Below are 56,087 nucleotides of genomic sequence, written 5' to 3'. Positions count from 1 at the left end.
CTCCGGACAGGATGTCCGAACAGGCAGGCGCGTTGCGTGACTATAAAGAAGCCGATGCTCGCAATCCTGTGCCCTCTGTGGATTTCCGTTCCGCAGAAGAGGACTTGTCATTGGTGCAGCAACAATTCCGACATGTGTACGACATGATGGCGTTGGGGAATACCACGTTGTTTCTGGATGTTTATCCGCTGCATGAGTTTTATGCGAAGCGGGGATTGAAGGAGTTGAAGCAGTGCCTGGACGCTCGGGTCGAAATCTATGGGCATCCAAAGTTTCCGGTGCTATGGCCGGTTGGGCAGGAAAAGCTCCAGTTCGGACGGGATTATCCCGAAGTTTTGCTGGCTTTTGAGGCGATAGAAGCAGGGGACATTGCCAGGAGCGTGGAGTATTTGGCGTTGCATGAACAAAAAAATATTCTGCAGCCGACAATTTATAAAGACCGCCAACTGACAGCTTTGCTGCGAGGCAACCACGCTTCCTACGTCACAGGTTTTCCTTCAGGTGTTGCCCAGGCAATTGAGTTGACACTCACCAGTCAATGCCAGCGCGTCACGGATGGTCGCACCATCGGCTTTGGCAGCAACCCACTGGCGGACTTGTCAGAGATCAATCAGCGAATGGAGTTCGTACTTCAGGCAGCAGCACGCTTTGATCAGATGCTCAACGACCACAACCGTAATGCATTAGAACAGTCGATTAACGAGATCGTATCGAGCGGTAGCAAGCTATGAATCTGCGACCACGGCTGTTCGATTGGCGCTACGCGGCGAACCTTTTACTGCTGGCTGTCTTGACATGGGCCGCCATACATCAGCTGACGCAAACTCTCTGGGATGAACCCGAAATCGTCTTGGAAATGGGGGGGACGTATGAAGATCTGCGCAGAAACTCTTCAGCCCCCTTTAGTCCGGAGATACGCGGGCACATCTGGTTCGGTATTCCCATGACCGATGCAAGATTGCGATTCGTCGATCCGCAGTTTGGGTTCACCACGCCTGCGGCGCGCTTTTTTACTGTCGACTTTGATGACAATGTCATTTACGGCATCCGCATGTCCCCGCAGGTCGAGCCGCTACTAATCGATGATGCCCTCAAGGTGGTTCTCGACCTGCAAGACCAATGGCGTGAAAAAGGCTGGGTGGCGAAGGGGCTGCGAAGAAATCCCACGATCGCCGATACCCCTGAATGGCGAGCCTGGCTTCGGAAAGGGATTCTGCACGGGCAATCCAATTGGCAAGCCGGCGACAAGTATCAGGTCATGCTGGTCCTGGGTCGCTTCGAGGATTACCGAAATCCGACCGAAGAACGCTACCTCATCACCCTCGCACTCGCCAAACCCTGGACGCCCTTCGACGAAATCGAAGACATGTACGACGAACCCAGTCACTTCCCCGCCCCGCAACCCAACTAAAAAGGAGCCGCACCATGCCAACCCCCGCTTTCATGACCCTCAAAGGTGAACGACAAGGCTTGATCAGCGCCGGGGCCTTCACCGAGGCATCGGTGGGCAACGTCTACCAATTGGGTCGTGAAGACCAGATCATGATTCAGGCCCTCAGCCACGGCATCTTCGTACCGAAAGGGTCGGGAGCCGGGCGTCGGATGCACAAACCCCTGGTCGTCACCAAAGCCATCGACAAGGCATCACCGCTGATCAACATCGCTCTGTGCTCCGGGGAGTTGCTCAGCAAGTGCCGCGTCGAGTGGTATCGCACCTCGGCTCACGGAACGCAGGAGCATTTCTACACGATGGAGCTTGAAGACGCGGTGATCATCGGCGCCGAAGTGCTGATGCCGCATTGCCAGGATCCCGCTACTGCTTACCTCACTCAGCTGGAAAAGGTCCACTTCAGTTACCGACGGATCTATTGGCGGCATGAGATCAGCCGAACCATGGGCTCTGACGAATGGAGCGCCGAGACTCAAGTATGAGGCTGGTCAATGAAATGCATCTGTCCGCGTGGGAGCGCCAGCATGCATATTCCAGTGAGCAAGCGCTGGATCACGTGCGCCAGGCGTTGCTTGATCGGCAACCCGTCGAAGGCCTCGACGAGTTGCGTGCGGACCTGCTGATTGATATCGACAGCGAGGTGCTGGAGCAGGTCGAGCGTGGCGAATGGTGGCTGATCCGGGCGGAGGCTGACTTTGGCGACTGGCCGATACCGGTCCGGATCTTCGATCAGAAGATCATCGAATTGATGAAGAATCCGCCAGTCCAGGCCTCACGATCGCCAAGAATCTTCCGCCTCGTCGACAGCGTAACGGCCGAGCCGCTGGCGCAGCAGCATTACATCGCGACCGTGGACGGGCAGGCTGCCCAGAGAAAAACCGACGGCGAAGGCATCGCCCATCTTTTTGCGCCGGCCGAGGTGCGGCAGATTTCAATGGAGGTCATCGGCGTTTAGCGCGGGCATGGATGCTTGAGTTCATTGGCAACGGTTTCCACAGGTTCGGGCGGTAATTTTCGGGATAAGCCCAACGGCAGGTGCCGGTCAAAGGCACGTTGTTGTATGGTTGTGGTCGAACCGATGAACTCAAGTGATTGAAAGGATACCGCCATGCTGGACTGGAAGAACCGCACAGGCAGCGCGCCTGAGCGTGCCGCTGAACCGAAATCGGCCACCCGCAGTTATTTTGGCGGCCTGTTGTTCAGCCGGGCGCTGGCCACTCTGATTGTTCTTTACCTGTTGGTGGCGATCGCGCTGGGCTGGTACTGGAGCCAGGAGCCGGCGCTGTTCCCGGTTCAGCAGAATGCCCAGGTGGCGGCCGAGAAAGAAGGCAAGCAGATGGTTGTCGGGTACACCACGGTGGAAACCCTCAAGACCGTCGCCGGTACTTTGCTGACCAAACCGGGGGGCTATATTTCCAACGACCGTTTCCCGCCGGGCCTGTGGATGGACAACATGCCGAGCTGGGAATATGGCGTGCTGGTCCAGGTCCGCGACCTGAGTCGTGCGTTGCGTAAAGACTTCGCCCGCTCGCAGTCGCAGTCCGCCGAAGACGCCGACCTGGCCAAGGCCGAGCCGCGTTTCAACTTCGACAACAAAAGCTGGGTGCTGCCATCCAGTGAGTCCGAGTATCAGGAAGGCATCAACTCCCTGAGCCGTTATCAGGCACGTCTGTCGGGGCCTGACCAGAAAAGTGCGCTGTTCTATGCCCGCGCCGACAACCTGAACAACTGGTTGGGTGATGTGGGAACCCGTTTGGGTTCGCTGTCACAACGGCTGTCGGCCAGTGTTGGCCGGGTCAAGCTCAACACCGCACTGAAAACCGAAGTCCCGGCGCTCGGTCAGGTGCCGCAGGTTGACGAAGAAGTCGTCGAAACCCCGTGGCTGCAGATCGATAACGTGTTCTACGAAGCCCGCGGTCAGGCCTGGGCGTTGTCCCACCTGTTGCGTGCCATCGAAGTCGACTTCGCCGATGTACTGGCGAAGAAGAACGCCACGGTCAGCGTGCGCCAGATCATTCGTGAACTGGAAGCCTCGCAAGAACCGGTCTGGAGCCCGATGATCCTCAACGGCAGCGGCTTCGGTGTGCTGGCCAACCACTCGCTGGTCATGGCCAATTACATCTCCCGGGCCAACGCTGCGGTGATCGATTTGCGTCAGTTGCTCAATCAGGGCTGAGTCATGGTTGATAACTCCGTCGATGACATGCGTGAGGCCGCCCATCGCGCGGCCTCCGATGCCGAACAGATCGCCTGGGTCGACGAGCAGGACAACCTGCTTGGCGCGCTGGTTCGCTCCGAGCTGCGCGAACGCGAACTGATCGGGCGCGGCACCTACATCATGCTGTTCAATTCCGCCGGTGAACTGTGCGTACACAGGCGCACCCTGAGCAAAGCGATATACCCCGGTTACTGGGACGTAGCGGCCGGCGGCATGGTGCTGGCCACTGAGACTTACGCCGAATCGGCGGCCCGTGAGCTGGAAGAAGAGTTGGGCGTGAGCGGTGTGGAACTGACCGCCCATGATCACTTTTTCTTCGAGGACACCGGCAACCGACTCTGGTGTTCGGCGTTTTCGGCGGTGTGGGACGGTCCGTTGATCCTGCAGCCGGAAGAAGTGCTGGAAGCGCGCTTCATCCCGATCGATCAGGTCCTGCTGGAAATCACGCAGAAGCCTTATTGCCCGGACTCTCTGGCGGCCTTGCAGCGCTATCTTCGCGCCCAAGGGAATAACGTCGCAAAAGAGCTATAAATTGGCGCCGATTGGCTCTTAGCAATCGGCGTTTTTGCCGTTACACTGCGCGACCTTTTCAAACTGAACCGGTAATGCTTGTTGTAGGAGCTGACGAGTGCAACGAGGCTGCGATCTTTTGATCTTGATTTAACGGCAAAATCAAAAGATCGCAGCCTCGTTGCACTCGTCAGCTCCTACGCTCATACACAGAGCTGTACCGTTTCAGTAGCGCTGCCCCTGCCTGAGTGGGGCTTCGCGGTCGATGGCCTTGCCACGACCAGTCTTTGTCCTCCCAAGAGGATTGCCGGTGGCCAAAAAAGCCGCATCCTTCGCCGCCCTTGGTGGCTTGGTATTTTCCACCGACGCAGGTCGTCATTGCCCGGATTGCAGTCAACCGGTGGATGCCTGCATCTGCAAACAAACCGTTATCCCGGCCGGCGACGGCATCGCTCGCGTGCGTCGCGAAAGCAAGGGCCGTGGCGGCAAGACGGTGACCACCATCACCGGTGTGCCGTTGGCCGAAGACGCGCTCAAGGATCTGGCCACTACGTTGAAGAAACGTTGCGGGACCGGTGGGGCGTTGAAAGACGGGATCATCGAAATCCAGGGCGATCATGTCGAGCTACTCTTGGCCGAGCTGATCAAACACGGTTTCAAGGCGAAGAAGTCCGGCGGCTAGCAGCCTCTGTGAAAACCACCCGCGGCTTGATCCAGTCCCGATTTCATTCTGGTCTGGCGTCGTCTTCATGGTTTTCACAGAGCCTGTTCATGACCGGTTTCTAAACTCACCGCGGTCAGCGAGGTCTACCCCCTCGTTGACGAACCGTCATTTTCATTCTTTAGACTGCGCCGGCCTGAACCCAGGCGACGCTCTATGACTTCTTTATAGGGGACTTCGATGTCCGTACGACGCACACGCAAAGACGATGGCAGCCAATGGACAGTTGCGGACAGCCGCAGTGTTTACGGGATTCGCCATTGGGGGGCCGGGTATTTCGCGATCAATGACGCCGGTCGCGTCGAAGTTCGTCCGAACGGTCCGACCAGTTCGCCTATCGACCTCTTCGAGCAAGTCGACCAACTGCGCAAAAGCGGTTTGTCCTTGCCGTTGCTGGTGCGTTTCCCTGACATCCTGCAAGACCGCGTACGTCAGTTGACCGGCGCGTTCGACGCCAACATCGAGCGCCTGGAATACCAGAGCAAGTACACCGCGCTGTACCCGATCAAGGTCAACCAGCAGGAAGCGGTGATCGAAAACATCATCGCCACCCAGGACGTTTCCATCGGTCTGGAAGCCGGCTCCAAGCCGGAACTGCTGGCGGTACTGGCGCTGGCACCGAAGGGCGGCACCATCGTCTGCAACGGTTACAAGGACCGCGAGTTCATCCGTCTGGCGCTGATGGGCCAGAAGCTCGGCCACAACGTGTTCATCGTGATCGAGAAAGAATCTGAAGTCGGTCTGGTGATCGAAGAAGCGGCGTCGCTCAAGGTCAAGCCGCAGGTCGGCTTGCGCGTGCGTCTGTCGTCCCTGGCGTCAAGCAAGTGGGCAGACACCGGTGGTGAAAAATCCAAGTTCGGCCTGTCGGCGGCGCAACTGCTGTCGGTGGTCGAGCGTTTCCGCGCTGCAGGCCTGGACCAAGGCATTCGCCTGCTGCACTTCCACATGGGTTCGCAGATCGCCAACCTGGCGGACTACCAGCACGGCTTCAAGGAAGCGATCCGTTATTACGGCGAGCTGCGCAACCTTGGCCTGCCGGTGGATCACATCGACGTCGGCGGCGGTTTGGGTGTGGACTACGACGGTACTCACTCGCGTAACGCCAGTTCGATCAACTACGACATGGACGATTACGCCGGTGTCGTGGTCGGGATGCTCAAGGAGTTCTGCGACGCGCAGAGCCTGCCGCACCCGAACATCTTCTCTGAAAGCGGCCGCTCCCTGACCGCTCACCACGCCATGCTGGTGGTTCAGGTAACCGACGTCGAGAAACACAACGACGACGTGCCGAAGATCGATAACAAGGAAGAGCTGCCGGAAACCGTGCAGTGGCTGGTTGACCTGCTCGGCCCGACCGATATTGAAATGGTCACCGAAACCTACTGGCGCGCCACGCACTACATGAGCGACGTGGCCACTCAGTACGCCGATGGCAAGCTGACCCTGGCGCAAAAAGCCCTGGCCGAGCAATGCTACTTCGCCGTTTGCCGCCGCCTGCACAACTCGTTGAAGGCCCGTCAGCGTTCCCACCGTCAGGTGCTCGACGAACTCAACGACAAGCTGGCCGACAAGTACATCTGCAACTTCTCGGTATTCCAGAGCCTGCCGGACACCTGGGCCATTGGACAGGTCCTGCCGATCCTGCCGCTGCACCGTCTCGACGAAGAGCCGCTGCGCCGTGCGGTGCTGCAAGACCTGACCTGCGACTCCGACGGCAAGATCAAGCAGTACGTCGACGAGCAGAGCATCGAGACCAGTTTGCCGGTGCACGGTTTGAACGAAGGCGAAGACTATCTGCTGGGGATCTTCCTGGTGGGTGCCTACCAGGAAATTCTCGGCGACATGCACAACCTGTTCGGTGACACCGACTCGGTGAACATCTACCAGAACGCCGACGGCAGCGTGTACCACGCCGGTATCGAAACCCACGACACCATCGAAGACATGCTGCGTTACGTGCACTTGTCGCCGGAGGAGCTGATGACCCACTACCGCGACAAGTGCGCCAGTGCCCGCATCAGCGCCGCCGAGCGCACCCAGTTCCTCGATGCCTTGCGTTTGGGCCTGACCCGTTCGTCTTACCTGTCTTCTTGAGGTAAGGCTCCGTTCTCATCGGGTTGTCTGAAAATTCTCCATACGTTGGGGAAATTTCAGATGACCCGGTGCGACACTTCTCTCTTTTTAAGCGAAATGACCCACGGACCGGGCTATCCAAGCGATGTGGTCTTCTTTTCACGTAGGCCATTTCCTAAGTTGTACTTCGGCACTCTACTCGGCCATGTCTCTCAGCGAGAATCCCCGGCCGCCCCTCCTGTAGAGAATCGCCGATGTTCGATCCAGTCAACGAGCCGTCATTTCGTCTGGATATAGCGGGTCTTCCTGACCCCTTTGAGGTCTTGGCCTTTACCGGTAGTGAAGCCATCAGCGAGCCTTTTGTGTTCGACGTGGATCTGCTGAACATTGAACCAACGTTGGACCTCGCAAGCCTGCTGTATCGCTCGGCCTTTTTGCACTTCGGGCCCTTGGGGCAGGGTATTCACGGGCAGTTGCTGGGCCTCGTTCAGCTCGGCAATGGAGGTGAACCCAGGTTATGTCGTGTGCGTCTTGGGCCCAGGCTGGCGTGTCTGGCCCAGCGCTTCAATCAGCGGATATTCAGCCAGCGCTCGGTGCCGGAGATTCTCGCTCAGGTGCTCAAGGAACACGGTATTGCCGACAAGAGTCGGCGCTTCGACCTGAGCGGCGATTACCCGTCCCGTGATTTCTGCACGCAGTACCGGGAATCAGACCTGCAATTTCTCCAGCGTCTGTGCGCCCAGGAACGGCTTCATTACTACTTCGAACACGGCTCACGTGGACACTGTCTGGTTTTCGGTGATGGCCTGGGGCAGTTTATCCGTGGCGAAGAGAGCGTCTTCAAGGGTGAGATCGAACGGCCAGGTGTGCATCAGTTCAAGCTTCACGGTTGCGGGCAGATCGCCGAAGGCCAGACGAATCTGGCGACGTTGCGCAGCGGCCAACTGATGCCGCTGTCCGGCCATCCGTGTGTGGACTGGAATCGACTCTGGCTACTGACCCATGTCGAGCATCAAGGGGGCCAGGAACCGGGGCTTCCCTATAGCAATCAACTGCGCGCCGTTGGGCAGGAAATGCCTTTGGTGGCACCTCATTCGGGCGTGAAACCCAGGATGCATAGCCTGCAGCGGGCGTGGGTGGTCGAGGTCGATGAGTCTCAACCGGATCTGTCCAGATCGGTTGCCGTGCAGTTTGACTGGCTTTACCAGGGGGAGGGCGCAGCGCCCAGCCACTGCTGGTTGCCGTTGGCTCCCGAGCTGGAAGGCGCGGGCACCCTGCCGTTGAGTGAAGGGGCGCAGGTGCTGGTGAGCTTTATCGAAGGCGATCCGGATCAACCCTTGATCAGCGGATTTCTACCCGGCGCAGATCCAGTCATACCCGACCTGCAACCCTCCTTGACGACCGATGCCGGCCCGGCGTTCGACGGCTTGTTGGGCATGCTGCAATCCAGCGAACCCTTGGTCCTCCTGTGCCTGCTGCCCGGCGGCGGCAGTTTCAGTCATTGCGCGCAGTCCTTTTGCACCTGCCGGGCGGCGATGCAGCTCGGCCAGAGCGGTGCGGCATGATCGCCGCTCAAGCGGTCGATCCGACCCCGCAATGGCTGTTGCTCGATGTTCCGGGCGTGCCTCAGGCCGGCGCGAGTTTGCGGCAACAGTTTGTTCATGCCCGATGGTTCAGCCTGTTCGAAGGCACCGAATTTCACCCCTTGCGTGAGCGCGGGCCGGTGTTGGTCGACCTTCGCGAATGCCCGGCATTGGCCGAGCTGTGCCAAAGTGCGCCACATACCTGGAGCGGGTTGCTGCTGGTCAGTGAAGCATCGTCATCGCAGCTGCTGGAGCATTTGCGACGCATGCTCGCGGTCACCTTGGGTCTGCATCACCGGGCCTTGTTGAGTTACTACAACCCACACACGGCGAGTTATTTTTTCGATGCTTGCGATGCGCAGGAGCTGAGTCGCTGGCTCGGTCCGATCGATCAGTTGCGCTGGTTCGGCGGCACCTGGGCCGACCGGGCCATAGGCTGTCAGGGCTGGCAGCAGTTGTTCAATCCGCGGCTTGCCGTCCGGCCGCTGGCCATCGAAGAAAACCTCAGCCTGCGTCAGCGAGAGACCTTGCAAACCTGCCTGCTGGAACAACACACCTGGCGCTGGAGCCGATCCACCAACACCGACTACAACAGCTTGTGGGCTTACTTGCAGGAAGGACTGGCGCTGGGTTTCAGCGAACGTGCGGTGCTCGATGGCTGGTTATGGTTGCGCTTGCAGCATCCCTACGCAGTGGCCGGGCAGCCGTTGTCGGGAGCCACCCAGCAGGAGCGTCTCGATAGATTGCGCAACCTGTGGCAGAACGATCAACCCTGAAGCAGACCCTCGTCATCCATTGAGCCAGCTGTCGTGCTTGCGCAAGTACCAGGCAAACGCGCCAAGGGTCAGGCTGCGCAGCAACATGAACAACAGGAAGGTTATCCACAATCCATGGTTGCCCAAGCCTTGCAGCGCCCAGGCGAAGGGCAGCAGCAGGATCAACGTCAGCAGCATGCCGTTGCGCATTTCCCGAGCGCGGGTGGCGCCGATGAACAGGCCGTCGAGCAGGTAACTCCAGACAGCAATCAGCGGCAGCACCGCGAGGTAAGGCAGGTAAAGGAAGGCGGTGTCGCGCACGCTCTGGATGTCGGTCTGCATCTCGATGAACAGGTGCCCGGCGAGCAGAAACAGCAAGGCAAACCCCACACTCGCCAGCAACGACCAACCGCACGCCACCACCAATGAGCGGCGCAGGGCCTCTCGGTCGCGAGCACCGATGGCGTGTCCGCACAGTGCTTCGACTGCGTGGGCCAAACCGTCCAGCGCGTGGGCGGTCAGCAGCAGACCGTTAAGCAGCAACGCATTGGCGGCAACTGTGGCATCGCCGAGCCGTGCGCCCTGCACAGTGATCAGGAAAAACACCGACTGCAACGCCAGGCTGCGGATGAAGATGTCGCGATTGACCGCCAGTAATGGGCGCCAACTCTGCCACAACGCCAGCGCGGCCCAGGCGATATGGCCGGGGTAGGCGCGCAGGGCTTTGCGGGTCATGAACAGGCCGATCAGTGCGCCGGTCCACTCGGCGATCACCGAGGCCCGGGCCGCGCCGACCACACCCCACTCCAGGCCGAGCACGAACCACAGGTTCAGCGCGATATTGACCAGGTTGGTGCTCAGCAGAATCGCCAGCGGAGCTCGAGCGTTCTGGGTGCCGAGGAACCAGCCCACCAGCGCGTAACTGGCCAGCGCCGCCGGCAAGCCGAACAGCCGTGTGTGGAAGAATTCGCGGGTGAGCTGATCCAGCTCCGCCGACGGTTGCATGAAGTGCAACGCGACCCCGCTCAACGGCACGCCCAGCGTCCCTAAAAGAATGGCCAGGCCCATGGCCAACAGCAGACCCTGGAGCAAAATCTGCCGCAACGCTGCGCCATCCCCACGCCCGGCAGCCTGGGCGGCGAACCCGGTGGAGCCCATGCGCAGAAAGCCCATGGCCCAGGCAAGAAAGGTATACAGACTGGCACCCACTGCGACAGCACCGAGCTGATGAGCATGGGGCAGGTGGCCGACGACGGTACTGTCGACCAGCGCCACCAGCGGTACGGAAATGTTCGAGAGAATCATCGGGGCGGCGAGCGCCCAGACTCGACGATGGGTCGGACGGTCGCGCCAGTCGGCAATCAGGTTGGGCATGCAGGCTCCTTGGGGGCGCCTGCATTGTAGCGGCAGATTGTGTTCAGTTAAGCGAACGCAATCTACAAAACATCAGAGATCTAATGTGGGAGCGGGCTTGCTCGCGAAGGCTTTCTTACATTCAACATGTCAGTCGACTGACACACCGCTTTCGCGAGCAAGCCCGCTCCCACATTAATTGGGCGCAGCTTTAGTGAACAATCCAGCTCAGCAACCACAATCCCAGCAACAACCAGATAATCCCCATGATGATCGATGCGTTCATGAAGGCGCGGATCGCGGCCCATAGCAGCATCAGCCCGATGATCAGCGTGATGATGCTGACGATCGAAGTGTCCATGCCCAGCGCCTGGGCCAACCCTTCGACAAAATTGCTGCCGGCGTTGCTCAACAGGTTGAACAGACCACTGAGGGCGTCGATGATGAACCGGATGGCCGAACCGATTATCTGGCCGAGCCATTCGAAAAAGCTTTCTACCTGCATGTGTACGTCCCGATGGAGTGGTGGCGTGGTTGCCGGATCCGAGCGTTGGGCTATGGATCGTGCTGCGTAGGAGCTGCCGAAGGCTGCGATCTTTTTTAGTATGGCGCAAAGTGCGAGGCAATAATGTTGTCACTTGCCTTCACCCGCCATCCCCCTGAAGCTATACGTCTTCAGGAGAGCCCGATGAACCTTGTTGAACTGACCGAACGCCTGCACGCCATTCGCGACCGCAATGACTGGCGGCAATTTCACAGCCCGAAAAACCTGGCCATGGCCGCAAGCGTGGAAATGTCCGAGCTGGTGGAGATTTTCCAGTGGCTGACCGAAGACCAGTCGCGTCAATTGCCGGCAGACAAGCTCGCCCATGCCGGGCAGGAAATCGGCGACATCGTGCTGTATCTACTGCTGCTGTGCAGCGAGTTGGGGTTGGACATGAATGAAGTGGTGCGCAGCAAACTCGCGGACAGCGAACGGCGGTTCAGCTGATGAGCGACCGTCATTTCGATCAGCTGGCGACTCGCTTCGCCGAAAAAATCTACGGTGGCGCCAAAGGTGCGATCCGGCTCGCCGTGCTGCAAGCCGACCTGGCCGAAACCCTGCCGGACCGCCCGTTGCGCGTCCTGGACATCGGCGCAGGCCTGGGCCACATGTCGTTGTGGCTGGCCGAGCGGGGTCATCAGGTGACCCTCGCCGAACCCGCCGAACCGATGCTTGAAGGTGCCCGCCAGCGCTTCGCCGAAGCGGGGCAGACGGCGACGTTCATCCAGGCACCGTGGCAGGACCTGCTCGGTCAGCTCACCGAACCTTACGATCTGGTGCTGTGCCACGCCGTGCTGGAATGGCTGGCCGAACCCCATGCAATTCTGCCGGTGCTGCATCAGTTGACGAAGCCGGACGGCTGGTTGTCCCTGGCGTTCTACAACCGCGATGCGTTGATCTACCGCAACCTGCTCAAGGGCCATTTCCGCAAGATGCGCAAGAATGACATGGCCGGCGAGAAGCAGAGCCTGACTCCGCAGCAGCCACTGGATCCACGGGAACTGGCGGCGCAACTTGAGAGCATGTGGCAGGTCGAAACCCAGAGTGGGGTGCGGGTTTTTTACGACTATATGCCGGTGGAATTCCAGGCCCGCGTCGAGCTACCGGACTTGCTGGAAATGGAACTGGCCCACCGCCGTCACCCAAGCTTCGCCGGGCTTGGGCGCTATTTGCACTGGATCTGTCGGCCGATCTGACCGGAGCGCGAAATGAAAAGTCGTTCAGGGTTGCTGGTGATCTGTCTCGGGTTGGCGGCCTGTCAGGGCAGCAACCCTTATGTCGCGACGTCCAATCCCCTGCCACCGGCACCGCCCCAGGCCGCCACCACCTTCGACCGCAGCGCCTACCCGGCGCCGCCACGGGATTACGGCCGCTACCGCAGTTGGGCCTGGCTCAACGGACGCCTGCCACCGGGCACGGCCTGGGCCGACTCGGCGCAGGTGGCCGAAGCGGTCAGCAATGCCCTCGATCAACGCGGCTTGCGCCCGCTGCACGACAACCGCCCGGCGGACCTGTTGGTCAGCGCTGATTTGCATCTGGAAACCCGCTTGCGTCAGGTGCAGGACGACTATGGTTACGGCGGGGGTTACTACGGCGGTGGTTATGGCGGTTACAACCGCTACGGCAGCGGTTACGGCATGTACAACACGGTGCCGGTCATCCGCACTTATCAGGTACAAGTGGTGGTGGTGGTGCGAGTCGATCTGTTCGACGCGAGCACCGGTCAGCCGGTATGGAGCGCCAGTGCCGAAACCAGCAGTCAGGGAAGCCAGAGCGAGCGTGCCGATGCCATTCGCGAAGCTGTCGAAAAGGCCATGTCGGCGTATCCTCCTAGTTAGCTTCCTTTACCAGAAGCCTCCCGCAGGTGCATGTCTTCTATCGGAGAAAAATCATGTTCCGCCGTCTCGCTTTACTGGCCATGGCCGCGCTGCTCACTGCCTGCGCCGCCAACCAGGTCAATCATGACTTCGATGCCAGCCGCGACTTTGCCGCCTACCGTAGCTGGAGCTGGAAAGAGCCCGCCGTGCAATACCGTCCCGATGACCCACGGATCAAAAGTGACCTGACCGAACAACGCATCCGCCAATCCGTTGCCGATCAGCTGGATCAGCGTGGCTTGCGACCAGCCGCCGGTGGTGCTGGCTCGGATCTGAAGGTACAGGCCTATCTGATTGTCGAAGATCGCCAGCAACAGGTGAGTACTAACTATGGCGGCGGTTATGGTGGCCCATGGTACGGCTACTGGGGCGGGCCGATGTACACCGAAACCCGCAACGTCAGCTACAAGGTAGCGACCATCCAGGTCGACCTGCTTGATGGCAAGGACGGCAAACTGGTGTGGCGCGGCAGCGACGAGCAGACGCTCAGCCGCACACCGAACCCGCAGGACCGTAGCAATAAAATCCGCGAGACGGTCGGGCGGATATTGGCTAACTATCCACCGAGATAAGTAGCAGGAAGATCAAAAGATCGCAGCCTGCGGCAGCTCCTACAGGGGATTGATGTACACCTGTAGGAGCTGCCGCAGGCTGCGATCTTTTGAGTTTGATCTGCGGCAACCTGTGAAAGCGCCTACTACACTGCTCCACACCAATGGAAGTAGCCCTCGGCGGTGCGCCGGCAAAGGAGTGCGCCATGTCTCTCCGCTTGCAGTTTCGTAGCCCGGCCCGGCAACGGGGAGCGATCGGTTTGATGGCGGTGCTGGCCTTGGGCATGGCCTTGGTGTTTCTGCTGGTCATGATCGACAGCGGCCGCCTGTACCTGGAAAAGCGCAGTTTGCAGCGGGTGGCGGATATGGCCGCGCTGGAGGCTGCCACGCGCAACGGTGATTGCGCCGTGGGGGCAACCGCTACCGCCTATGCCACCTCTAGCGCAAACCGCAACAACTTCACCCTTCCTGATCCCACGCGCAGTCTGGCGGTAGCCTGTGGCACCTTGACCCTGGACGCCAACAATCTTCGGGTTTTTACGGTTAATGCGAGCAGCAGCGAAGCCATTCGGGTGATCGCCAGCCATTCGGTCCCGCAGAGTTTTGCCGGCGGCATCGGCGCCCTGTTCGGCGGCGCTCCAGCCGGGGCGACCCTCAACCTGACCGCGACCGCCGTCGCGGCGTTGCCACCTCCGCTGGCATCGCTGACCATTCGCAGTACGGTGCTGACTATCGATACCAGCAAGTCGACCACCCTCAATGGACTGTTCGGTGGTTTGCTGGGCAGCAATCTGAACCTCTCCGTGGCGGGCTGGCAGGGTCTGGTGAACACCAACATCAGCCTGCTCGGTTACCTCGATCGATTGAAGGTCGACCTCGGCCTCAGCGCCGCCGGGTATGACCAAGTGTTGGGTACTTCGGTGGCCGTCAGTCAGCTGATCCAGACTGCCGTCAATGTGCTGGACCCCGGCGGCACACTCGGCGCGACGGCGACCATCGTCGGTCTGCAAGCACTCAAGGTTGCCGCTGGCTCAACGACCGTGGTGCTGGGCAATATGCTGCACGTCGAGAACGGCAGCAATATCTCGGCGTTGGCGACGAACGTGAGTGTGTTCAACCTGATTGAAGGCATCGTGCAACTGGCCAACAAGAAAAATGGCCTGGTGGCGACGCTGCCGATCAATCTGGCGGGGCTGGCGCAAATCACGGCCCGGGTGCAGGTGCTGGAGCCGCCGCAACTCTCGGCAATCGGCAACCCGAAAAACGCGGCGCTGGATCCACTGGGGCCCAATCGGATCTACGTGAGAACCGCGCAGGTGCGCACATTGCTGTCGATCGACCTGCCGGCACTCGACGCCATTGTGGCGCTGGTCAATGCAGTGGCGGACCTTGCAGGGCCGCTGACCAACACCCTCAATGCCTTGCTCAATCTCAACCTGGTGGCGGTGCTCAATTCACTGACCTGTGCCTTGGGCGTGCCCTGCCAGACACCCGACATCAAGCTGTTGCCGGGGCCGATACGGCTCGACGTGGCGCTGGAGGTCGCCAGCGCCAGCAGTTACGTCACGGCCTACAGCTGCGTCAGTAATACCAACAAAACCCTGACCACCAGCACCAGTACATCGCTGGTGAACCTGAAAATCGGCCGGATCGATGCGGCCAGCATGTTCGGCAGCAACACCACGCCGCCTGCGGTCACGGTGCAGCCGTTGAAGGTGATCGATATCGGGATCAAAACCTGTCGCAGGATTCTGTTCTTGCCTATCACCTGCGATCCGCGTGTGCCCGGCGTCGGTGGCGGTATCGATATCGTTGCCGACACCAGCGTGGCGGCGAACGCCAACATATCCCACGTCTATTCCGCACCACCCGCTACCAGCCTGCCGGAAATCAACCAGCCACCGTTCTACTACTCGTTTACCACCAGCAGCATCGTTAGCAGTCTGCTCAACACGCCGCTTAACATTCACGTGGACATGTATGGCCCGTCGGGCAGTCTTGTCAGTGGTCTGGGGACGATCCTGAGCAGCGTCACCACCTTGCTGGTCAGCGCGATCAACAGCGTGCTCAGCCCGTTGCTCGACAGTTTGATCAACACCTTGCTGTTGAGCCTTGGGATCGATTTGAACAAGGTCGACGTCGGTGCCAACCTCAGCTGTCATTCGGGACGCGCGACGCTGGTGATCTGATCGTCTGCGACAATCGGCAACTCGATACAAAACCGCGCGCCCTCGGTCGAATTTCTTACACTCAACTTACCGCCCATGTTTTCGACGATGCCGTAACTCACCGACAACCCGAGCCCGGTGCCGACACCCACCGGTTTGGTGGTGAAGAACGGTTCAAAAATCCGCTCCAGCAGCCGTGGATCGATGCCGCCGCCGTTGTCCTCGACCCACAGTCGCACCGAGTATTCATCACGTTCGGCGTACACCGAAATCCACGGTTTGAACTCCCGGTCGGCCTCGCGTTTGCTCAGCAGCGCATCCCGCGCGTTGACCATCAGATTGATCAGCACCTGTTCCAGCTGATCGACGTAACCGCGCACCTGCACTTCAAATCCAGTCTCGCTGACCCGCAGCTCGACGCCTTTGCCGCGCATGCCTTCGGACAGCAGTGACAGCGTGCCCTCGATGGCTTGAGCCGGATTGAACGGGTGCTGCTCGATCTCCGAACGCCGACCGAATACCCGCATGTGATCCACCACCCGCGCCGCGCGCTGGACTTGCGCGTCGATGCGGTTGAGTTTGTCTGTCAGGTAATCGATTTGCGCATCGCCATTGCTCAGACGCTTGAGCACATTGACGATGGCCATGCGCATCACGTTCAGCGGTTGGTTGATTTCATGGGCCAGCCCGGTGGCCATTTCGCCGAGGGTGGCCATTTTCGCGCTTTGGGTGAGCTGCTGTTGGGCACGCCGGACTTCGGTGTTGTCGCGGCCCACGGCCTGAATCTCAAGCAAACGACCTTGCTCGTCGAACACCCCGCGATCCGACCAGACCCACCACGCGTGTTCCCGTCCCGGCAGTTGCAGGTTGATTTCCGCAGTGCTGACCGGGAACTCCGGGCTCAGGTGACTGAGGCGCTGGAGGAACGCTTCACGCTGTTCCGGCGACATCCAGCTGCCCAGGTTGACCCCCGGCAGTTGCTCGGGCTGACATTCCAGATAGGTCGCCAGCGGGCGGTTGCCGAAGGTCAGCGTCAGGTCTGGAAGGTAGCGGCAGATCATCGCCGGGGAATCTTCCACCAGGATCCGATAGCGCTCTTCACTCTGTTTTACTTTCTCGGCAGCCAAGGTCGCTTCGGTGACATCCAGCCACAGCCCCACGGCTTCCACTGGCAGCCCGAGATCGTCGCGCAGCAGTTTGGCTTCGTCGAGCAGCCAGTGGTAATCGCCGCGACTGTCGCGCAGCCGATAACGGGCACGCACTGAACCTTCGCGCAGCAGTTGCCGGGTGCGCTCGAAATAGCCGTCGCGGTCCTCGGGGTGAACCCGTTCCACCAGCGCGCCGGCGGCACAATCGGCGAGCGACCAACCGAGCAGCGGCAACAAGCTGTCGCTGAAAAATGTCGGTTGCAGCGCACCTTCGACATAGCGCTGCACGTAGATCACCGCCGGTGAACTGGCGATCAGGTTGTCCAGCCGGGCATGGGCGGCAGCGGCGTTCTGCTCTTGATTTTTGATGTCGCTGATGTCGAGCATGAAACCCACCAGCCGCCGGTTTCTGCCGATGCCCAAGGCCTGACCTTGTAGTCGATACCAGATTGGCGTTTGCGCTGCGTCGGGGCGATGCAGGCGCACGCACAGCAGCAACGGCGCGCCTTCGTCCTGCAAGGTTTGCAGGCGAATCGTCAGCTCTTCACGGTCGGCGGGATGGATCTGTTCGAGCCAGTCGTGCAGCGGCAAACGAGTACTCGCAAGGTTCAACGTATCGGCGAGCGACGGCGCCAATTGCACCTCGGCGGTGTCGCTGAAGACCTCCCACCAGCCAGTGCCGAGCAAGGCTTGCAGAGACTCCAGCCGCTCCAGTTGCAGATGGTGCTGATGCTCGCGCAAGCGCTCAAGCAGCGGGCCGGCCAAGGCTGCGGTGAGTTGCAACCAGTCGCGCTCGCTAAGGTCGGGAGCACGCTGTTGCGCCGGGTAGAAACCACAGAGCAACCAGGCCACCACGCCCAGGGCATTGTGGTACGGCACCGCGAACCCTTCGGCATTGCCGAAGATGCCTTGCAGGCGCGGGTGTTCGCTGGGAATCAGTTGCTGAGGTGCAGAGCCATTCAAACTGTCGAGACCGGTGCCCAGGCGTTGGTCGATTTCCCACAAACCGGGGGCATCGAAGGCCGTGTAATGCTGGTGGATCAGCCAACCCTCGGCCTGTTCGTCGAGCAAGGCCATGGCGATGCAAGGGATCTGAAAGCGCTGGGCCAGACCTTGCAGTTGCTCCGCCAGCACCTCGGGCAAGCGCGTCAGGCTGCACAGGCGCAACTGTTCGCTGATCTGCGCCGCAAGTAATTGGCATTGTTCGCGGCTGCGCGCTTGTCGACGTTCGAGCAGCAGGTCGCCGATGTCGATCAACTGCAACAGCCAGCTTTCGCCCAACGGCTGCACCCAGCCACGCAGATGCAAGGGTTGTTCGCCGAGGCTGAAAAAATCCAGGTCCAGGCTCTGTCCCTGCCACTCGGCAGGCGCGCCTTCGACCGACAGGCCGCTATGGGGCATCAGATAATCGAGCAGGTGCGGTGCCTGTGCGCCGGGGATTTGTTGCGCCAGCAGATGCCGCAGCGGGCCGCTCAGCTGAATCACTCGGCCCTCGTCATTCAGATGCAACTGCAAACCGACACGTTGCACGCTCGCAGTGTCCGCACTGTTCGAAGGCTGCGGCGGTTGGCGATTGAGCAGGCGCCCGAAGAGCTTGTCCCCGGAACTCAAAATTGCAGGCTCGATCGGGCAGTAAGGGTTGCCGGCAGATTGGGCACCGAGCCGATCCCCGGCAGCACCAAAAACGGCAGGACCTGATTCAGTTTACTGGTGGGGTAGTTGATGGTGACCGTCAGCACGCCACCGATATAAGTGGCACTGGCGTCAGTGGCCACATTGAAGTTCAGCGCGGCGGGAATCCAGGCCAGCTGCCGGGTCAATTCGGTGGTCGCTATGTTTCTGACGGCGGTGTCGTAATTGGCGGTGCTCGGGTCCAGCGCCACACTGCGGCGCACCGCTTCGGCCGTCGATTGATTGAACGATTGCATCAGTAACAGCGGCAGGCTGTAACTGACCAGCCCATAAAACACGGCGAAAAAGATGATGAACACCAAAGCGAACTCAATCGCCACGGCACCTTTTTGTTTGCGGGGGAGGCCTGTTTTCATGAGTGCGTCTACCCTGACCATCACGACGTAGTATCAGCATAGAATCATTCAGCCAAAACGGACGTTTTTTACCGGATGCAGAACTTTGTCCTACTTATCTGGCTGACGCTTTGCGCAGCACAGGATGTCCGAGAGCGGCACATCGCCAATGCCCTGACCCTCGGCGTGGGTGTATTGGCGCTGACGTATCTGTTGTGGACAGGCACCACATGGTTGGGGGCCGAGGCGGTGCAGGGCGGCTGGGCTTTGTTGTTGGCTCTGGCCTTCACCTTGCCTGGTTATGCGTTGAGACGCCTGGGGGCGGGCGACGTGAAACTGATGGCGACGCTGGGCCTTGCGACGGACGGTATGCACCTGCTCGGCGGTTTCATCGGTGCCGGATTGGCCAGTGCGTTCTGGCTGCTGCTGGCGCCAAGACTCTGGCTGTATATGGGGCAGGGGCTTAGGGATCGTCTTCGTTATCTGGGCCCAGGAACGTCAAAAAAACAGCCCTTTGCGCCGTTCGTATTGGTGGGCATGTTGCTCACGCTGGTCTGGATGCATTAGTCGCCGGGCGCCCCCGTTCTATGTACATAGTTGGAAAGTGCGTCTACTTTCAAAACAGTTGTTGTACACCTGTGGGCAGTGGGTACAGGAACGGTCAAGCCAGACTTGGCATGGAGTGACACGTGAACAAGCTAATCTCCGCAATAAAAGTCCTTGTGGTCGATGACGAACCATTGATTGTCGAAGAACTGTGCGAGTTCATCGAGCGCAATGGTTATCGCTGTGTTCCTTGTCAGTCCGGCAAGCAGGCGATCGAGCGTTTCAATGAATATGAGGATATCGGTCTGGTGCTCTGTGATTTGCAGATGCCTGACATGGATGGCATTCAACTCGTCCAGGCCTTGCAACGGTTGTCCGGCAAGCACCGGGCGTTCGAGGCGATCATGCTCACCGGTCGCGCAGACAAGCAGGATGTGATCAAGGCCTTGCGCGCCGGGTTCGCTGACTACTATCAGAAGCCGATTGATCTGGATGAGTTGCTCGAAGGCTTGCAGCGCCAGGAAGTGGTGTTGCAGGAGCGGCAGAAAAACCTGCAGTTGGGGCATTTGAGTCAGAAGCTGCAGTACCTTTGTGAGTCGATCGACGAGTTGTATCAGGATCTGGACAAGGTTCGTCGGGGGCCGTCCTCTGCACCTTTGTCGGATTCGGCTGATGGTGCATTCAGTGAGGTTGAGCGGGTGGAGATGCCGGCGGTTTTCAATCAGCTGTCGCCGCGGCAGTTGGAGGTGGCGCGGTTGGTGGGCAAGGGGCAGACCAATTATCAGATTGCCTGTGAGTTGGGGATTACCGAGAACACGGTGAAGCTTTATGTGTCGCAGGTGTTGCGGTTGACGCATATGCATAATCGCACGCAGGTGGCGTTGGCGTTGTCGCCTGGTAATGCTGGTGTGCGGCGGCTTACTGCACACTGAGTTTTTTGAAGGCTTCTGATCTTGGCGGCCTTATAGCCGACCTGTATTTTGTTGACTGAGTACATATCCATTTCTGCGGTAACGGCGGCTTACGGTTTCGCCCTTACGGCGAGTCCCTTTTGGCAAACGCCCCAAAAGGAACCAAAAGGTCTCGCCCCAAGCGTACGGCCCCTCGCTAAGGCTCGGCGTTCCTTCGTTCCGGTATCCATCTGGGGGCATCGCCCTACGGTCTGCTTCGCTACGACCTACATGCGATGGGTTCGACTGCGTCGAACGGCGCTGCGCGCCAATCCCCAGATGAACACCTCCACTCAGCCTCCCGAAGGGGCGGGTGGATCAAGATCAAAAGCTAGATCAAAAGCTGCAGGCGAGCTAACGCTCGGCCTGTTGAGTGGTGAAGGGCGGGTGCACGCCGCTCCACTGTGGGAGCGGGCTTGCTCGCGAAGGCGGCCTGACAGCCGACCAATCTCTCGCAGATGCACACGACTCAATTGTAGGAGCGAGGCTTGCCCGCGAAGACGGCCTCACAACCAACCAATCTCCCTCAGACATACGCCAACCCACTGTGGGAGCGAGCCTGCTCGCGATGGCGGCCTTACAGACAATGATGTTTATCGATCGGTAAAAACATCAGAACCTTCCCACATGTTTTTCAGGTTGCCCGTCGGAAGCTGCATCTCTAGCCTTGGTCCGTCGCTGACAATTCAGCGTCCGGGCGTCGCAGTCTGTTCAGTTCATTTGGTGCATAATCGCCAGCCCCAACCGAAGCACTTCAGTGCTTGTCGTTTGGTTTGATGGTGGCTGTGCGTGGGATACCTTCGGGTATGCCGGGTTTCCAAATGGCTCGGTCTGCGACCCCGCGTACAGCTGCCTCCCTCCATCGCGTCGCAGCGATCAGTGGTAGCTCAATTTCACATTTGGAGTATCACCATGTTCAAAGCCACACCGAATCCCCCTGAAACCGACGATGTTTCGCCCTACGAATCTCTCGATTCCAAAAAATTCCACGAAGCCGCGGACCGCGCGCTCGACCACTACCTCAATCCCATCCCGAAAAAAACCGAAGGCCGCAAGCCAAGCAAGATGTTTATGGTTGCGCCGGATATGGATAACGAAAGCCTGCTGGCCCATGTCTGCGAGTCGCTGGCTTCTGCGAGCGTCATGACCAGCGACATTGCCGCGTATGTCGAAGCCCCGCAGCGGCATACGATCCTGGCGATTCAGCAGGTCATCATGCTGGCCGAGCTGGCGGTGAATCGGATGCTGGATAACGTCGACGTACCAAAACCCGCGCCACACAGCTGATCCCTGTAGGAGCGAGGCTTGCCCGCGAAGACGGTCTGAACATTCAATATTGATGTCGACTGACACACCGCTTTCGCGAGCAAGCCCGCTCCCACAGTTTAACCGTGTATATCCGCAAGAGATTGGTTGGCTGTCAGGCCGCCTTCGCGGGCAAGCCTCGCTCCTTGGTCAATGATGAAAGGCCCGGGCCAATGCGGTGAAGCTGGGTCCGGCCAGTACGATCAGCAATGCCGGGAAGAGAAACAACATCATCACGACAGACATTTTTGCGGACATCTTGGAGATGTATTCCTGCAAGCGTGTCAGGCGTCGGTCATCGAGCAGCAGTTTGAGCCCCAGCAGTGATTTCATGGCGCCGCCGCCCTGGTGGATCAATTGCTGAAGAATCACGCAGGTGTCGGTGAACTCGTCCACCGCCAGCAACTGGGTGGCCTTGTTCAGTTCTTCGCCAAGCTCCAGGCCGGAGTCGACCCGGGTCAGTATCAGGCGCAGTTCATGGGTCAGGGCTGGCAGTAATTGTTTGCCTTCGATGCTCAGCACTCGCAGCGACTGCTCCACCGCCATGCCGGATTCGAACAGGATGCGCAGCAGTGGAATGAAGGTCGAAATCTCGATCGCCAGTTGTCTTTGCCGACGGTGTGCGGCAGCGGCCAGCAAGCGTTTGGGCAACAAATAACCGAGGGCGGTGGCGAAGGCTGGGGTGATCCAGGAATTGTTCACCTGCGGGAAGAACACGCTCTGGATCAATAGACTCAGGACCAACGCAAGCACCGGTATGCCGATCTGACAGGCAGCGAACAGCGAGCGTTGCCGGGCGCTGCGCCAGCCGAGGCGGTTGAGCAGCATTTGAGTTTCGTTGTCCAGTTTGACCGAGCGCTGACCGATGCGGCTGTCGCCCAGCACTTGCAACCAGTGACGGACGCGATGGTCGCTCAGTGGTTTGCCGTCCAGTCGTTGAGCCACCTGGCGAGCACGTCGATGTTGGTCCAACAGCCCACTGAGCAGCAACAGCGTGGCCGCCAGAAACAACAGTGCGCTGATCAGCAGGGCTATTTTCATACGCTACGCAACATGCGCCAGAGCGCCAGGCAACCCACGACCTGCAGGCCGAACGCGGTCGCGAGCATCATTTGCCCCGAGCTGCTGTTCCACATGGCGAGCAGGTATTTCGGATTGGACAGCAAGAAGTAGGCGGCAAGCCCCACGGGCATCAGGGCCAGCACCACCGCCGTGATGCGGGTTTCGCCCGTCATGGCGCGCAGTTGGCGCGCAGCCTGGTCTCGTTCGCGGATCATTTTGATCAGGTTCTCAAACAGCTCACTGGCATTACCGCCGTAGCGGTGATTGACCTTCAGGCCCAGCGCGAACAAGCGAAACTCGTCTTTCTCGTACAGCTCGGCGAAGTCCGTGACGGCGTCAGGCAGGCTGACGCCCAGGTGCACGTTGCGCTGAACCCGGCCCATGGCGTTTTTCAGTGGGTCTTCGGCGGCGTCGATGGCGACCAGCACCGCATCGGCCAGGGTGCGCCCGGACTTCAGACTGCGCACCGTGTGATCGAGCAACGACGGCAGTTGTTCGATCATGCGCTTGAGCCGGCGCTGGTAGCACCAACTGATGTACAGCCGCAGAGCCAGGGGCGGCATCAGCAACAACGCCAGCAAACCGATCCAGCTCGCGAGGGCAAATCCCAGCAAGATGCCCAAGGCCCAGAGCAACAGCCACAACCCCAAGCGCTCGGTAGGACGACCGAGACCGGCGCGTAGAAAGGCCCGTTCCAGGCCAGCCCAGGAAGATTTCGCCACCGCCAATTGCGGTTGCCCCTGCATCAAGCGACCGAGGGTTCGATCGATGCCGGTCTGGCGCAGACCGTTGTAAAACAAACGGATCGACAGGCCCAGCAACGTCAGGCAAATCAGGATGAGCAGCGCCGGTTTGAGCATGCCGTGCCCCTTCAGTGCGATAAGGGAGAGAGCGCCGACTCGCGGCGTAGTTTATCGCCGGCGGGGTTGACCGCCTCGCGCAGAAAACCGAAACCGGTGCGTCGGTCGAAGCGGAACAGCGTATTGGTCACATAGATGTCATCACGAATACCCACGACCTCCACCACTTCGCTGACGCAGCGGCGGCCATCGGGCAGGCGCGTCAGTTGAATCACCACGTCCAGCGCCGCACAGATCATTTGCCGCAGGGTGCGTTCAGCGATGGAGCGTCCGGTCAGGCCCACCAGGGTCTCCAGGCGCAACAGCGCATCCTGGGCATTGTTGGCGTGCACGGTGCTCATGGAACCGTCGTGCCCGGTGTTCATTGCGGTGAGCACGTCGACCACTTCGACGCCGCGAATCTCGCCGAGGATGATCCGGTCCGGGCGCATCCGCAGCGCGTTGCGAATCAGATCGCTGGCCTTCACTTCGCCGTGGCCTTCGGCATTCGGCGGTCGGGTTTCCAGGCGCACCACGTGAGGGTGGCCGAGTTGCAATTCGGCGACGTCTTCGATGGTGACCAGGCGTTCGTGAGGGGCGATCAACTGGCTGAGAATGTTCAGCAGCGTGGTCTTGCCGGTGCCGGTACCGCCGCTGACAAGGATGTTGCAACGCTTGCCCACGGCCTCCTGAATAAATTCAAAAATCGCCTGATCGATGGTTTGCATCGCCATCAGATCGGAGCTTTTGAGCATGTCCTTGCGGAATTTTCGAATCGACAGGCACGGGCCATCGAGAGCAATGGGTGGGATGATCGCGTTGACCCGGCTGCCGTCGGGCAGGCGCGCATCGACCATCGGTGAAGACTCGTCGAGCCGTCGCCCCAGAGGCGCGAGAATTCGTTGCATCACCCGCTCGACGTGATGGTCGTCGATGAATCGCAGGTCACTCAGGTGCAACACACCCTCGCGTTCGACGAACACCCGGTGTGGGCCGTTGACCAGAATCTCGGTCACCGAGGAGTCGCGCAGCAACACCTCCAGCGGGCCGAAACCGGTGAGCTCGTCGACGATTTCTTCAGCCAGCCGTTCCATCTCATAACGGGAAATCGCCAGGTGCAAACGGGCGATGTATTCGGCGACTTTGTCGATGACGAACTGCGACAGCATTGGCCGCGAACCTTCCAGCAGGTTTTTTCCGGACTCTTCGATGGCGTCGATGATGTAGCGGTGCAGCACCAGTTTCAGGCCTTCGTGGTCGGTATTGCCGGCCGGCCCGTGCGGGGGAGCGCCGAAGAGTTTTTCCCCGCTCATTGCGCGCCCCTCAATCGGTCAAACCAGCCAGCCTTGGGTTTGTCCAGGTCTTCGGAGCGTTTAGCCAGTCGTTCGCCGAGGGCGCGCAGGCTTTGGGTCAGGTTTTCGCGCGGGGCCAGCTCGAACAGGCTCACCCCCTGATTCTTGGCGTTGAGCCGTACTTCCGGGCTGTAGACAAGGACCGCCATCACCTCCATGCCGAAGCTTTTGCTCAAGGTGTCGGAGTCTGGCGCGACGTTGCGCAGATAGCGGTCCACCAGCAACCGGGCGTGGTCGAGCTTGAGGCCTTTTTCGCGCCAGCGGCCGAGCACCTCAAGGTTGCGTCGGCAGTCGAGCACATTCTGATCGGTGTACCACAGCAACTTGTCGCAATGGCTGACGAAGGTGCGCAACGCTTCGCTGTCCGACTGGCCGGTGAGGTTCACCACGATGTGCTGGAAATGTTGACGCAAGGCGCTGAGCAGCATGTACAGTTCGGCGGCACTGGTCTGTTCCAGCGGTTCGTCGTTGCTGGCGTAGGCGAGAATCCGCAGCCCGGCGTCACAGGTGGTGAAGGCACTGTCGATCAGTGTCGCGTCGAGGCGCCTCAGATGTCGCAACGCATCGCCAAAATGGAACGAGCTCTCCAGCCCCAGCAACGCAAGGCTGTCGCCACGCGGCAGGCCCAGATCCAGCAACAGTGTCTGCTGGCCGCTCTTTTGCACCACGTGCGCCAGGTGGTTGGCGAGTAGCGCTCCGTCGGCATTGCTCTGCGCGCCGTAAAGCACGGTCAGGCCACCCTGTTGACTCTGTTGCAGGTTCGGCGCCACGGTCGGCAGGCGTTTGCTCAGGCGTCGCACCAGGCCGGCCACTTCACTGGAGCGCGAGCCGTAAGAGACGAAATCCCGCGCGCCGGCACGCATGGCATTGAGCACGAGTTGGTTGTCCATGCCATCGCCCAAGGCAACGATCGCCAACATCGGTTTGGCTTCCAGGGCACCCTCGATCAACGCGCTCTGGGCCACCACATGCTCACGGTCCAGCCCCACGAACACCAGGCTGGCGAAGGTCACGTCCACCAGCGTCAAGAGTTCATCGAGGTTGCCGCCACCGGCGCTGATCACTCGGCCCAAAGGGGCAAGGGCACCTTGCAGCCACTCGAAGTCGGTGCTGTTACGCGTGATCGCGAGGAAGGTCTGACTCAGGTTCTGGGGCTGGCTCATTGCGATAACCCACCGCATTTATCGAAGCAGCCGTTGTCGAGCAAGTACTGCGTGAAACGTCTGCGCATGGAGAAGCGTCCTCGCTCGATTCAGGGCGTTTGTTGGGTGACTTCATTGCCGCGGATGACTTCCACGCTCGTCTTGCGCGGTGCTGCGCCGCCGGTGGCGGGTTTGGGTGTGCCGTCCAGGGCCAGTTGACTGAACTGCACCAGTTCGCGATTGGCACTGGCCAGGCTCGCCTTTGAATCGCGGTTGCCGGCCCAGTATTGGTTCAGGCGTTTTTCCTCGGCGCTGCGCACGGCCAGGCGCAAAACCCCGACCTGAGCCGCGAGCATCAGGCGGCTCAAGAGGGGTTCGGGGACGGCAAGCAAAACGGTGCGGGCGCTGGCGCGCTGCTGTTCCTGCTTGAGTCTTTCTTCGGTGCTGCGCGCCGGGTTGGCAGGCTGGCCATCGTTCATCAGCCCCAACTGGTCGCCGACACCGAGCACCCGCAACGCCGGGACCACGACTTGGGCCGATTGCTGGAGGTTGTTGGTATCCATGCGCAGAAACAGCAGGACGTCGACATAGTCACCGGGGCTCAGTTGACCGCCGACATTGACCACGTCATCCGCCGCCACGGCCAAGGCGCGCTCATCGGGGCGGATCATTCGCGCCAGCGCCCCGCCGGTTTCGAAACTTTCATCATTGAGCCAACTGCCGGCAGTCAGCGTGCGCCAGGGCATACGGCCAATGGCTTGATCGAGACGGGACAGGCTGCCGGCCGGGGCGGTCCGGAGTTTTTCCAGGGTCACGTCGGCGGCGGTAATTTGCTCGAACGGTGCTATGTCACGCAGCAGCACAACCACCGGCTGGCGTGTCGGGTCGTCCACCGACGCCAGTATCGGGGCCGATGATGTGCCGGGTTGCGCGATGGATTCGGGTGCCGGTTGGCGACTCAGCGCCAGCCCCCAGTAACCGGCAATGATGGCGCCTACCAGAAACAGCCCGGCCAGGCCCATGGTGACGCGACTGTTCATGAAGGCTCTCCCTTTCCTGCTGCGTAACGCCCCCCAAGAGTTCTAACGAGATGACTTCGCAATCAGGCAGCTATGAACATCGAACTATTTCGCTATTTGACGGTAGCGCAGGTAGAGCAAAACGCCATTACAGGGCGGGAAATATCTGACAAAAGTAACGGTTTGAAGCCAAAAGTGCTGTTTCGTGACGTCAACGAACCGGTTACTACTTAAGTATTAATAGGTTCTTACAGTTGTTGGTCTTGGGTTTGCCGACAATGCTGATGCTGGCATAGGGGAATCATGTTGCGGCCGTGCAACATCCGCTGTCATAGGAGACACGTCATGTCCTTTATTAAAGTTGTTCAGAAGATCAAATCCGAATTCGTTTTTTACAGAGGTCTGGTCAAAGATACTGAAGGTGCGTCGGGTATCGAGTACGCGATTATTGCGGGTATGGTGGCTGTCGCGCTCGCAGCATTTGCGGGACCCATCGCGACGAGTGTTACCGCAATGTTCACCACGATCGCAGCTGCGCTTTGATTTGAAGGTTGTCATTGGGCAGTCATTTGCCAATCCCGCAAAGGGCTTCTAACGTCAAGGCTTAGTCCATTGCAGGTGTTACCCATGAACGCTCCAGCGCTCCCTCGCCAACAGCTTCTTCTGGTCGACGATGAGGAGGATGCGTTGCTGGAACTGGCGGAGTTGCTGGAGGGCGAGGGCTTTACTTGCTTTACGGCAACGTCGGTCAAACTCGCCCTGCATCATTTGACTTGTCACCCTGATATTGCGTTGGTGATTACTGATTTGCGGATGCCGGAGGAGAGTGGCATGTCGTTGATCAAGCGGTTGCGTGAGCATACGGCGCGTCAGCATTTGCCGGTGATTGTGACGTCGGGGCATGCGGATATGGATGATGTGAGTGATATGTTGCGGTTGCAGGTGCTGGATTTGTTCCGCAAGCCGATTTATCACGTGCGGTTGTTGGAGACGTTGAATAATTTGTTTCCGCAGCCTCGGGATTTGGTTAGTTCCTGATCTACGATCAAGATCAAAAGATCGCAGCCTTCGGCAGCTCACACGGAATTGATCGTTCCCACGCTCTGCGTGGTAACGCCTCTACGGACGCTCTGCGTTCGGCTCTTGGGACGCAGAGCGTCCCGGCTGTATTCCCACGCAGAGCGTGGGAACGATCAGACCGAACAATCAGGCAACAGGCCGCCACTGCCCAACCATATGCTCCAAATCCCCCACCCCCATCAACTGAAAATCCCCGCTGGACCCCGCCGCACTGGACATCAGCGTCACTTCACTGGGAAGGCGCACCGGCTTCCTGAACTGCACCGCAATCTCGACGTTTGCCGTCGGCAAATGTTCGCTCAGGGCTGCCAGCGTACGGGCCTTGTTCCACAGTCCATGGGCGATGGCACTGGGAAAACCAAAGAGCTTCGCGCTGATCGCACTCAGGTGGATCGGGTTGTAGTCCCCGGACACCTTGGCGTACCGCCGGCCAATGTCCGCGGGCGCTTTCCAGTGGGCGACTTCGGTCAGCAGTAATGTCGATGCAAAAGCTTCTTCGGCCGGCTCACCTTCCAGTTTGACGCCGCGACAAAGCATCTGGCTTTCAGCCTCCCACAGCGGCCCCAACTGATCGTCGAGTGTCGTCACCAAATTGAACGTCGCCCCCTTGGCATGAGGTTGCAGGTTCTGCACTTTCACGCTGACCCGCACCCGGTGCACGCCGCCCATGGGGCGCAAGATGCGGATGCGATTGTTCAAGTGAATCAGCCCCAGCAGTGGGAACGGAAACGCTTTGGCGGTGAGCAATTGCATCTGCAAGGCAAACGCCAGGATGTGTGGATACGTCGGTGGTAGCAGCCCGTTGTCGGCGAAACCACAGACCTTGCGATAAGCCTCCAGGTGTTTCGGATCGACATTGACCCAGCAGTGATAACCCAGGTCGGGCAGTGTGGTGCCGGTGATTTTGCGGCGCGTTGCCGCCTTCACATACAGCGTTTTCAGGCCCGGTTCGCTATTGAGTGTGTGCCAGTCGGTGGTCATGTCAGGCTCCCAAAACGCTTTGCCCACAAATGCGCAACGCTTGCCCGGTAAATGCTCCGGTGCCCGGTTGTGCTAGCCAGGCCACGGCTTCGGCGACGTCTTGTGGCAGGCCGCCCTGGCCCAACGAACTCAAGCGTCGCCCGGCTTCGCGTACGCCGAAGGGCAGGTGCGCGGTCATTTGGGTTTCGATGAACCCTGGCGCCACGGCATTGATGCTGATGCCGCGTTCACTCAGCAGCGGTGCCCAGGCCTGGGCCAGGCCGATCAACCCGGCCTTGCTTGCCGCGTAATTGGTTTGCCCGCGATTGCCGGCGATGCCGCTGATGGACGCCAGCAGGATCACTCGGCCGTTGTCGCGCAGAGTGCCGCTGTCGAGCAAAGCCTTGGTTAGCACTTGCGGCGCATTGAGGTTGACCGCCAGCACCGCGTCCCAGAATTCCGGGGTCATGTTGGCCAGGGTTTTGTCCCGTGTGATGCCCGCGTTGTGGACCACGATGTCGACGCCGTCGGGTAAGTGTTCGATCAATTGTGCGGCGGCGTCTTCGGCGCAGATGTCCAGGGTGATGCCGCGCCCGCCGAGGCGTGCGGCCAGGGCTTCGAGATCGGCTTTGGCAGGTGGCACGTCGAGCAGGATTACCTCGGCGCCGTCGCGGGCCAGGGTTTCGGCGATCGAAGCGCCGATACCGCGCGCCGCGCCCGTCACCAATGCCTTACGCCCCGACAAGGGGCGAGTCCAGTCCATCACCTGCGCCTCACACGCCTTCAAGCGAATGACTTGCCCGGAAATGAACGCGCTTTTGGGCGAGAGGAAAAACCGCAATGGGCCTTCCAGTTGATCTTCGGCGCCTTCACCGACATAGATCAGCTGCAAAGTGCCGCCGCTGCGCAGTTCCTTGGCCAGCGAACGGCTGAAACCTTCCAACGCACGCTGTGTGCTGGCGGCGAACGGGTCGCTCAGGGTCTCTGGCGCTCGGCCAAGAATCACCAGGTGCGCATGGTGATCGAGGTTTTTCATCAGCGGCTGGAAGAACTCGCGCAGCTGTTTCAGCTGATCGACCTGCACCAGATCACTGGCGTCGAACACCACGGCTTTGAGTTTCTGGCCGTGGCCGGGAATCCACGCGGTGGCCAGGGTCGGATCGGCGCCGTAGCTGTAAATCGTGTCGGTCAGGCGATTGGCGAGGGTGCTGACTTTTTCCGCCAACGGGCCACCGCCAATCAACAGCGCCCCCTCGATTGGCCGCAGCCGGCCTGCTTGCCAGCGTTCCAGTCGTACCGGCGACGGCAGACCCAGGGCACCGACCACACGATGGCCGATGGACGAATTGGCGAAGTCGATATAACGGTCAGACATGAATCATGCTCCAGCAGCTGGGGTTAAAAGTGTGGACCAGGAATTGCAATTAGTCGTTCGATCCACGAGATACGGCCTACGCTTGATCATTGCAGGTTAGTTTGAGATTGGGTTTAGCAGGACTTTCAGCAAATGGTTTGGTGTTCATAGTTGATTAAAAGGAGCTTTTTCATGACTCAGCTGCGCCGCGTCGCGATTATCGGTGGTAACCGTATCCCCTTTGCCCGGTCCAACGGGCCGTACGCCACTGCCAGTAACCAGGCGATGTTCACCGCAGCGCTGGAAGGCCTGATCGAGCGCTATAACCTGCACGGTGTGCGCATGGGTGAAGTGGCGGCAGGTGCGCTGCTCAAGTATTTGCGCGATTACGGCCTGACCCGCGAATGCGTGCTGGGCTCGCGGTTGTCGCCGACGACGCCGGCCTACGACATCCAGCAAGCCTGCGGCACGGGGCTGGAGGCGACGTTGTTGGTGGCGAACAAAATCGCCCTGGGGCAGATCGAATGTGGCATTGCCGGTGGCGTCGATACAGCCTCGGACGTGCCGATCGGGGTCAACGAAAGTCTGCGCAAGATCCTCTTGCAGGCCAACCGCGCCCGAAGCACCGCCGACAAACTGAAAACCTTCCTGCAACTGCGTCCCCGCCATTTGATGCCCGACTTTCCAAGCATCGGCGAGCCGCGCACCGGCCGGTCGATGGGTGAACACTGTGAAATGATGGCCCAAACCTGGAGCATCCCGCGTGACGAGCAGGATCAGCTGACCCAGGAAAGCCATCAGAAACTGGCCGCGTCCTACGCCGAAGGCTGGCACAACGATTTGATGACGCCGTTCTTGGGCCTGACCCGGGACAACAACCTGCGCCCGGATCTGAGCCTGGAAAAACTCGCCTCACTGAAACCAGCCTTCGAGAAAAGCGCCAAGGGCACCCTGACCGCGGGCAATTCCACACCACTCACCGATGGTGCGTCGGTAGTGCTGCTGGGCAGTGAGGAGTGGGCGAAAGAGCGCGGCTTGCCGATCCTCGCCTATTGGCGTGACGGCGAGGCGGCAGCAGTGGATTTCGTCAACGGTGCCGAAGGACTGCTGATGGCGCCGGCTTATGCCGTGCCGCGGTTACTGGCGCGCAATGGCCTGACCTTGCAGGACTTCGATTACTACGAAATCCACGAAGCGTTCGCAGCGCAAGTGCTGTGCACATTGAAGGCCTGGGAAGATCCTGAGTTCTGCAAAACCCGTCTCGGCCTCGACGCACCGTTGGGCTCCATCGACCGTAGCCGCCTGAACGTCAAGGGCAGCTCACTGGCCGCCGGGCATCCGTTTGCCGCCACCGGTGCGCGCATCGTCGCCAACCTGGCGAAGCTGCTGGACGCGGCGGGCAAGGGCCGAGGGTTGATCTCGATCTGCGCGGCGGGCGGTCAGGGCGTGACGGCGATTATCGAGCGCTGATTGCTGGATTACTGGGGGGTGAGCACGGTCGCTCGTTGCTGCGCGGCCAGTTCCCGGTTGCGGTTGGCGTAACCCTCGGCCATCACCGAGCAGACGATCAGCTGCAACGGGTGATAGATCATGATCGGCAGCAGAATCAGGCCAAGGCCGGGGTTGGCACCGAAGATCAGCGCCGCCATTGGTGCACCGGCCGCCAGGGATTTCTTGCTGGCGCAGAACACTGCGGCAATCTCATCGGCAGGGATGAACTTCAACGCGCGAGCGGTGCGGGTGGTCATCCACAGGATGACTGCCAGCAAAATCGCACTGCCCATCAGCGCAGTCAGAATCACGCTGTTGCCCTGTTGCTGCCACATCCCCGACACCATCGAGTTGCAGAACGCCGAGTACACCAGCAGCAGGATCACCAGCTTGTCGGCGATGTTGGTGTAGCGCTTGTGCCGAGCAAAAAACTTGCCCAGTAACGGCCGCAGCAATTGCCCGAGCACCAGCGGCAACAGCAGCATGGCGCACAAGTCGATCAGAGTTGCACCGAGGTCGATACCGCCCGCGCCGCTACCGACCACGAAACTCACCAGCAGCGGTGTCAGAAAAATCCCCAGCACGCTGGACAGGCTCGCGTTGAGAATCGCCGCCGGTACGTTGCCGCCCGCGCTGCCCGTCAGTGTCACGGACGAGGAAATGGTCGAAGGCAGGGCGCAGAGGTAGAGGAAGCCGAGCATCAGCAGAGAGGGGATGTGCGAGCCCAGCAGTTTGTCACTCAGCAGCCAGATCAACGGAAACACCGCAAAGGTGAAGACTTGAACCATCACGTGCAGCTTCCAGTTTCTCAACCCGTGGCGGATCTGCTCGCTGGAGAGGTTGACCCCATGGAGGAAGAACACCAGAAACACGCCGATGTTGATCACCCACTCTGCGTGCATCCCGCCGCCGGTAGCGCCGAAGGTCGGGAAAAAATACGCCAGTAGCGTGGCGAGCAGCATGCCGCACAAGAACCAGTCGGTGACCACGCGTTTGAGGTGTTTGAAGGCATGCATGATGGGCACCGAATCCGTTTGTAAGAATTGATGACTTAGCCTAACGTCGGCCTCATCAGCCGTCTTGCGACATAAGGCCAATCAATGCCGACTAACGGACAACTTTCCCTCGAGCGAACGATTCCGGCGCTAACGGCGTTGCCGCGCCCGTTGTATGCGCGGGCGGAAAGTCTGAACGCTGGTTCGTGGACGCCGCCGCATCGTCACGATTGGGTGCAGTTTTCCTACGCCATCAGCGGCGTTCTCGGTGTGCACACCGCCGAAGGCAGTTTCTTTGCGCCGCCGCAGTGGGGCATCTGGATTCCGGCGGATCTCGAGCATCAGGTCGTGACCTCGATGCGAGCCGAGATGCGCAGCCTGTACGTGCGCCGCGAGGACTGCCAATGGGCGGACGGGCGCTGCCGGGTGCTGGAAGTCACGCCTTTGGCGCGGGAGCTGATCAAGCGGTTTTGCCTGTTGCCGGTGGAATATCCACAGGGCGATAGCCAGGAGGCGCGGTTGGTGGGCGTGCTGCTGGATCAGTTGGCGAGTCTGCCGGAAGTGGGGTTTTCCCTGCCGCTGCCCCGGCATGAACGTTTGCTGGGTTTGTGCAACGAGCTGATCGACAGCCCTGAGCGCAATGCGACCTTGCGGGAATGGGCCGAGCGTTTGGGCACGTCGGAGAAAACCCTGATGCGCTTGTTTCAGCGTGAGACCGGGTTGAGCTTCCGTGGCTGGCGGCAGCGCATGCGGCTGCTGTCGTCGCTGAGTTTGCTGGAGGAGGGGAACAGCGTGACCCATGCCGCGCTGTCTTGTGGGTATGACTCGACGTCGGCGTTTATTGCGGCGTTCAAGGGGTTGTTCGGGTTTACCCCCGGCGAACTCTTCAGGCAGTAACACCACCGAACCAATGTGGGAGCGGGCTTGCTCGCGAAAGCGGACTGTCAGCCAACAGAGATGTTGAATGTGATGGCCTCTTCGCGAGCAAGCCCGCTCCCACACTGGATCTGCGGGATATTAGGTTCTGAACCGCCGAACCAACCCATCCAGCTCATTCGACAACCCCGCCAGGCTCTGAGAATCCAGGCGCGCCGAGTTCGCCAGTTCTGCCACCAACTGCGCATCGCCATGAATCTGGCTGATGTGGCGATTGATGTCTTCCGCCACTTGATGCTGTTCCTCTGCCGCCGTGGCGATTTGAGTGTTCATGTCGCGAATCACATCCACCGACTCACGAATCTGCCCGAAGCTGCTGCGCGCTTCGCCGATGCGGGTCACCGATTGCTGAGACACTTCCAGGCTCGCATGCATCTGCTGCGTCACCTGGCTGGTGCGCTTGGCAAGATTACCCAGCAGCCCGTCGATTTCCGCCGTGGAGTCGGCAGTCCGTTTGGCCAGGGCGCGAACTTCATCCGCCACCACCGCAAAACCACGACCCTGTTCACCCGCCCGAGCCGCTTCGATGGCGGCGTTCAGTGCCAGCAGGTTGGTCTGTTCAGCGATCGAACGAATGGTCCCGAGGATCGACTGAATATCGTTGCTATCGCGCTCAAGCTGTTGCATCGATTGCGCCGACTGTTCGATTTCCTGGCTCAAGCGATCAACACTGCTCACTGCGGCATCGATCTGCTGCTGACCTTCGCGCGCCTGGCGCTGGCCACTGTCGGCCGACTCGGCAGCCTGGCTGCAAGAGCGTGCGACTTCGTTGGCGGTGGCGACCATTTCGTGGAACGCCGTGGACACCATGTCCACCGCTTCACGCTGGCGCCCGGCGGCTTCGGCCATGTCGCTGGACACCTGGGTCGAACTCTTGGAGGTGGCGAGGATCTTGGTCGCGGCGCCGCCGATGCTTTGAATCAGGTTGCGAATTGCCGCCAGAAACTGGTTGAACCAGTTGGCCAATTGAGCCGTTTCGTCGCTGCCACGGATTTGCAGGTTCTTGGTCAGGTCGCCTTCACCCTGGGCGATGCCTTCCAGGCCGCTGGCCACGCTGCGGATCGGCCGCACGATCAGGCTGGCGAAGCTGGCGCCAACGATGGCGAAGAACACCGCCAGTACCGCCGCGATGATCGCGATCAGCCAGGTCAGTTGAGTGGCCGAACTCATCACGTCGGTCTGCTTGATCAGTCCGATAAAGGTCCAGCCCAGTTGCTCCGAAGGCCAGACGTTGGCCATGTAGCGCTCGCCATTGAGCTCGACTTCCACCAGCCCTTTGCCGGCCTTGGCCAGTTGCGCGTAGCCATCGCCGAGGCTGTTGAGGGCCTTGAAGTTATGTTCCGGTTGCTTCGGATCGACCAGCACTTTGCCGGTGTTTTCCACCAGCATCAGGTAGCCGGTTTCGCCGAGCTTGATCTGTTTGACGATTTCGGTGAGCTGCTTGAGCGTCACGTCGATACTGACCACGCCGCCGTTGGTGCCCAGTTTGTTATCGATGGTGCGCACGGTGCTGACATAAGTCGCGTCATCCTGGGCCCAGTAATAGGCCTCGGTGCGAAACGGCTTACCCGGTTTGGCCTGCGCGGCTTTATACCAAGGGCGTTGGCGCGGGTCGTAATTGTTCAGCTTGGCATCGTCTGGCCAGGACACGTAACCGCCCGCCGCGGTGCCGAGGATGGCATAGGCGTAGGCCGGGTGGCTGTTGCCCAGGTCCTGGAGAAGGGCGAAGACCTTTTTGTCCGACTCACCTTGGGGAATGCTCTCGGCGTTGGCGCTCATGTAGGTCTTGAGGCTATCGTCGGAGTTCTTGATCAGCGGTTGGGTGGCCAGGTAATCGACGTTCTGGCTGATGCCGTCAAAAAACAGCTGCATGGCATTGCTGACCTGACGAATCTCACGGCCGCTGCCATCGACAAAATTATCCTTGGCATCGCTGCGCAAGTTCAGCACCACGAGGGTGGCGACCAGCACCACGGGCAAGCAGGCGATAATTGCAAACGCCCAGGTCAACTTCTGTTTGATGTTCATCCGCGCTCCATTTCTTCTTGTAGACCCACGCAGTGCAGATGACTCGCGGATTATTTGGTAGCTGTAAATGTTTTCGATTGTCGGACAAATCCTTTGCTCTCTAATACCTTCGGCTGATGGACAGGGAAATTGAGGCCTGTTAAGAAAAATCCGGCAAAGGGTAGGGCTACATGTCAGATTCTGTCGCAAATGCCCCTGTAGCCCTTCGTCAACAAGTGGCGCAGGCTCAGCTATGATCCTGAGCGGTCAATGAGTTGTGCTCGATTAATCCGGCACATTGTGTGCTTCTTGATGTTCATGGGAACGTTCATAGGTCGGCAACCCCTCCCGCGAATGAGAGGATTGCCGTATAACGAATGACTTTCGCGTGTTTGGTAATAAAGGACCCACAATAAAAGCTGATGAAGACTCCAAAACGCATTGAACCCCTGATCGAGGACGGTCTGGTCGACGAGGTGCTGCGCCCACTCATGAGTGGTAAAGAAGCAGCTGTTTATGTGGTGCGCTGCGGCAACGAGCTGCGTTGTGCCAAGGTCTACAAGGAGGCGAATAAACGCAGTTTTCGTCAGGCGGCCGAGTATCAGGAAGGCCGTAAGGTGCGCAACAGCCGGCAGGCTCGAGCGATGGCCAAGGGCTCCAAGTTCGGCAAGAAAGAAACCGAAGATGCCTGGCAGAATGCCGAAGTGGCGGCGTTGTTCCGGCTGGCCGGTGCCGGTGTGCGAGTACCCAAGCCGTATGACTTCCTCGAAGGCGTGCTGCTGATGGAACTGGTGGCCGACGAGTACGGCGATGCCGCGCCGCGTCTGAACGATGTGGTGTTGGAGCCGGACCAGGCGCGCGAATATCACGCGTTTCTGATTTCGCAGATCGTGCTGATGTTGTGTACCGGTTTGGTGCACGGTGACCTGTCCGAGTTCAACGTGCTGCTGACGCCAACCGGCCCGGTCATCATCGACCTGCCGCAAGCGGTGGATGCGGCGGGCAACAACCATGCGTTCAACATGCTGGAACGGGACGTGGGCAACATGGCGTCATACTTCGGTCGCTTTGCACCGGAGTTGAAACGTACCAAGTACGCCAAGGAAATGTGGGCGTTGTACGAAGCCGGCACTTTGCACCCGGCCAGTGTGTTGACCGGCGAGTTCGACGAGCCGGAAGAGCTGGCGGACGTCGGCGGGATCATGCGCGAGATCGAGGCGGCCCGTCTCGATGAAGAGCGCAAGCAAGCGATCCGCGCTGCGGACGACGCGCCACCGAGCAAAGCCGAAGAACCGCCTCCGCCGTGGATGCAGTAATCGGTTGACCCAAAACCCGGCTTCGGCCGGGTTTTTTGTAGATGCTTTTTTGGGACCGCGTCGTCTGCATCGCGGGCAAGCCCGCTCCCACAGGTTTTGTGTCGCTCCTAGATTCCATGATCGACACAAAACCTGTGGGAGCGTGGCTTGCCCGCGATGGCGTCAGACCAGACAATCCACAACGGCGATACTCACCACACTCAAGGACTGAATGTGAATTCCACCCGCAATGCCCAACTGATCATCGCCGCCCGATTGATTTCGGACTTCGGCGCTTTCCTCAACATGGTTGCCCTGGCCACCTACGTCTACCTGCTCAGCAACAGCGCCATGAGTGTCGGGATCTTCCTCGCCAGCCGTGTAGCCGGGGGGATCTTTGCCAGTCTAATTGGCACCCGGTTCTATCGCCGTTGGGCCGGGCGCCTGCCGCTGATTGCCTTCGACCTGCTGCGCGCCGGTTTGCTGGGCCTGCTGCTGGTGTTGCCGGTCAGCCAACAAGCGCTGCTGTTACCGCTGATCGCCTTCGGCCTGGGGGTTGGCAATTCGATGTTCGCCATTGGCCTCAACAGCCAACTACCGCACATGATCGATAAGGCGCAGCTGCTCAAGACCAACGCCTGGATTACCTCGGCGTCGTCCGCGGCGATGGTCGGCGGGAGTCTGGTGGCGGGGTTGTTGGTGGCGGGGTTTGGCTTTGAAACGGTGTTTGCCCTGAACGTAGTCACTTACCTGCTGGCGGCATTGTTGATTGTGCCGCTGCGGTTTCCCAGACCTGCACCCAGTGATGAACCCCTTCACCAACAAGGCGAATGGGCGGCCCTGCGCCAAGGGCTGCGCAGCGCGCCGGTGGTGGCCGCGATGCTTGCCGTCGCGATGGCCGATACGCTTGGCAGCGCCGCACACAACGTCGGCCTCCCGATCATTTCAAAACTGCTGACACCCGAGTCGGCCAGCACCACCCTGGGCCTGATGCTGGCGGTCTGGGCCAGCGGGAAATTCATTGGCGCGCGAATCGCCAGTCGTCTGAAAGGTACGGACAACGCGCACCTTGAACGGCGATTTTTCTTCGGTGTGTTGCTGATGTCCTGTGGTTTCATCCTGATGTTCCAACAGCAAACCCTTTACGGCTTGCTGCTGTTTTCATTGCCCGCAGGCTTGGGCGATGGCTTCTCGGAAGTCGGCCTGATGTCGCGCCTGCAACGTGAACCGGACAACCTGCGCCTGCCGATTTTCAGCTTTCTGACGCTGCTGCAAATGACCGGGTTCGGCATCGGCATGTTGATCGCCGCGCCGTTCTATTCCTGGTGGACGCCCGGCTCGGTGGTGTTGTTGTTCCACGGTATTCCCCTCACCACGTTGCTGGTGGCGAAGGGGGTGGCGCTCAGGAGTGAGCGGGTTCGGCGCAGCAGCCCGACGCCAGCTCCTTGAGGATCGGGCAGTCCGGGCGGTGGTCGCCGTGGCAATGTTCTACCAGGTCTTGCAGGGTGTCGCGCAGTTGGCCGAGTTCGCGAATCTTCTGGTTCAACTCATCAATGTGCTGACGGGCCAGCGCCTTCACATCGGCACTGGCTCGCTGACGGTCTTGCCAGAGGGTCAGCAGTTTGCCGACCTCTTCCAGCGAGAAGCCCAAATCCCGAGAGCGCTTGATGAACGCCAGAGTGTGCAGATCGTCGTCGCCATAGACCCGGTAGCCACTGTCGGTGCGATGGGCTGCTTTGAGCAGGCCGATGGACTCGTAATAACGAATCATCTTCGCGCTCAGACCGCTCTGGCGGGCCGCTTGGCCAATGTTCATCGGTTGTCCTCCAGGTCTTTGGGTTTCCAGGTTTTCAACAGTAACGCATTGCTCACCACGCTGACGCTCGACAGCGCCATGGCCGCGCCGGCCAGCACCGGGTTGAGGAAGCCGAACGCCGCCAGTGGCAGGCCGATCAGGTTATAGACGAAGGCCCAGAACAGGTTTTGGCGAATCTTCGCGTAGGTCTTGCGGCTGATTTCCAGCGCCGCCGGCACCAGCCGTGGATCGCCGCGCATCAAGGTGATCCCGGCAGCGTGCATGGCGACGTCGGTGCCGCCACCCATGGCGATGCCGATGTCTGCCGCGGCAAGGGCTGGTGCGTCGTTGATGCCGTCGCCAACCATTGCCACCACACCGGTTTTTTTCAGTGCGGCGACGGTGGCGGCTTTGTCCGCCGGCAGTACTTCGGCGTGGACATCGCTGATGCCCAGCGCCTCGGCGACCACTTTGGCGCTGCCGCGGTTATCGCCGGTCAGCAGATGGCTGCTGATGTTCCGTGCACTCAGCTGTTGCACCGCTTGCAGGGCGCCGTGTTTGAGCGTGTCACCAAAGGCAAACAGACCGAGCACCCGTGGTTCAGGGCTTTGTTCAATAAGCCAGGACAGGGTCCGGCCTTCGGTTTCCCAAGCGGTTGCGGAATCGGCCAATGGCCCGGCGCTCAGGCCACTTTCTTCCAGCAGACGCCGATTGCCCAAAGCCAATCGCCGACCATCGAGACTGCCGGCAATGCCGCGCCCGGTCAGCGATTGACTGTCGCTGACATCAGCCACGGTCAAGCCGCGCTCGGCGCAGGCATCCAGCACAGCCTTGGCCAGCGGGTGCTCGCTACCGCGTTGCAGTGCACCAGCCATTTGCAGCAAGGCAGCTTCGTCACCTTCGATGGCACTCAAATGCGCGATGCGCGGCGTACCCGAAGTCAGCGTGCCGGTCTTGTCGAATACCACGGCGCTGACTTCATGGGCGCGCTCCAAAGCTTCGGCATCCTTGATCAGAATCCCGTAGCGCGCCGCCACACCGGTGCCAGCCATGATTGCCGTCGGCGTGGCCAGCCCGAGTGCACAAGGGCAGGCGATTACCAATACCGCGACGGCGTTGATCAACGCGGTTTCCAGTGGCGCGCCATACAGCCACCAACCGATCAACGTCGCCAGGGCGATCAGCAGCACCGCCGGCACGAACACCTGGCTGACTTTATCCACCAGTTTCTGGATCGGCGCTTTTGCCGCCTGCGCGTCTTCGACCAGGCGGATGATCCGCGCCAGCACGGTTTCTGCGCCAAGCGCCAAGGTCCGAACCAGCAGCCGACCTTCGCCATTGATGGCCCCGCCGGTGACCTTGTCACCCGGTTGTTTCGGTACTGGCAGGCTTTCGCCGCTGATCAGTGCTTCATCCGCGTGGCTCTGGCCTTCCACCACTTCGCCATCCACCGGGAAGCGTTCACCGGGTTTGACCATGACCAGATCGTTGAGGCGCAAAGCGCTGATCGCAACGTCCTGCTCGCGGCCATCGATCACCTGAATGGCTCGCTCCGGACGCAAGGCTTCAAGGGCGCGGATGGCGCTGGCGGTCTGGCGCTTGGCGCGGCTTTCCAGGTATTTGCCCAGCAGCACCAGAGCGATTACCACCGCCGAGGCTTCGAAATACAGGTGCGGCAGGCGGCCGGCGGCGGTGGCCCACTCGTAAACGCTCAAGCCGTACCCGGCGCTGGTGCCCAGAGCTACCAGCAAATCCATGTTGCCGGCGCCGGCGCGCACGGCTTTCCACGCAGCGACATAGAAGCGCGCGCCGAAGATGAACTGCACCGGCGTCGCCAACGCGAACTGCACCCACGCCGGGAGCATCCAGTGCACGCCGAAAGGTTGCAGCACCATTGGCAGCACCAGCGGCAAGGCGAGGGCGATAGCCGCCAGCAAAGCCCAGCGTTCACGGTGCAGTCGTTGTTGTTGATTGTCGGTTTGCGGGTGTTCGACTTCCCAGACACTGGCGGAGTAACCGGCCTTGGTCACGGCGCCGATCAGGGCTTGCGGGTCGACCTGGCCGAGCAATTCGAGGTGGGCACGCTCGTTGGCTAGGTTGACGCTGACACTTTTGACCCCCGGCACCTTGGCCAGTGCCCGTTCGACGCGGCCAACGCAGGATGCGCAGGTCATGCCGTCGATGCTCAATTCCAGGGTCTGCTGCGGCACGCTGTAACCAGCCTGCTGCACGGCCTCCATCAAGGCCGGCAGGCTGTCACTGGGCGCTTGAACCCGGGCCTGTTCGGTGGCCAGGTTGACGCTGACTGCCGTGGCGCCGAGAACTTTGCTCAAGGCACGCTCGACACGCCCGGCGCAACTGGCGCAGGTCATGCCGGCAATCGGCAGATCGAAGGTGGTGGATTCGGACATCGGTCACGCTCCCTGTAGAAATTACCTACAGGATCAACCTTGCCATGCGGGCAAGGTCAAGCGCCACTCTGCAAATCGTCTCGCGACTCTGCACTTCGTAGGAGCGAGGCTTGCCCGCGAAGGGTCCATAACATTCAACATCAATGCTGACTGTTATGGCCTCTTCGCGGGCAAGCCTCGCTCCTACAGGTAGGTGGTGATCAATACTCGAGGGCTGCAGGCTTGAGGTACATCCCTTCCTGCGTCATCGCAATCCGGAACTTCAACACATCCCCGGCCTTGAGCGTGATGTTCTGCGAACCCGGCGCGAGCATGCCCGGGTTGCAACCCGGCGCCTGGCCCGGCAGCAGTTTGAGGCGCAGGGACACATTGCCCGGCGGCAGGTTGAACGAGGTGCTCTGTTCCTGGAACAGTCGCGCCGATAGCTGATCCTGGATGTACACGCCGATTTCGCAGGAAGTCGAAACCTCCAGACGCTCGCGGGAAATGATCAGCACGCCGTAGTCCTCCCCGGCGGCTTGGACCGAAGGTGTCGCGGCAAATAGGCTGAGGAAGCCAAACAGGCTGAGAGCTGACCAGCGCATGGCTGAATCTCCTGATGTCGAGTCATAGATGGACGCAGCTTGGCCGAGCACGACGCCGATTGCCAGCCCGGCAGCTTGCTTCAGAACTTGACCTTGCCATGGTGGCAAGCTCGAGACTGCCCTCAACCCGTATTGAAGGGCCCCATTTGAGGAGACGTCCCATGCAAGTGTTCAACGTTGAAGGCATGTCCTGCGGTCATTGCGTCAAGGCCATCACTCAGGCGCTGCAAGCCAAGGATCCCGCGGCCAGCGTGCGCATTGATCTGGCAGCAAAAGAAGTCGGCGTTGAAAGTGCGTTGACAGCCGATCAGGTGATCGCCGCGATCAGCGAAGAGGGTTATGGCGTCAAATTGGCCTGAGTTTTTTAATAGTTAGCGACCTAACGGAATGTTCAAGGCGTCCACGCCCGGCTAGACTGTTGGCCTGCCGATCCATGGCCAACCTGCATGCCTAACCTGGACGCCTGATGAACCTCCGTACAATCCTGATTCTCGGCGCCTTGAGCGCTTTCGGTCCGCTGGCGATCGATTTCTATCTGCCGGCATTCCCGGCGATGGCGCTCGCTTTCGGCACCGACGAAAAACACGTTCAACTGACCCTGGCGGCCTATTTTCTCGGCCTGTCCATTGGCCAACTGGCCTACGGCCCGGTGGCGGATCGCTTTGGACGGCGGATTCCCTTGCTGACAGGGCTCGGCTTGTTCACCGCCGCTTCATTGGCCTGTGCTTATGCGCCGACTCTGGAGTGGCTGATTGGCGCACGTTTCGTTCAGGCGCTGGGTGGTTGCGCAGGCATGGTGATTTCGCGGGCGGTGGTCAGCGATAAATGCGATGCGGTGGGTTCGGCGAAGGTCTTTTCGCAGTTGATGCTGGTGATGGGCCTGGCGCCGATTCTTGCGCCGATGCTGGGCGGGTTGCTGGTCAACACGACTGGCTGGCAATCGATCTTTCTCGTGTTGACTGGTTTCAGTGCGCTGGCAGGGTTGGCAGTGGCCCTCGGGCTGCCGGAAAGTCTGCCGGCCCATGTGCCGCGCCAACCGTTGTCGGGCGCGCTGCGTCAGTACGGTCGGTTACTGGCGGACCCGATCTTCCTCGGCCATGCCCTGACTGGCGGTGTCGCCATCGCCGGGATGTTTGCCTACATCGCCGGATCACCGTTTGTCTTCATCAAACTCTATGGCGTGCCGGCCGAGCATTTCGGCTGGCTGTTCGGCATTAACGCGGCGGGGTTCATTCTGGTGGCCCAGGTCAATGCCCGGATGCTGGCCAAGCGCGGTCCGGCCTTTTTACTGGCGCGTACCGTCTGGCTCTATCTGGCGGGCGGTCTGGCTCTGTTGGCGGTCAGCGCGTTGCACACCGCGCAGTTGTGGCCGTTGCTGATTCCGCTTTTCCTCTGCATCGCCAGCCTGGGTTGTATTGTGCCCAACGCCTCGGCCTGCGCCATGAACGGGCAGGGCGCGCGGGCGGGCAGTGCCTCGGCGATGCTCGGTTGCCTGCAGTTCAGCGTTGCCGCCGGGGCCGCAGCATTGGTGGGGGTTTTGCATGATGGCAGCGCCATGCCGATGGCCATGGTCATCAGCCTGTGCGGGATTCTGGTGGTGAGCGCAGCAACGCTCACCCGACGTTTGCAAAATGCCCGGGCGCTGACACAAGCCCAGGTCTGAGGACGGACTCAGCCAGCAGCGCGCTGCTGACGGTCGGGAAACTGATGGGGCGCGTGCAAGCGCGCTTCAAGCGTTTTAGTGAAGGCCAAGGCTTCGGCTTCACTGCGGAACGTCACAGCGTGTTGATCCAGGCGGACCTGCCAGCGGGATGTTGCCACTTCTTTTATCAGGATCTTCATTGCTGATCTCCTCTTGTAAAAGACGTCTCGTAAAAGACATCACATAAAAGATTGTTCGCAGAGCTTTCGATTGTAGACCTGAATACGATCGCAATTGTGACAACGGTCAATTCTCTGACTGACGGCAAAAGATCACCCGCCCCTGTAGGAGCTGCCGAAGGCTGCGATCTTTTGGTCTTGTGTTTTTAAAAGCAAAATCAAAAGATCGCAGCCTCCGGCAGCTCCTACTCTTCAGAACCCTTCAAGCACAATCTTGCCCTTGGACTTGCCGCTCTCCAACAGCTCATGGGCACGCCGCAGGTTGGCAGCGTTGATGGTCCCGAAGTGCTCGCCGACCGTGGTTTTCAGCGTGCCCGCATCGATCAGCCCGGCGACGCGGTTGAGCAGTTTGTGCTGCTCGATCATGTCTGCGGTTTCGAACAGTGAGCGGGTGTACATGAACTCCCAGTGCAGCGACAGGCTCTTGCGCTTGAGCTTGGTCACGTCCAGCGACTTCGGATCGTCGATCAGCGCCAGTTTGCCTTGCGGCGCCAACGCCTCCACCAATTGATCCAGGTGTTGATCGGTCTGAGTCAGGCTGGCGACATGGGTCACCTGCTCGAACCCCGCACGTTTGAGCTCTTCACTCAGCGGCTGGCTATGATCGATCACCTGATCGGCGCCCAGGTCACGCACCCAGCTCTGGGTTTGTGCACGGGAGGCGGTGCCGATAACCTTCAGCCCGGTGAGCTGGCTGGCCAATTGCGTGAGGATCGAACCCACACCGCCAGCGGCACCGACGATCAGCAGACTCTGGCCCTCATCGGTTTTGCCTTCGCGCACTTGCAGGCGCTCGAACAACAGTTCCCACGCGGTAATGGCGGTCAGCGGCAGGGCGGCGGCTTCGGCGAAACCGAGGGTTTTCGGCATGTGACCGACGATTCGCTCGTCCACCACATGCAACTCGCTATTGCCGCCGGCACGGGCGATGGAGCCAGCGTAGTACACCTTGTCGCCAGCCTTGAACGAGGTCACTTCGCTGCCGACGGCCTTGACCACACCGGCCACGTCCCAACCCAGTACCTTTGCCGCGCCAGCTTCAGGCTGGACGTTCTGGCGAACCTTGGTGTCCACCGGGTTAACCGAGATGGCTTTGACCTCCACCAACAGGTCGCGCGGGCCGGCGACCGGTTCTGGCAGCTCGATGTCTTGCAGGGATTTTTCGTCGCTGATGGGCAGGGAGGCGTAGTAGGCAATGGCTTTCATGGTGGGTTCCTCAGAGGGAATGATTTCGATGGGACAGATGATTGGTTATTTCCCGGCAAGATAAAACCCGCTAAAAGAGCAGTCTCTTTCAATATTTTTTTGATAATCGGGGCTGGCGATGTTGCGTTTCGATGACTTGCAGTTGTTCGTTCGGGCTGCGGACCTGGGCAGTCTGTCTGCGGCGGCGCGAGGGATGGATATGTCGGCGGCGGTGGCCAGTGCGGCGTTGAAGCGCATCGAACAACAACTGGGCGCGCGCTTGCTCGCCCGTTCTACCCGCAGTCTGCGTCTCACCGCTGAAGGCGAGGGCTTTCTGGAATACGCCCGGGCAGCCTTGAGCAATCTCGATGAGGGCCGCCGCTTGCTGGCCAGCGGGCAGGATCAGGTCAGCGGGATTTTGCAGCTGTCGGCGCCTTCGGATTTCGGTCGCAACCTGCTGTTGCCATGGCTCGACGAGTTTCAGCGCGAGCATCCGAAACTCACGGTCCGGTTGCTGCTGGGCGACCGCATTGCCGACCTGTTCCGCCAACCAGTGGACATTGCCCTGCGTTATGGCGAGCCGGAAGACTCGAGCCTGGTTGCGTTGCCCATCGCCCCGCAAAACCGTCGCGTGCTCTGCGCGGCGCCGAGTTACCTGGCCCGGCATGGCGAACCTCGGCATCTGGAGCAACTGGCTCAGCACAATTGCCTGTTGTTCATGCTCGGCAGCCGGGTCCACGATCACTGGAGTTTCCACGATGGCAAACGCGAAGTGAGCCTGACGGTCAGTGGCGATCGATTTAGTGACGACGCCGATGTTGTGCGTCTGTGGGCCATAGCGGGAGCGGGGATTGCGTATAAGTCCTGGCTCGATGTCGCTGCCGATGTGCTGGCCGGTCGATTGAAAGTGCTGATGCCGGAGCTACTCTGCGAGCGCGCACCGCTGAATTTGCTGTGCGCGCATCGCGCACAATTGAGTAAGCCGGTGAACCTTTTGCGGGAAATGCTTGCCAGCCGATGCGCTCATATAAGCAGTCAATTTCCGGCGAAATCGGATGTCGATCATTAGTCGCAGGCAAATAGCGAAATTTCTGTCAGGAACTATCACCACCAATGGAGCCCCGAGGGCAGGAACCGGCGGTTAACCCGCTTATACTAGCGCTCGCCTCATGTACGCACCGTCGACCTCGCAATGGCGAGTTCAGGTTCGATTCGGTCATACCCGATGGTCATCACCGGACCTTCGTTGTACCCGCGAAGCATGGCCTGGGTGAGTGGGTGGCTTTGCCCGGTTTATGGCGGTTTTCGCGTCTTGGCCGACGACACATTACTGGTCAAGATGTCTCTGAGCAGTAGACGAAACGATTCAACAGGGAGTGAATACATGGAACATGCACCTTGCATCAGCCAGATCGCCACATTGCTGGCTGACCCAAAGCGCAGCGCAATGATGTGGGCCTTGATGGACGGCTCGGCGCGGCAAACCGAAGAGCTGGCGTTGCTGGCCGGCCTGTCGCCGTCTTCGGCCAGTGCGCATTTAGGGCGTTTGTCCGCCGGAGGTCTGTTGAAAGTCGAAACCCGTGGCCGCAAACGGTTTTTCCGGCTTGCCGCGCCCGAAGTCGGCGCCGCGATAGAAGCCTTGGCCAGCGCGACCCTGGCCAGCGCGCCTCGGGACATTCCAGAGGTTTTCAAACGCACCAGCCCTATCGCCAAACCGCAGGCGGCGCCTTCGTCTTTGCTGCGGGCCAGGCTCTGCGACGACCATCTGGGTGGCACCCTGGCCGCCGACCTCTACCAGCGTCTGCTGGATGCGGGCTGGATCGAGCAACTCGATCAGCGGGTCATGATCACTCACAAGGGCGCCACACAATTGGCAACACGCGGTGTATTCATCCAGGCGCTGGCTCATCGCAACAGCAGAGTCGCTTGCGCTTGCCCGGACTGGAGCGAAAGACGCCCGCACATGGGCGGTTCACTGGGCGCAGCGTTGTTGCAGTTGTTCATGCAGTCTGGCTGGTTGAGCCTGCCCAACGATTCGCGAGCGTTGCAGATCACCGCTGCGGGGCAACGGGAAATCCATCGCTTCGCCAAGGAAACCGAGCTGGAAATGGCGCTTTAGACCATTGAGGTGCGACGTCCGGGATTTGTTTCAGGCGTCGTTCAGAGCTGTGGACAGGTCGCATCCAGCAATAATCCCCAGCCGCTATCGCGCACACTCGATCCGGGGACTTTCAGGATTGGGGGAATGTGGCATGGAAACACGAAGCTTCAGCGCGGCAGAACGATTGGAACGGCTGCCCATCAGCGGTTATCACCGCATCATTTTCATCATCATTGCCCTGGCGTTTTTCTTCGACTCCATGGACCTGGCGATGATGACCTTCCTACTCGGCTCGATCAAAACCGAGTTCGGCCTGAGCACGGCACAGGCCGGATTGCTGGCCAGTTCGAGTTTCTTCGGCATGGTTCTGGGGGCATCGCTGTCCGGTATGTTGGCCGACCGCTTCGGGCGCAAACCAGTGTTCCAGTGGAGCATTGTGCTGTGGGGCATCGCTAGCTACCTGTGCTCCACGGCGCAGAACGTCGAAACGCTGACGCTGTTCCGAGTCTTGCTGGGGATCGGCATGGGCATGGAATTTCCGATTGCGCAGTCGATGCTGTCGGAGCTGATTCCAGCTAAGCGACGTGGGCGTTACATCGCGTTGATGGATGGTTTTTGGCCGCTCGGTTTCGTCGCAGCGGGGGTGCTGTCGTACTTCCTGCTGCCGGTGATTGGCTGGCGCGACATTTTTCTGGTGTTGGCGGTGCCGGCGGTGTTCGTCCTGGCGATTCGTTTTTTCATTCCCGAGTCACCGCGCTGGCTGGAGCAGGCCGGGCATCATGACGTGGCGGATAAAGTCTTGTGCGGCATCGAAGACCGGGTTCGGGCTTCACTGGGCCGTACGGATTTGCCTGAACCGATTCGTTTGCCCCGGGTGGCGAGTCAACCGGGCACTTTCTTCTCTGCGCTACGAGAGATCTGGTCGGCGCAGTATCGCCAGCGCACGATGATGATCTGGAGCGTGTGGTTCTTCGCCTTGCTGGGTTTCTATGGCCTGACGTCCTGGCTCAGCGCACTGTTGCAACAATCGGGTTTTGCCGTGACCCAATCGGTGTATTACACGGTGGTGATTTCCCTCGGCGGAATTCCCGGTTTCCTCATGGCTGCCTGGCTGGTAGAGCGTTGGGGGCGTAAACCGGTGTGCGTCGTGACATTGCTCGGCGGCGGGGTCATGGCGTTTCTTTATGGCCAGAGTGCGGTGTTCGGCGGCAATGTCAGTCTGTTGATTACCTCGGGGCTGTTGATGCAGTTCTTTCTGTTCGGCATGTGGGCGGTGCTCTACACCTACACCCCTGAGTTGTACCCAACGTCGGCACGCGCCACGGGTTCGGGGTTCGCTTCGGCTATCGGCCGCGTGGGGTCGTTGCTCGGGCCGTTGGTGACCGGGCTGGTGTTCCCGATGACCGGGCAGGGCGGGGTGTTTGCGCTGGGGGCGATGTGTTTTGCGATTGCGGCGGGGGTGGTGTGGATGTTCGGGATGGAGACCCGGGGCAAGACGTTGGAAGAGTTGAGCGAAGTAGAGATCGTCGGCTGAACACAGTCCCTGTGGGAGCGGGCTTGCCCGCGATGAGGCCAACGGCCTCAACATTGAGTTGGCTGACAGTCCGCTATCGCGGGCAAGCCCGCTCCCACAGGTTATTCGGTGGCTTTTAAGGTTTGACCAATCTGGCATCCAGGCTGTTCTGCGCCAGGCGCTTGGCCTGATCCTGGGTCATGCCCAGATCGGTGTACAGCGCGTGGAAGTTCTCGGTGACATACCCGCCGAAGTAGGCCGGGTCATCGGAGTTCACCGTGACCTTCACACCGCGCTCGAGCATGTCGAGGATGTTGTGTTGGGACATGTGATCGAACACGCAGAGTTTGGTGTTCGACAACGGGCACACGGTCAGCGGGATCTGCTCGTCGATGATCCGCTGCATCAAGCGCTCGTCTTCGATGGCGCGCACGCCATGGTCGATGCGCTGGATTTTCAGCAGGTCGAGGGCTTCCCAGATGTACTCGGGCGGGCCTTCTTCACCGGCGTGGGCCACGGTCAGGAAGCCTTCGTTGCGCGCACGATCGAACACCCGCTGGAACTTGCTCGGCGGGTGGCCCATCTCCGAACTGTCCAGGCCCACGGCGACAAACGCATCGCGGAACGGCAATGCCTGGTCGAGGGTTTTCTGCGCTTCGTCTTCGCTCAAGTGACGCAGGAAACTGAGGATCAAACCACTGGTGATGCCCAGCTGCTGCTCGCCATCCTTCAGTGCGGCGGCGATGCCGTTGAGCACCACTTCGAACGGGATGCCACGGTCGGTGTGGGTTTGCGGGTCGAAGAACGGTTCGGTGTGAATCACGTTCTGCGCCTTGCAGCGCAACAGGTAGGCCCAGGTCAGGTCGTAGAAATCCTGAGACGTGCGCAACACATCGGCGCCCTGGTAATACAGGTCGAGAAACTCTTGCAGGTTATTGAAGGCGTAAGCCTTGCGCAGGGTTTCAACGTCGCTCCACGGCAGGGCGATCTTGTTGCGTTCGGCCAGGGCGAACAGCAGCTCAGGTTCCAGCGAACCTTCCAGGTGCAAGTGCAATTCTGCCTTGGGCAGGGCGTTCAGCCAGTCGTACATTTTTGAATTCTCATCAGGTGCAATGAGGGCATTCTACAGATGCCCGCAGAAACAATGAGCAAAACCTGACCAGCCGGTTCATTACACGGCTTCCTGTTCCCGTCGATAGGCGTAGGTATCGGCGAAACGCGACAGCAGGAATTCGGCGCAGGTGGTGGCCGGATACTTCGCCGGATGCCGTTCGTCCTGGCAACCGGGCAGGCATTCGATGGGCGTGTCGGGGTGCGGTTCAGCAAAGAACGGCATCGAGTACCGATCCACCCCCAGCGGGCTGATCACCCGGTGCGGCGTCGACAGGTAACGGTCGTTGCTCCAGCGCGCCATCATGTCGCCGAGGTTGACCACGAACGTGCCTTCGATCGGCGGCGCATCGATCCACTCGCCCCGCACGTTGCGCACTTGCAGACCGCCAGCGGCATCCTGGTAGAGCAGGGTGATGCAGCCGTAATCGGTGTGAGCTCCGGCACCTTGCTGATCTTCGGTGCTGGCAGTGTGGCGCGGCGGGTAATGAATCATCCGCAGTACGCTGACCGGTTCTTTGAAACGGCTATCGAAGAAATCGCGCTCAATGCCCAGCGCCAGAGTCATGGCCCGCAGCAGGGTTTGAGCGAGCGCCTGCATGTCGACGTAGTGTTGCTCCATCAGCGATTCCCAACCGGGCATAGACGGATGACGGTTGGGGCCGCGCAAGGGTTTTTCCGCAATAACCTCTGGATGATCGGCCGGCAGGTGCAGGCCCATGTCGAAGGTTTCTTTCAGATCGCAGGGCTTGCTCGGGTCGAGTTGCTCGGTGGCGATGGCGCCATAGCCGCGGTGGTGGCGGGTCTGGGTGATGTCGATCTTGAGTTTTTCAGCGGCGGGCAGGGCGAAGAAACGTTGGGCATGGTCGAGCACTGCGGCGATACGCGACGGGGCGATCGGGTGGCCCTTGATATAGAAAAAGCCCCATTCGCGGCAGGCATGGTCGATTTGGGTGGCGATCGATTGCCAGGCGGTTTGATCAGCGCTGTAGAGCGGGCTGATGTCGATGATTGGGAGGCTGTTCATGCGATTGTCCTGAAGAGTACGCAGAATGACAAAATACTGCAGAGCCCTGTGGGAGCGGGCTTGCCCGCGATAGCGAATTGACAGTCAACAATGATGCTGAATGTGATGGCCTCATCGCGGGCAAGCCCGCTCCCACAGGGTTTAGTGTCTGACTAAGTTACTTCGGTATCTCGGCCTTCATGCCTTCGACGTAGTAGTTCATCGACGCCAATTCCGCATTGGTTGCTGTCGCGCCCGCCGGGATTTTCTCCACGCCGGCCTGATCCTTGATCGGCCCGGTGAACGGATGCAGGGCACCGCTCTTGATGTCGGCAATGATCTGCTCGGCTTCGGTTTTCACCGCAACCGGTACCAGGTCGCTGATCGGCAGCTCAACCGTACCTTCCTTCAGACCGCCCCAGTAATCCTGGGATTTCCATGTGTGGTCGAGCACGCTTTGGGTCGCCTGAATGTAGTGCGGCCCCCAGTCGTTGACGATAGACGTCAGCACCGCTTTCGGCCCGAAGTGCGCCATGTCCGACGCATAACCGACGGCGTACACGCCACGACGTTCGGCCGCCTGGATCGGTGCCGGACTGTCGGTATGCTGGAACACCACGTCCACGCCCTGGTCGATCAGCGCATTGGCGGCATCAGCTTCCTTGCCCGGATCGAACCAGGAGTTGACCCACACCACTTTGATCTCGGTGCCCGGGTTGTACTTGTTCAGGGCCAGTTGAATGGCGTTGATGTCGCGGATGACTTCCGGGATCGGGAACGAGGCGACGTAACCGATTTTCTTGGTCTTGGTCATCTTCGCCGCGAGGAAACCGCCGACGTAGCGGCCCTCGTAAGTACGCGCCAGGTAAGTGCCAAGGTTCTTGTCTTGTTTATAGCCGGTGGCGTGTTCGAAGGTCACCTTGGGAAATTGCTTGGCGACTTTCAGGGTCGGGTTCATGTAGCCAAAGGATGTGGTGAAAATCAGGTCGTACTTGTCCTTGGCCATGTTGCGGATCACCCGCTCGGCATCGGCGCCCTCGGCGACGTTCTCCACGTAGTTGGTGGTGATTTGCTCACCGAACTTCTCAGCCAGCGCCTTGCGTCCCTGTTCATGCTGATACGTCCAGCCGTGGTCACCGATCGGACCGATATAGACGAAGCCGACTTTCAGCGGGTCGGCAGCACTGGCGGTCAGGCTGGCGCTCAGACCGATGGCTGCGGCGACAACGCAAAGCAGCTGCTTCAACGGACGTTTATGCATGAACTGGAACTCCATTTTGTTGTGAGATGGAGGAGGGCAATGCAAATTGCTGACCAACAGGACAACAAAATCAAAAGATCGCAGCCTGCGGCAGCTCCTACATGATTTCGCGTACCCCTGTAGGAGCTGCCGCAGGCTGCGATCTTTTGATGTTGAATTCCTTACTAGAGCCAACCCGGTGCAACAGGTCCAACTCACGCCATGCACTGGTGCGGACGCCTTACACAAAACCGTGGGAGCGAGCCTGCTCGCGATAGCGGACTCACATTCAACATCAATGTTGACTGACACGTCGTCATCGCGAGCAGGCTCGCTCCCACAATAGATTTATGTCGACTCAGACGCCGCTGATCAACCGCCGAGCCGCCTGGCTATGATCGGCAATCAACCCTTTCAGATCCAGCCCTTCAACCTGTCCATCGATCACCCGCCACTTTCCGCCGATCATCACCCGGTCCGCCCGATCCGCGCCGCACAGCAGCAGCGCAGACACCGGATCATGGCTGCCGGAGAAGCGCAGCTCATCCAGTTTGAACAGCGCCAGATCCGCCTGCTTGCCCACCGCCAGTTCGCCGATATCGCTGCGCCCGAGCAAACTCGCCGAGCCCTTGGTCGCCCAGCCCAGCACCAATTCCGGCGTAATCTTTTCGGCGCCATAACGCAGCCGCTGGATGTACAGCGCCTGACGGGTTTCGAGGATCATGTTCGACGCATCGTTGGACGCCGAACCGTCCACGCCCAGACCCAGCAGCGCACCCGCAGCGGTCAGGTCCAGCGTCGGGCAAATGCCGGAGGCCAGGCGCATGTTCGAACTCGGGCAATGGCAAATGCCCGTGCCGGCCGCGCCGAGACGGGCGATTTCGTCGGGGTTGAAATGAATGCCGTGGGCCAGCCAGGTGCGCGGGCCGAGCCAGCCGACGCTGTCCAGATAATCCACGGTACGCAGGCCGAAACGTTGCAGGCAGAAGTCTTCTTCGTCGAGGGTTTCTGCCAAGTGCGTGTGCAGGCGCACGTCGAGGGAGTTCGCCAGTTCGGCGCTGGCGGACATGATTTCCGGGGTCACCGAGAACGGCGAGCACGGTGCCAGGGCTATCTGAATCTGTGCCCCATCGCCGCGCTCGTGGTACGCGGCAATCAAGCGTTGGCTATCGTCGAGGATCACTTCGCCTTCCTGGACGGTTTGCTGCGGTGGCAGGCCGCCGTCTTTTTCGCCAAGGCTCATGGAACCGCGAGTGAGCATGGCGCGCATGCCCAATTCGCGGACGCTTTCGACCTGCACATCGATCGCGTTTTCCAGGCCTTCCGGAAACAGATAATGGTGGTCGGCGGCGGTGGTGCAACCGGACAGCAGCAACTCGGCCAACGCGACTTTGGTGGCGAGGGCAAGTTTTTCAGGGGTGAGACGAGCCCAGACCGGATAGAGGGTTTTCAACCACGGGAACAACGGCTGATTAACCACCGGCGCCCAGGCACGGGTCAGGGTTTGATAGAAGTGGTGATGGGTGTTGATCAGCCCCGGCAGGATCACGTGTTCGCGTGCATCGAAAACGTGGTCACAAGGCGCGGAGGGTTGCTGACCGGCGGCGAGCACTTCGACGATCAAACCGTCTTGCAGCACCAGACCGCCACGGGCATCGAGCGCGTTGGCCGTGAAAATGGCGAGGGGATTTTTTAACCAGGTACGGGTCGCAGGCATGGTGGCCGGCTCCTCTGAAAGTTGGGTTCAGGGTTGCCAGCTCAGTGTTGCCCTGTCTGCTGATCCAGGGTCGCCGCGAGGGCGAGGTGCGGAGTTTCGAACAAAAAAGCTTCGCGGGCAAGCCTCACTCGTCCAGACGATGCCAAACCCTGTGGGAGCCGGGCTTGCCCGCGATGCAGGCACCTCGGTCTTTCAGCTAGACCGAGGTGATGCAATCGCAGGCAAGCCAGCTCCCACAGGGAACAGTGGGGTTACCAGGGAATGTTTTCACCCCTGTAGTTCACAAAATGATGCCCGCCCTTGCCGGCATACGCATTCACCTGATCGATCAGCCCGCGCGTACTGGTTTGCACATCAATGTCCGCGCCTTCACCGCCCATATCAGTCTTCACCCAACCCGGATGCAGCGACAGCACGGTGAGTTTCTGTTCGCCCAATTGCGTGAAGAAGCTGTTGGTCATGGAGTTCAGCGCCGCTTTGCTGGCTTTGTACAGCGCCAGCTCTGGCGCGTCGGGCATGGTCACGCTGCCCAGCACCGAACTCATGAACGCCAATACGCCGCTGTCTTCACGAATCTGCCCGACAAAACGCTGGGCCAGATTGATCGGCGCCACGGCGTTGGTGAAGAACAATTGACCGACCTCGGCCAACGTCGCTCCGCCCGGCGTCTGGACCTCCGGGCCCTTGACCCCGGCATTCACGAACAACAGGTCGAACACTTCACCTTTGAGTTGTTGGCTCAGGGCGATGACCGCTTGCTGATCGTCCATGTCGAGTTTTTCGATCCGCACCTTGCCCAACGCTTGCAAGGCTTCGGCGCTCTGCGGGTTGCGCACGGTGGCGGTGACTTGCCAGCCGTCGGCCAGCAGGGTTTTCACCAGACCGAGGCCCAAGCCTCGGGAGGCACCGATGATGAGTGCGGTTTTTGCCGTAGACATGAATGGCTTCCTTGATGGATGAGAATCACGGATTTAAAGGGTGCTGACTCAAAGGACACTGTTGACCGAGCCGATGTTGCAGTTCCTGACGCAAGACATCGAGTTCGGCGATGCGGGTTTCGATCAGGTTCAGTTTGTCTTGCAGCAGTTGGGTCACGGCATTGGCTGGGTCGGGTGCCTGCCACAGCGCGGCGACGCTGCTGCCGATCTCGCCGAGGGTAAAGCCCAGTCGCTGAGCCGTCTTGATGTACAGCACCAGTTGCACCATCTCCGCCGGATAGTCGCGATAACCATTGGCGCCGCGTTGCGCGGCGATCAATCCGCGTTGCTCGTAAAAGCGCAACGTGTCGCGACTGACGGCGCTGGCCTGGGCTAATTCACCGATGCGCATCTTGATGTCTCGAGATGGCTTGACCCTGGAGCATACTCCAGGCTTTAGCCTTGTTGCTCCCTGAATTTATGGAGCAATGCCAATGTGGACTTCAACGCAATATCGTCAAGTGGTGCGTGGCAGTGCGTGGTACGACCTGATCGTGACCGCTGCTTTTGTAACACCGTGGAGTTTTGCGGCGTTGCATGGCGTGTTGTTGAGCGTGAGCCAGACTTTCAATTTGCCTGGCGAGCTACCGCCGTTCGAGCCGATGCACATGCTGATGGCGAATTTGTTGGGCTCGATTGTGTGCGTGTGGGCGGTGCTGCGGATTCGTGATCCGCAGCAGGTGTTTGGGCGGTATGACGCGGTGGGGAGGTTTCTGTTTTCGGCTTGGCAGCTGTATGCCTTGCTCCACGGCGCGAGTTCATTGCTGGTTGTTTTCTTGGTCTTTGAATTGGCGTGGGGCGCTGCTCAGGTGTTGCCTGTTAGGGCGCCATCGCGGGCAAGCCCGCTCCCACAGTGATCTTGGGTGAACACAGATTTTTTGATCGATACAGAAACCTGTGGGAGCGGGCTTGCCCGCGATGAGGCCCTTGAAGTCTCCGCTAATGCCCGGCCTGCCACGGCTGTCCCAACGAAACCGGCGCATACAACCGTGTGCGCACGGCATCCCGGGACAGCAGCACCAACACCACAATGGTCGCGACATACGGCAGCATCGCCAGCAGGCTCGACGGCATCGCCAGCCCCAACCCCTGCGCCACCAAATGCAGGATGCTGGCGAGCCCGAACAGATACGCCCCGAGCAGCAATCGCCACACTCGCCAACTGGCAAACACCACCAGCGCCAAGGCAATCCAGCCACGACCGGCGCTCATGTTTTCCGCCCACATCGGCGTGTAGGCCAAGGACAAATAAGCCC

The 56,087-nt window shown here is 60.1% G+C and carries 54 protein-coding genes and 2 pseudogenes (1 of these 56 running past the window's edge); 30 read left to right on the top strand and 26 right to left on the bottom strand.

Translation table 11 applies throughout. The features are described 5' to 3' along the window. From F6R97_RS11305 to F6R97_RS11260, 10 genes are all read left to right on the top strand, one after another. Positions 1-731, top strand: partial view of a DUF2515 family protein gene (locus F6R97_RS11305; protein WP_038978786.1) — the 3' portion only. The gene continues 421 nt to the left of window position 1, outside the view; the window shows 731 of its 1,152 coding nt (coding positions 422-1,152); the start codon falls outside the window, past its left edge; the stop codon is at positions 729-731. After that, complete coding sequence (locus F6R97_RS11300) at positions 728-1,411, top strand: hypothetical protein (RefSeq protein WP_315866546.1); 684 nt, start codon at positions 728-730, stop codon at positions 1,409-1,411. The genes F6R97_RS11305 and F6R97_RS11300 overlap by 4 nt, the downstream gene beginning before the upstream one ends. 14 nt (positions 1,412-1,425) lie before the next feature. After that, positions 1,426-1,932: an Hcp family type VI secretion system effector gene (locus F6R97_RS11295; RefSeq protein WP_038978788.1), complete on the top strand. Its 507-nt coding sequence runs from the start codon at positions 1,426-1,428 to the stop codon at positions 1,930-1,932. Then, positions 1,929-2,405, top strand: a complete 477-nt coding sequence (locus tag F6R97_RS11290; protein WP_038978789.1) for a hypothetical protein — start codon at positions 1,929-1,931, stop codon at positions 2,403-2,405. Before F6R97_RS11295 ends, F6R97_RS11290 begins: the two co-directional genes overlap by 4 nt. A gap of 153 nt (positions 2,406-2,558) precedes the next feature. Next, complete coding sequence (locus F6R97_RS11285; protein WP_008011254.1) at positions 2,559-3,626, top strand: DUF2333 family protein; 1,068 nt, start codon at positions 2,559-2,561, stop codon at positions 3,624-3,626. Between the two features lie 3 nt (positions 3,627-3,629). Continuing rightward, positions 3,630-4,199, top strand: a complete 570-nt coding sequence (locus tag F6R97_RS11280) for an NUDIX hydrolase (RefSeq protein ID WP_038978790.1) — start codon at positions 3,630-3,632, stop codon at positions 4,197-4,199. 289 nt (positions 4,200-4,488) lie between these two features. Beyond that, positions 4,489-4,860 (top strand): translation initiation factor Sui1, encoded by a 372-nt coding sequence (locus tag F6R97_RS11275; RefSeq protein WP_007907444.1) that lies wholly within the window; start codon positions 4,489-4,491, stop codon positions 4,858-4,860. A gap of 219 nt (positions 4,861-5,079) precedes the next feature. Beyond that, positions 5,080-6,993, top strand: a complete 1,914-nt coding sequence (gene speA / locus F6R97_RS11270; RefSeq protein ID WP_007907445.1) for an arginine decarboxylase — start codon at positions 5,080-5,082, stop codon at positions 6,991-6,993. Between the two features lie 233 nt (positions 6,994-7,226). Then, positions 7,227-8,537, top strand: a complete 1,311-nt coding sequence (locus tag F6R97_RS11265) for a contractile injection system protein, VgrG/Pvc8 family (protein WP_315866545.1) — start codon at positions 7,227-7,229, stop codon at positions 8,535-8,537. Next, complete coding sequence (locus F6R97_RS11260) at positions 8,534-9,331, top strand: DUF4123 domain-containing protein (protein ID WP_038978793.1); 798 nt, start codon at positions 8,534-8,536, stop codon at positions 9,329-9,331. The genes F6R97_RS11265 and F6R97_RS11260 overlap by 4 nt, the downstream gene beginning before the upstream one ends. Before the next feature lie 12 nt (positions 9,332-9,343). Here the strand turns inward: F6R97_RS11260 and F6R97_RS11255 are convergent, their stop codons facing one another. After that, positions 9,344-10,684 (bottom strand): MATE family efflux transporter, encoded by a 1,341-nt coding sequence (locus F6R97_RS11255; RefSeq protein WP_038978794.1) that lies wholly within the window; start codon positions 10,682-10,684, stop codon positions 9,344-9,346. Positions 10,685-10,874: 190 nt separating this feature from the next. Further along, positions 10,875-11,168, bottom strand: a complete 294-nt coding sequence (locus F6R97_RS11250; protein WP_008011267.1) for a hypothetical protein — start codon at positions 11,166-11,168, stop codon at positions 10,875-10,877. A gap of 183 nt (positions 11,169-11,351) precedes the next feature. Here F6R97_RS11250 and F6R97_RS11245 point away from each other — a divergent pair, with 183 nt between their 5' ends. The 5 genes from F6R97_RS11245 to F6R97_RS11225 all read left to right on the top strand — a co-directional run bounded on the left by F6R97_RS11245 (position 11,352) and on the right by F6R97_RS11225 (position 15,824). Continuing rightward, positions 11,352-11,654: a MazG-like family protein gene (locus F6R97_RS11245; protein ID WP_008011269.1), complete on the top strand. Its 303-nt coding sequence runs from the start codon at positions 11,352-11,354 to the stop codon at positions 11,652-11,654. Beyond that, on the top strand, positions 11,654-12,403 hold the full coding sequence (locus F6R97_RS11240; protein ID WP_030128232.1) for a methyltransferase domain-containing protein: 750 nt from the start codon (positions 11,654-11,656) through the stop codon (positions 12,401-12,403). Before F6R97_RS11245 ends, F6R97_RS11240 begins: the two co-directional genes overlap by 1 nt. A gap of 12 nt (positions 12,404-12,415) precedes the next feature. Then, positions 12,416-13,045, top strand: coding sequence for a DUF4136 domain-containing protein (locus tag F6R97_RS11235; protein ID WP_315866544.1), 630 nt, complete (start codon positions 12,416-12,418; stop codon positions 13,043-13,045). Positions 13,046-13,098: 53 nt separating this feature from the next. Next, positions 13,099-13,656 (top strand): DUF4136 domain-containing protein, encoded by a 558-nt coding sequence (locus F6R97_RS11230; RefSeq protein ID WP_038978797.1) that lies wholly within the window; start codon positions 13,099-13,101, stop codon positions 13,654-13,656. A 185-nt stretch (positions 13,657-13,841) separates the two neighbouring features. Continuing rightward, positions 13,842-15,824, top strand: a complete 1,983-nt coding sequence (locus tag F6R97_RS11225; protein ID WP_038978798.1) for a pilus assembly protein TadG-related protein — start codon at positions 13,842-13,844, stop codon at positions 15,822-15,824. On the opposite strand, the gene F6R97_RS11220 is transcribed toward F6R97_RS11225, so the two are convergent. Both F6R97_RS11220 and F6R97_RS11215 read right to left on the bottom strand, forming a co-directional pair. Continuing rightward, complete coding sequence (locus F6R97_RS11220) at positions 15,794-18,562, bottom strand: ATP-binding protein (RefSeq protein ID WP_315866543.1); 2,769 nt, start codon at positions 18,560-18,562, stop codon at positions 15,794-15,796. The two genes, F6R97_RS11225 and F6R97_RS11220, sit on opposite strands and share 31 nt — an antisense overlap. Next, the gene (locus F6R97_RS11215; RefSeq protein WP_007907464.1) at positions 18,559-18,999 is read right to left on the bottom strand and encodes a TadE/TadG family type IV pilus assembly protein; all 441 of its coding nucleotides are present in this window, start codon (positions 18,997-18,999) and stop codon (positions 18,559-18,561) included. Before F6R97_RS11215 ends, F6R97_RS11220 begins: the two co-directional genes overlap by 4 nt. A gap of 75 nt (positions 19,000-19,074) precedes the next feature. Here F6R97_RS11215 and F6R97_RS11210 point away from each other — a divergent pair, with 75 nt between their 5' ends. From F6R97_RS11210 to F6R97_RS11200, 3 genes are all read left to right on the top strand, one after another. Then, a complete protein-coding gene (locus F6R97_RS11210; RefSeq protein ID WP_038978800.1) occupies positions 19,075-19,545 on the top strand; it encodes a prepilin peptidase in 471 nt (156 codons plus the stop codon). A 122-nt stretch (positions 19,546-19,667) separates the two neighbouring features. Further along, positions 19,668-20,456, top strand: a complete 789-nt coding sequence (locus tag F6R97_RS11205; RefSeq protein WP_038978801.1) for a response regulator transcription factor — start codon at positions 19,668-19,670, stop codon at positions 20,454-20,456. Positions 20,457-21,386: 930 nt separating this feature from the next. Then, positions 21,387-21,761 carry a DUF6124 family protein gene (locus F6R97_RS11200; RefSeq protein WP_315866542.1) on the top strand — a complete coding sequence of 125 codons (375 nt, stop codon included), beginning with the start codon at positions 21,387-21,389 and terminating at the stop codon, positions 21,759-21,761. Between the two features lie 168 nt (positions 21,762-21,929). Here the strand turns inward: F6R97_RS11200 and F6R97_RS11195 are convergent, their stop codons facing one another. The 5 genes from F6R97_RS11195 to cpaB all read right to left on the bottom strand — a co-directional run bounded on the left by F6R97_RS11195 (position 21,930) and on the right by cpaB (position 27,214). Beyond that, positions 21,930-22,820: a type II secretion system F family protein gene (locus F6R97_RS11195; protein WP_315866541.1), complete on the bottom strand. Its 891-nt coding sequence runs from the start codon at positions 22,818-22,820 to the stop codon at positions 21,930-21,932. Then, complete coding sequence (locus F6R97_RS11190) at positions 22,817-23,701, bottom strand: type II secretion system F family protein (RefSeq protein ID WP_315866540.1); 885 nt, start codon at positions 23,699-23,701, stop codon at positions 22,817-22,819. The genes F6R97_RS11195 and F6R97_RS11190 overlap by 4 nt, the downstream gene beginning before the upstream one ends. 11 nt (positions 23,702-23,712) lie before the next feature. Continuing rightward, a complete protein-coding gene (locus F6R97_RS11185; RefSeq protein ID WP_038978805.1) occupies positions 23,713-24,993 on the bottom strand; it encodes a CpaF family protein in 1,281 nt (426 codons plus the stop codon). Next, positions 24,990-26,195, bottom strand: a complete 1,206-nt coding sequence (locus F6R97_RS11180) for a CpaE family protein (protein ID WP_305504329.1) — start codon at positions 26,193-26,195, stop codon at positions 24,990-24,992. Before F6R97_RS11180 ends, F6R97_RS11185 begins: the two co-directional genes overlap by 4 nt. Before the next feature lie 89 nt (positions 26,196-26,284). Beyond that, a complete protein-coding gene (gene cpaB, locus F6R97_RS11175; RefSeq protein ID WP_315866539.1) occupies positions 26,285-27,214 on the bottom strand; it encodes a Flp pilus assembly protein CpaB in 930 nt (309 codons plus the stop codon). A 324-nt stretch (positions 27,215-27,538) separates the two neighbouring features. Between cpaB and F6R97_RS11170 the strand changes: the two genes are divergently transcribed. Beyond that, complete coding sequence (locus tag F6R97_RS11170; RefSeq protein WP_038978808.1) at positions 27,539-27,736, top strand: Flp family type IVb pilin; 198 nt, start codon at positions 27,539-27,541, stop codon at positions 27,734-27,736. A gap of 84 nt (positions 27,737-27,820) precedes the next feature. Continuing rightward, entirely contained in the window at positions 27,821-28,231 is a 411-nt protein-coding gene (locus F6R97_RS11165; protein ID WP_038978809.1) for a response regulator, read from the top strand. 168 nt (positions 28,232-28,399) lie between these two features. Here F6R97_RS11165 and F6R97_RS11160 read toward each other — a convergent pair whose 3' ends face one another. Continuing rightward, complete coding sequence (locus tag F6R97_RS11160; protein ID WP_315866538.1) at positions 28,400-29,254, bottom strand: MaoC family dehydratase; 855 nt, start codon at positions 29,252-29,254, stop codon at positions 28,400-28,402. A 1-nt stretch (position 29,255) separates the two neighbouring features. Continuing rightward, entirely contained in the window at positions 29,256-30,608 is a 1,353-nt protein-coding gene (locus F6R97_RS11155; RefSeq protein ID WP_315866537.1) for a 3-oxoacyl-ACP reductase, read from the bottom strand. A gap of 171 nt (positions 30,609-30,779) precedes the next feature. Here F6R97_RS11155 and F6R97_RS11150 point away from each other — a divergent pair, with 171 nt between their 5' ends. Next, the gene (locus F6R97_RS11150; RefSeq protein ID WP_038978812.1) at positions 30,780-32,057 is read left to right on the top strand and encodes an acetyl-CoA C-acetyltransferase; all 1,278 of its coding nucleotides are present in this window, start codon (positions 30,780-30,782) and stop codon (positions 32,055-32,057) included. An 8-nt stretch (positions 32,058-32,065) separates the two neighbouring features. Here F6R97_RS11150 and F6R97_RS11145 read toward each other — a convergent pair whose 3' ends face one another. Then, positions 32,066-33,094: a bile acid:sodium symporter family protein gene (locus tag F6R97_RS11145; RefSeq protein ID WP_315866536.1), complete on the bottom strand. Its 1,029-nt coding sequence runs from the start codon at positions 33,092-33,094 to the stop codon at positions 32,066-32,068. 84 nt (positions 33,095-33,178) lie between these two features. Between F6R97_RS11145 and F6R97_RS11140 the strand changes: the two genes are divergently transcribed. Beyond that, positions 33,179-33,970, top strand: coding sequence for an AraC family transcriptional regulator (locus F6R97_RS11140; protein ID WP_038978814.1), 792 nt, complete (start codon positions 33,179-33,181; stop codon positions 33,968-33,970). A 120-nt stretch (positions 33,971-34,090) separates the two neighbouring features. Here the strand turns inward: F6R97_RS11140 and F6R97_RS29585 are convergent, their stop codons facing one another. Together F6R97_RS29585 and F6R97_RS29580 are read right to left on the bottom strand one after the other, a co-directional pair. Continuing rightward, entirely contained in the window at positions 34,091-34,819 is a 729-nt protein-coding gene (locus F6R97_RS29585; RefSeq protein ID WP_370694720.1) for a methyl-accepting chemotaxis protein, read from the bottom strand. A gap of 129 nt (positions 34,820-34,948) precedes the next feature. Next, a pseudogene (locus tag F6R97_RS29580) lies at positions 34,949-36,037 on the bottom strand (cache domain-containing protein); the annotation flags it as partial. A 401-nt stretch (positions 36,038-36,438) separates the two neighbouring features. On the opposite strand from F6R97_RS29580, the gene F6R97_RS11130 reads away from it, so the two are divergent. Both F6R97_RS11130 and F6R97_RS11125 read left to right on the top strand, forming a co-directional pair. Then, complete coding sequence (locus tag F6R97_RS11130; RefSeq protein ID WP_007907116.1) at positions 36,439-37,332, top strand: PA4780 family RIO1-like protein kinase; 894 nt, start codon at positions 36,439-36,441, stop codon at positions 37,330-37,332. A 213-nt stretch (positions 37,333-37,545) separates the two neighbouring features. Beyond that, the gene (locus F6R97_RS11125; RefSeq protein ID WP_315866535.1) at positions 37,546-38,760 is read left to right on the top strand and encodes an MFS transporter; all 1,215 of its coding nucleotides are present in this window, start codon (positions 37,546-37,548) and stop codon (positions 38,758-38,760) included. Here F6R97_RS11125 and cueR read toward each other — a convergent pair. From cueR to F6R97_RS11110, 3 genes are all read right to left on the bottom strand, one after another. Beyond that, entirely contained in the window at positions 38,714-39,127 is a 414-nt protein-coding gene (cueR, locus tag F6R97_RS11120) for a Cu(I)-responsive transcriptional regulator (RefSeq protein ID WP_007907120.1), read from the bottom strand. The genes F6R97_RS11125 and cueR overlap by 47 nt on opposite strands. Then, on the bottom strand, positions 39,124-41,517 hold the full coding sequence (locus F6R97_RS11115; RefSeq protein ID WP_315866534.1) for a heavy metal translocating P-type ATPase: 2,394 nt from the start codon (positions 41,515-41,517) through the stop codon (positions 39,124-39,126). Before F6R97_RS11115 ends, cueR begins: the two co-directional genes overlap by 4 nt. Before the next feature lie 200 nt (positions 41,518-41,717). Further along, complete coding sequence (locus F6R97_RS11110; protein ID WP_048396201.1) at positions 41,718-42,101, bottom strand: hypothetical protein; 384 nt, start codon at positions 42,099-42,101, stop codon at positions 41,718-41,720. A 161-nt stretch (positions 42,102-42,262) separates the two neighbouring features. Here F6R97_RS11110 and F6R97_RS11105 point away from each other — a divergent pair, with 161 nt between their 5' ends. After that, complete coding sequence (locus tag F6R97_RS11105; RefSeq protein WP_008069687.1) at positions 42,263-42,460, top strand: heavy-metal-associated domain-containing protein; 198 nt, start codon at positions 42,263-42,265, stop codon at positions 42,458-42,460. A 107-nt stretch (positions 42,461-42,567) separates the two neighbouring features. Then, complete coding sequence (locus F6R97_RS11100) at positions 42,568-43,764, top strand: multidrug effflux MFS transporter (RefSeq protein WP_038978819.1); 1,197 nt, start codon at positions 42,568-42,570, stop codon at positions 43,762-43,764. A gap of 8 nt (positions 43,765-43,772) precedes the next feature. On the opposite strand, the gene F6R97_RS11095 is transcribed toward F6R97_RS11100, so the two are convergent. Both F6R97_RS11095 and F6R97_RS11090 read right to left on the bottom strand, forming a co-directional pair. Beyond that, complete coding sequence (locus F6R97_RS11095; RefSeq protein WP_167344822.1) at positions 43,773-43,943, bottom strand: hypothetical protein; 171 nt, start codon at positions 43,941-43,943, stop codon at positions 43,773-43,775. A 231-nt stretch (positions 43,944-44,174) separates the two neighbouring features. Beyond that, on the bottom strand, positions 44,175-45,188 hold the full coding sequence (locus tag F6R97_RS11090; RefSeq protein ID WP_038978820.1) for a zinc-binding alcohol dehydrogenase family protein: 1,014 nt from the start codon (positions 45,186-45,188) through the stop codon (positions 44,175-44,177). 118 nt (positions 45,189-45,306) lie between these two features. Here F6R97_RS11090 and F6R97_RS11085 point away from each other — a divergent pair, with 118 nt between their 5' ends. The 3 genes from F6R97_RS11085 (at position 45,307) to F6R97_RS11075 (ending at position 48,802) form a co-directional block, all read left to right on the top strand. Then, on the top strand, positions 45,307-46,236 hold the full coding sequence (locus F6R97_RS11085; RefSeq protein WP_038978821.1) for a LysR family transcriptional regulator: 930 nt from the start codon (positions 45,307-45,309) through the stop codon (positions 46,234-46,236). A gap of 315 nt (positions 46,237-46,551) precedes the next feature. Further along, positions 46,552-47,286 carry an ArsR/SmtB family transcription factor gene (locus F6R97_RS11080; RefSeq protein ID WP_048396202.1) on the top strand — a complete coding sequence of 245 codons (735 nt, stop codon included), beginning with the start codon at positions 46,552-46,554 and terminating at the stop codon, positions 47,284-47,286. A gap of 133 nt (positions 47,287-47,419) precedes the next feature. Next, positions 47,420-48,802, top strand: a complete 1,383-nt coding sequence (locus F6R97_RS11075) for an MFS transporter (RefSeq protein ID WP_315866533.1) — start codon at positions 47,420-47,422, stop codon at positions 48,800-48,802. A gap of 115 nt (positions 48,803-48,917) precedes the next feature. Here the strand turns inward: F6R97_RS11075 and F6R97_RS11070 are convergent, their stop codons facing one another. The 6 genes from F6R97_RS11070 to F6R97_RS11045 form a co-directional block, all read right to left on the bottom strand. Next, a complete protein-coding gene (locus F6R97_RS11070; RefSeq protein ID WP_038978824.1) occupies positions 48,918-49,871 on the bottom strand; it encodes an adenosine deaminase in 954 nt (317 codons plus the stop codon). Between the two features lie 81 nt (positions 49,872-49,952). Beyond that, the gene (locus F6R97_RS11065; protein ID WP_315866532.1) at positions 49,953-50,918 is read right to left on the bottom strand and encodes a 2-oxoglutarate and iron-dependent oxygenase domain-containing protein; all 966 of its coding nucleotides are present in this window, start codon (positions 50,916-50,918) and stop codon (positions 49,953-49,955) included. A 157-nt stretch (positions 50,919-51,075) separates the two neighbouring features. Beyond that, complete coding sequence (locus F6R97_RS11060) at positions 51,076-52,158, bottom strand: BMP family ABC transporter substrate-binding protein (RefSeq protein ID WP_315866531.1); 1,083 nt, start codon at positions 52,156-52,158, stop codon at positions 51,076-51,078. Positions 52,159-52,495: 337 nt separating this feature from the next. Further along, on the bottom strand, positions 52,496-53,854 hold the full coding sequence (locus F6R97_RS11055) for an 8-oxoguanine deaminase (protein ID WP_315866530.1): 1,359 nt from the start codon (positions 53,852-53,854) through the stop codon (positions 52,496-52,498). A 251-nt stretch (positions 53,855-54,105) separates the two neighbouring features. Next, positions 54,106-54,792 (bottom strand): SDR family oxidoreductase, encoded by a 687-nt coding sequence (locus F6R97_RS11050; RefSeq protein ID WP_315866529.1) that lies wholly within the window; start codon positions 54,790-54,792, stop codon positions 54,106-54,108. Between the two features lie 25 nt (positions 54,793-54,817). After that, positions 54,818-55,183, bottom strand: a complete 366-nt coding sequence (locus F6R97_RS11045) for a MerR family transcriptional regulator (protein ID WP_048396208.1) — start codon at positions 55,181-55,183, stop codon at positions 54,818-54,820. An 82-nt stretch (positions 55,184-55,265) separates the two neighbouring features. Between F6R97_RS11045 and F6R97_RS11040 the strand changes: the two genes are divergently transcribed. Continuing rightward, the gene (locus F6R97_RS11040; protein ID WP_048396209.1) at positions 55,266-55,688 is read left to right on the top strand and encodes a hypothetical protein; all 423 of its coding nucleotides are present in this window, start codon (positions 55,266-55,268) and stop codon (positions 55,686-55,688) included. An 82-nt stretch (positions 55,689-55,770) separates the two neighbouring features. On the opposite strand, the pseudogene F6R97_RS11035 reads toward F6R97_RS11040, so the two are convergent. After that, positions 55,771-56,087 (bottom strand): annotated as a pseudogene (locus F6R97_RS11035) (ABC transporter permease); the annotation flags it as partial.

This window comes from Pseudomonas sp. JV414 (assembly GCF_032424305.1).
Lineage (GTDB): Bacteria > Pseudomonadota > Gammaproteobacteria > Pseudomonadales > Pseudomonadaceae > Aquipseudomonas > Aquipseudomonas lini.
Note: the sequence above shows the minus strand (reverse complement) of the source record. Positions and strands in the feature narration are given on the sequence as shown.

Bases quoted from the DNA above. Each gene is read 5' to 3' on its own strand.
- F6R97_RS11300 (WP_315866546.1), top strand. From the start codon at position 728: ATGAATCTGCGACCACGGCTGTTCGATTGGCGCTACGCGGCGAACCTT.
- F6R97_RS11295 (WP_038978788.1), top strand. From the start codon at position 1,426: ATGCCAACCCCCGCTTTCATGACCCTCAAAGGTGAACGACAAGGCTTG.
- F6R97_RS11290 (WP_038978789.1), top strand. From the start codon at position 1,929: ATGAGGCTGGTCAATGAAATGCATCTGTCCGCGTGGGAGCGCCAGCAT.
- F6R97_RS11285 (WP_008011254.1), top strand. From the start codon at position 2,559: ATGCTGGACTGGAAGAACCGCACAGGCAGCGCGCCTGAGCGTGCCGCT.
- F6R97_RS11280 (WP_038978790.1), top strand. From the start codon at position 3,630: ATGGTTGATAACTCCGTCGATGACATGCGTGAGGCCGCCCATCGCGCG.
- speA (WP_007907445.1), top strand. From the start codon at position 5,080: ATGTCCGTACGACGCACACGCAAAGACGATGGCAGCCAATGGACAGTT.
- F6R97_RS11265 (WP_315866545.1), top strand. From the start codon at position 7,227: ATGTTCGATCCAGTCAACGAGCCGTCATTTCGTCTGGATATAGCGGGT.
- F6R97_RS11260 (WP_038978793.1), top strand. From the start codon at position 8,534: ATGATCGCCGCTCAAGCGGTCGATCCGACCCCGCAATGGCTGTTGCTC.
- F6R97_RS11255 (WP_038978794.1), bottom strand. From the start codon at position 10,684: ATGCCCAACCTGATTGCCGACTGGCGCGACCGTCCGACCCATCGTCGA.
- F6R97_RS11250 (WP_008011267.1), bottom strand. From the start codon at position 11,168: ATGCAGGTAGAAAGCTTTTTCGAATGGCTCGGCCAGATAATCGGTTCG.
- F6R97_RS11245 (WP_008011269.1), top strand. From the start codon at position 11,352: ATGAACCTTGTTGAACTGACCGAACGCCTGCACGCCATTCGCGACCGC.
- F6R97_RS11240 (WP_030128232.1), top strand. From the start codon at position 11,654: ATGAGCGACCGTCATTTCGATCAGCTGGCGACTCGCTTCGCCGAAAAA.
- F6R97_RS11235 (WP_315866544.1), top strand. From the start codon at position 12,416: ATGAAAAGTCGTTCAGGGTTGCTGGTGATCTGTCTCGGGTTGGCGGCC.
- F6R97_RS11230 (WP_038978797.1), top strand. From the start codon at position 13,099: ATGTTCCGCCGTCTCGCTTTACTGGCCATGGCCGCGCTGCTCACTGCC.
- F6R97_RS11225 (WP_038978798.1), top strand. From the start codon at position 13,842: ATGTCTCTCCGCTTGCAGTTTCGTAGCCCGGCCCGGCAACGGGGAGCG.
- F6R97_RS11215 (WP_007907464.1), bottom strand. From the start codon at position 18,999: ATGAAAACAGGCCTCCCCCGCAAACAAAAAGGTGCCGTGGCGATTGAG.
- F6R97_RS11210 (WP_038978800.1), top strand. From the start codon at position 19,075: ATGCAGAACTTTGTCCTACTTATCTGGCTGACGCTTTGCGCAGCACAG.
- F6R97_RS11200 (WP_315866542.1), top strand. From the start codon at position 21,387: ATGTTCAAAGCCACACCGAATCCCCCTGAAACCGACGATGTTTCGCCC.
- F6R97_RS11195 (WP_315866541.1), bottom strand. From the start codon at position 22,820: ATGAAAATAGCCCTGCTGATCAGCGCACTGTTGTTTCTGGCGGCCACG.
- F6R97_RS11190 (WP_315866540.1), bottom strand. From the start codon at position 23,701: ATGCTCAAACCGGCGCTGCTCATCCTGATTTGCCTGACGTTGCTGGGC.
- F6R97_RS11185 (WP_038978805.1), bottom strand. From the start codon at position 24,993: ATGAGCGGGGAAAAACTCTTCGGCGCTCCCCCGCACGGGCCGGCCGGC.
- F6R97_RS11180 (WP_305504329.1), bottom strand. From the start codon at position 26,195: ATGAGCCAGCCCCAGAACCTGAGTCAGACCTTCCTCGCGATCACGCGT.
- cpaB (WP_315866539.1), bottom strand. From the start codon at position 27,214: ATGAACAGTCGCGTCACCATGGGCCTGGCCGGGCTGTTTCTGGTAGGC.
- F6R97_RS11170 (WP_038978808.1), top strand. From the start codon at position 27,539: ATGTCCTTTATTAAAGTTGTTCAGAAGATCAAATCCGAATTCGTTTTT.
- F6R97_RS11165 (WP_038978809.1), top strand. From the start codon at position 27,821: ATGAACGCTCCAGCGCTCCCTCGCCAACAGCTTCTTCTGGTCGACGAT.
- F6R97_RS11160 (WP_315866538.1), bottom strand. From the start codon at position 29,254: ATGACCACCGACTGGCACACACTCAATAGCGAACCGGGCCTGAAAACG.
- F6R97_RS11155 (WP_315866537.1), bottom strand. From the start codon at position 30,608: ATGTCTGACCGTTATATCGACTTCGCCAATTCGTCCATCGGCCATCGT.
- F6R97_RS11150 (WP_038978812.1), top strand. From the start codon at position 30,780: ATGACTCAGCTGCGCCGCGTCGCGATTATCGGTGGTAACCGTATCCCC.
- F6R97_RS11145 (WP_315866536.1), bottom strand. From the start codon at position 33,094: ATGCATGCCTTCAAACACCTCAAACGCGTGGTCACCGACTGGTTCTTG.
- F6R97_RS11140 (WP_038978814.1), top strand. From the start codon at position 33,179: ATGCCGACTAACGGACAACTTTCCCTCGAGCGAACGATTCCGGCGCTA.
- F6R97_RS29585 (WP_370694720.1), bottom strand. From the start codon at position 34,819: ATGGTGTCCACGGCGTTCCACGAAATGGTCGCCACCGCCAACGAAGTC.
- F6R97_RS11130 (WP_007907116.1), top strand. From the start codon at position 36,439: ATGAAGACTCCAAAACGCATTGAACCCCTGATCGAGGACGGTCTGGTC.
- cueR (WP_007907120.1), bottom strand. From the start codon at position 39,127: ATGAACATTGGCCAAGCGGCCCGCCAGAGCGGTCTGAGCGCGAAGATG.
- F6R97_RS11115 (WP_315866534.1), bottom strand. From the start codon at position 41,517: ATGTCCGAATCCACCACCTTCGATCTGCCGATTGCCGGCATGACCTGC.
- F6R97_RS11110 (WP_048396201.1), bottom strand. From the start codon at position 42,101: ATGCGCTGGTCAGCTCTCAGCCTGTTTGGCTTCCTCAGCCTATTTGCC.
- F6R97_RS11105 (WP_008069687.1), top strand. From the start codon at position 42,263: ATGCAAGTGTTCAACGTTGAAGGCATGTCCTGCGGTCATTGCGTCAAG.
- F6R97_RS11100 (WP_038978819.1), top strand. From the start codon at position 42,568: ATGAACCTCCGTACAATCCTGATTCTCGGCGCCTTGAGCGCTTTCGGT.
- F6R97_RS11095 (WP_167344822.1), bottom strand. From the start codon at position 43,943: ATGAAGATCCTGATAAAAGAAGTGGCAACATCCCGCTGGCAGGTCCGC.
- F6R97_RS11090 (WP_038978820.1), bottom strand. From the start codon at position 45,188: ATGAAAGCCATTGCCTACTACGCCTCCCTGCCCATCAGCGACGAAAAA.
- F6R97_RS11085 (WP_038978821.1), top strand. From the start codon at position 45,307: ATGTTGCGTTTCGATGACTTGCAGTTGTTCGTTCGGGCTGCGGACCTG.
- F6R97_RS11080 (WP_048396202.1), top strand. From the start codon at position 46,552: ATGGAACATGCACCTTGCATCAGCCAGATCGCCACATTGCTGGCTGAC.
- F6R97_RS11075 (WP_315866533.1), top strand. From the start codon at position 47,420: ATGGAAACACGAAGCTTCAGCGCGGCAGAACGATTGGAACGGCTGCCC.
- F6R97_RS11070 (WP_038978824.1), bottom strand. From the start codon at position 49,871: ATGTACGACTGGCTGAACGCCCTGCCCAAGGCAGAATTGCACTTGCAC.
- F6R97_RS11065 (WP_315866532.1), bottom strand. From the start codon at position 50,918: ATGAACAGCCTCCCAATCATCGACATCAGCCCGCTCTACAGCGCTGAT.
- F6R97_RS11060 (WP_315866531.1), bottom strand. From the start codon at position 52,158: ATGCATAAACGTCCGTTGAAGCAGCTGCTTTGCGTTGTCGCCGCAGCC.
- F6R97_RS11055 (WP_315866530.1), bottom strand. From the start codon at position 53,854: ATGCCTGCGACCCGTACCTGGTTAAAAAATCCCCTCGCCATTTTCACG.
- F6R97_RS11050 (WP_315866529.1), bottom strand. From the start codon at position 54,792: ATGTCTACGGCAAAAACCGCACTCATCATCGGTGCCTCCCGAGGCTTG.
- F6R97_RS11045 (WP_048396208.1), bottom strand. From the start codon at position 55,183: ATGCGCATCGGTGAATTAGCCCAGGCCAGCGCCGTCAGTCGCGACACG.
- F6R97_RS11040 (WP_048396209.1), top strand. From the start codon at position 55,266: ATGTGGACTTCAACGCAATATCGTCAAGTGGTGCGTGGCAGTGCGTGG.